This window comes from Arthrobacter sp. PAMC25284, from assembly GCF_019443425.1.
Lineage (GTDB): Bacteria > Actinomycetota > Actinomycetes > Actinomycetales > Micrococcaceae > Arthrobacter > Arthrobacter oryzae_A.
Genome location: NZ_CP080382.1, coordinates 633207 through 690758 on the forward strand (window position 1 = coordinate 633207; position 57552 = coordinate 690758).

Annotated in this window: 51 protein-coding genes and 2 pseudogenes (1 of these 53 cut by a window edge); 22 read left to right on the forward strand and 31 right to left on the reverse strand. The window is 66.1% G+C overall.

The genetic code is table 11. From position 1 onward, the window contains the following. Positions 1 to 203 precede the first annotated feature (203 nt). The 3 genes from KY499_RS02930 to KY499_RS02940 form a co-directional block, all read right to left on the reverse strand. Entirely contained in the window at positions 204 to 1157 is a 954-nt protein-coding gene (locus KY499_RS02930) for an SPFH domain-containing protein (protein ID WP_258190917.1), read from the reverse strand. Positions 1158 to 1267: 110 nt separating this feature from the next. Beyond that, positions 1268 to 1729, reverse strand: coding sequence for an NfeD family protein (locus KY499_RS02935; protein WP_123253565.1), 462 nt, complete (start codon positions 1727 to 1729; stop codon positions 1268 to 1270). Between the two features lie 123 nt (positions 1730 to 1852). Continuing rightward, the gene (locus KY499_RS02940; protein WP_219886159.1) at positions 1853 to 2740 is read right to left on the reverse strand and encodes a methyltransferase domain-containing protein; all 888 of its coding nucleotides are present in this window, start codon (positions 2738 to 2740) and stop codon (positions 1853 to 1855) included. Positions 2741 to 2902: 162 nt separating this feature from the next. Between KY499_RS02940 and KY499_RS02945 the strand changes: the two are divergent. After that, a pseudogene (locus tag KY499_RS02945) lies at positions 2903 to 3273 on the forward strand (ANTAR domain-containing protein); the annotation flags it as partial. Positions 3274 to 3558: 285 nt separating this feature from the next. Here the strand turns inward: KY499_RS02945 and KY499_RS02950 are convergent. The 8 genes and pseudogenes from KY499_RS02950 to KY499_RS02985 form a co-directional block, all read right to left on the reverse strand. Beyond that, the gene (locus tag KY499_RS02950; RefSeq protein ID WP_123253567.1) at positions 3559 to 4161 is read right to left on the reverse strand and encodes a hypothetical protein; all 603 of its coding nucleotides are present in this window, start codon (positions 4159 to 4161) and stop codon (positions 3559 to 3561) included. 127 nt (positions 4162 to 4288) lie between these two features. Next, a pseudogene (locus KY499_RS02955) lies at positions 4289 to 4631 on the reverse strand (HAD family hydrolase); the annotation flags it as partial. A 95-nt stretch (positions 4632 to 4726) separates the two neighbouring features. Continuing rightward, on the reverse strand, positions 4727 to 5971 hold the full coding sequence (locus tag KY499_RS02960; RefSeq protein ID WP_219886160.1) for a hypothetical protein: 1245 nt from the start codon (positions 5969 to 5971) through the stop codon (positions 4727 to 4729). Beyond that, the gene (locus tag KY499_RS02965; protein ID WP_219886161.1) at positions 5964 to 6842 is read right to left on the reverse strand and encodes a hypothetical protein; all 879 of its coding nucleotides are present in this window, start codon (positions 6840 to 6842) and stop codon (positions 5964 to 5966) included. Before KY499_RS02965 ends, KY499_RS02960 begins: the two co-directional genes overlap by 8 nt. Before the next feature lie 499 nt (positions 6843 to 7341). Next, positions 7342 to 8001, reverse strand: a complete 660-nt coding sequence (locus KY499_RS02970; protein WP_219886162.1) for a peptide deformylase — start codon at positions 7999 to 8001, stop codon at positions 7342 to 7344. Positions 8002 to 8025: 24 nt separating this feature from the next. Beyond that, on the reverse strand, positions 8026 to 9174 hold the full coding sequence (locus tag KY499_RS02975; RefSeq protein WP_123253571.1) for an NAD(P)/FAD-dependent oxidoreductase: 1149 nt from the start codon (positions 9172 to 9174) through the stop codon (positions 8026 to 8028). Beyond that, positions 9167 to 9874, reverse strand: a complete 708-nt coding sequence (locus tag KY499_RS02980) for a class I SAM-dependent methyltransferase (protein ID WP_123253572.1) — start codon at positions 9872 to 9874, stop codon at positions 9167 to 9169. The genes KY499_RS02975 and KY499_RS02980 overlap by 8 nt, the downstream gene beginning before the upstream one ends. An 11-nt stretch (positions 9875 to 9885) precedes the next feature. Continuing rightward, positions 9886 to 11121, reverse strand: coding sequence for a type III polyketide synthase (locus KY499_RS02985; protein WP_219886163.1), 1236 nt, complete (start codon positions 11119 to 11121; stop codon positions 9886 to 9888). Positions 11122 to 11406: 285 nt separating this feature from the next. On the opposite strand from KY499_RS02985, the gene KY499_RS02990 reads away from it, so the two are divergent. The 8 genes from KY499_RS02990 to KY499_RS03025 all read left to right on the forward strand — a co-directional run bounded on the left by KY499_RS02990 (position 11407) and on the right by KY499_RS03025 (position 22358). Beyond that, on the forward strand, positions 11407 to 12222 hold the full coding sequence (locus KY499_RS02990) for a TnsA-like heteromeric transposase endonuclease subunit (protein WP_219886164.1): 816 nt from the start codon (positions 11407 to 11409) through the stop codon (positions 12220 to 12222). Beyond that, on the forward strand, positions 12219 to 14264 hold the full coding sequence (locus KY499_RS02995; RefSeq protein WP_219886165.1) for a Mu transposase C-terminal domain-containing protein: 2046 nt from the start codon (positions 12219 to 12221) through the stop codon (positions 14262 to 14264). Before KY499_RS02990 ends, KY499_RS02995 begins: the two co-directional genes overlap by 4 nt. A gap of 159 nt (positions 14265 to 14423) precedes the next feature. Next, the gene (locus tag KY499_RS03000; protein ID WP_258190918.1) at positions 14424 to 15311 is read left to right on the forward strand and encodes an ATP-binding protein; all 888 of its coding nucleotides are present in this window, start codon (positions 14424 to 14426) and stop codon (positions 15309 to 15311) included. Then, positions 15308 to 16144, forward strand: coding sequence for a hypothetical protein (locus KY499_RS03005; protein WP_219886166.1), 837 nt, complete (start codon positions 15308 to 15310; stop codon positions 16142 to 16144). Before KY499_RS03000 ends, KY499_RS03005 begins: the two co-directional genes overlap by 4 nt. 404 nt (positions 16145 to 16548) lie before the next feature. Continuing rightward, positions 16549 to 17646 carry a site-specific integrase gene (locus KY499_RS03010; protein ID WP_219886167.1) on the forward strand — a complete coding sequence of 366 codons (1098 nt, stop codon included), beginning with the start codon at positions 16549 to 16551 and terminating at the stop codon, positions 17644 to 17646. 5 nt (positions 17647 to 17651) lie between these two features. After that, positions 17652 to 17984, forward strand: a complete 333-nt coding sequence (locus tag KY499_RS03015; RefSeq protein ID WP_219886168.1) for a helix-turn-helix transcriptional regulator — start codon at positions 17652 to 17654, stop codon at positions 17982 to 17984. A 181-nt stretch (positions 17985 to 18165) separates the two neighbouring features. After that, on the forward strand, positions 18166 to 19515 hold the full coding sequence (locus tag KY499_RS03020) for a hypothetical protein (RefSeq protein ID WP_258190919.1): 1350 nt from the start codon (positions 18166 to 18168) through the stop codon (positions 19513 to 19515). A gap of 1337 nt (positions 19516 to 20852) precedes the next feature. Beyond that, on the forward strand, positions 20853 to 22358 hold the full coding sequence (locus KY499_RS03025) for an MFS transporter (protein WP_258190920.1): 1506 nt from the start codon (positions 20853 to 20855) through the stop codon (positions 22356 to 22358). Here KY499_RS03025 and KY499_RS18680 read toward each other — a convergent pair whose 3' ends face one another. The 3 genes from KY499_RS18680 to KY499_RS03040 all read right to left on the reverse strand — a co-directional run bounded on the left by KY499_RS18680 (position 22359) and on the right by KY499_RS03040 (position 24613). Beyond that, positions 22359 to 22604, reverse strand: a complete 246-nt coding sequence (locus KY499_RS18680) for a CPBP family intramembrane glutamic endopeptidase (protein WP_219886169.1) — start codon at positions 22602 to 22604, stop codon at positions 22359 to 22361. Positions 22605 to 23097: 493 nt separating this feature from the next. Further along, positions 23098 to 23400, reverse strand: coding sequence for a DUF4193 domain-containing protein (locus tag KY499_RS03035; protein WP_123256000.1), 303 nt, complete (start codon positions 23398 to 23400; stop codon positions 23098 to 23100). Between the two features lie 112 nt (positions 23401 to 23512). Then, entirely contained in the window at positions 23513 to 24613 is a 1101-nt protein-coding gene (locus KY499_RS03040) for an ATP-binding protein (RefSeq protein ID WP_219886170.1), read from the reverse strand. A gap of 225 nt (positions 24614 to 24838) precedes the next feature. Here KY499_RS03040 and KY499_RS03045 point away from each other — a divergent pair, with 225 nt between their 5' ends. After that, the gene (locus KY499_RS03045) at positions 24839 to 25042 is read left to right on the forward strand and encodes a hypothetical protein (protein WP_219886171.1); all 204 of its coding nucleotides are present in this window, start codon (positions 24839 to 24841) and stop codon (positions 25040 to 25042) included. A 61-nt stretch (positions 25043 to 25103) separates the two neighbouring features. Here the strand turns inward: KY499_RS03045 and KY499_RS03050 are convergent, their stop codons facing one another. Both KY499_RS03050 and KY499_RS03055 read right to left on the reverse strand, forming a co-directional pair. After that, on the reverse strand, positions 25104 to 25592 hold the full coding sequence (locus KY499_RS03050) for a hypothetical protein (RefSeq protein WP_219886172.1): 489 nt from the start codon (positions 25590 to 25592) through the stop codon (positions 25104 to 25106). Further along, the gene (locus KY499_RS03055; protein ID WP_123255993.1) at positions 25589 to 26728 is read right to left on the reverse strand and encodes a molybdopterin-dependent oxidoreductase; all 1140 of its coding nucleotides are present in this window, start codon (positions 26726 to 26728) and stop codon (positions 25589 to 25591) included. Before KY499_RS03055 ends, KY499_RS03050 begins: the two co-directional genes overlap by 4 nt. A 111-nt stretch (positions 26729 to 26839) precedes the next feature. On the opposite strand from KY499_RS03055, the gene KY499_RS03060 reads away from it, so the two are divergent. The 4 genes from KY499_RS03060 to KY499_RS03075 all read left to right on the forward strand — a co-directional run bounded on the left by KY499_RS03060 (position 26840) and on the right by KY499_RS03075 (position 30904). After that, entirely contained in the window at positions 26840 to 28312 is a 1473-nt protein-coding gene (locus tag KY499_RS03060) for a glycosyltransferase family 87 protein (RefSeq protein ID WP_219886173.1), read from the forward strand. A 49-nt stretch (positions 28313 to 28361) separates the two neighbouring features. Next, on the forward strand, positions 28362 to 29225 hold the full coding sequence (locus KY499_RS03065) for an S-methyl-5'-thioinosine phosphorylase (RefSeq protein ID WP_219886174.1): 864 nt from the start codon (positions 28362 to 28364) through the stop codon (positions 29223 to 29225). Beyond that, complete coding sequence (locus KY499_RS03070; protein WP_219886175.1) at positions 29222 to 30283, forward strand: NAD(P)-dependent oxidoreductase; 1062 nt, start codon at positions 29222 to 29224, stop codon at positions 30281 to 30283. Before KY499_RS03065 ends, KY499_RS03070 begins: the two co-directional genes overlap by 4 nt. A gap of 252 nt (positions 30284 to 30535) precedes the next feature. Further along, positions 30536 to 30904, forward strand: a complete 369-nt coding sequence (locus tag KY499_RS03075) for a hypothetical protein (protein WP_219886176.1) — start codon at positions 30536 to 30538, stop codon at positions 30902 to 30904. Between the two features lie 166 nt (positions 30905 to 31070). Here the strand turns inward: KY499_RS03075 and KY499_RS03080 are convergent, their stop codons facing one another. Genes KY499_RS03080 through KY499_RS03100 form a run of 5 tightly spaced genes read right to left on the reverse strand, consistent with a single transcriptional unit; the run spans position 31071 to position 36468 of the window. Further along, positions 31071 to 31448, reverse strand: a complete 378-nt coding sequence (locus KY499_RS03080) for a RidA family protein (RefSeq protein WP_123255988.1) — start codon at positions 31446 to 31448, stop codon at positions 31071 to 31073. Next, positions 31445 to 32185: a hypothetical protein gene (locus tag KY499_RS03085; protein WP_219886177.1), complete on the reverse strand. Its 741-nt coding sequence runs from the start codon at positions 32183 to 32185 to the stop codon at positions 31445 to 31447. The genes KY499_RS03080 and KY499_RS03085 overlap by 4 nt, the downstream gene beginning before the upstream one ends. Then, a complete protein-coding gene (locus KY499_RS03090) occupies positions 32185 to 33261 on the reverse strand; it encodes a membrane dipeptidase (RefSeq protein ID WP_123255986.1) in 1077 nt (358 codons plus the stop codon). The genes KY499_RS03085 and KY499_RS03090 overlap by 1 nt, the downstream gene beginning before the upstream one ends. Beyond that, positions 33254 to 34963, reverse strand: coding sequence for a hypothetical protein (locus tag KY499_RS03095; protein ID WP_123255985.1), 1710 nt, complete (start codon positions 34961 to 34963; stop codon positions 33254 to 33256). Before KY499_RS03095 ends, KY499_RS03090 begins: the two co-directional genes overlap by 8 nt. Before the next feature lie 29 nt (positions 34964 to 34992). Further along, complete coding sequence (locus KY499_RS03100; RefSeq protein ID WP_219886178.1) at positions 34993 to 36468, reverse strand: aldehyde dehydrogenase; 1476 nt, start codon at positions 36466 to 36468, stop codon at positions 34993 to 34995. Between the two features lie 129 nt (positions 36469 to 36597). Between KY499_RS03100 and KY499_RS03105 the strand changes: the two genes are divergently transcribed. Further along, a complete protein-coding gene (locus tag KY499_RS03105; RefSeq protein WP_123255983.1) occupies positions 36598 to 37473 on the forward strand; it encodes a LysR family transcriptional regulator in 876 nt (291 codons plus the stop codon). 115 nt (positions 37474 to 37588) lie between these two features. On the opposite strand, the gene KY499_RS03110 is transcribed toward KY499_RS03105, so the two are convergent. From KY499_RS03110 to KY499_RS03120, 3 genes are all read right to left on the reverse strand, one after another. Next, positions 37589 to 39163, reverse strand: coding sequence for a BCCT family transporter (locus KY499_RS03110; protein WP_258190924.1), 1575 nt, complete (start codon positions 39161 to 39163; stop codon positions 37589 to 37591). Between the two features lie 201 nt (positions 39164 to 39364). Next, positions 39365 to 42106, reverse strand: a complete 2742-nt coding sequence (locus tag KY499_RS03115) for an HAD-IC family P-type ATPase (protein ID WP_123255982.1) — start codon at positions 42104 to 42106, stop codon at positions 39365 to 39367. Between the two features lie 49 nt (positions 42107 to 42155). Further along, positions 42156 to 42911 carry a FadR/GntR family transcriptional regulator gene (locus KY499_RS03120; RefSeq protein WP_219886180.1) on the reverse strand — a complete coding sequence of 252 codons (756 nt, stop codon included), beginning with the start codon at positions 42909 to 42911 and terminating at the stop codon, positions 42156 to 42158. Between the two features lie 89 nt (positions 42912 to 43000). Between KY499_RS03120 and KY499_RS03125 the strand changes: the two genes are divergently transcribed. Genes KY499_RS03125 through KY499_RS03135 form a run of 3 tightly spaced genes read left to right on the forward strand, consistent with a single transcriptional unit; the run spans position 43001 to position 46077 of the window. Next, positions 43001 to 43879: a carbon-nitrogen hydrolase family protein gene (locus KY499_RS03125; protein WP_219886181.1), complete on the forward strand. Its 879-nt coding sequence runs from the start codon at positions 43001 to 43003 to the stop codon at positions 43877 to 43879. Between the two features lie 9 nt (positions 43880 to 43888). After that, positions 43889 to 45238, forward strand: coding sequence for an APC family permease (locus tag KY499_RS03130; RefSeq protein WP_219886182.1), 1350 nt, complete (start codon positions 43889 to 43891; stop codon positions 45236 to 45238). A 35-nt stretch (positions 45239 to 45273) separates the two neighbouring features. Further along, positions 45274 to 46077, forward strand: a complete 804-nt coding sequence (locus KY499_RS03135; protein WP_123255978.1) for a carbon-nitrogen hydrolase family protein — start codon at positions 45274 to 45276, stop codon at positions 46075 to 46077. Positions 46078 to 46143: 66 nt separating this feature from the next. Here KY499_RS03135 and KY499_RS03140 read toward each other — a convergent pair whose 3' ends face one another. From KY499_RS03140 to KY499_RS03150, 3 genes are all read right to left on the reverse strand, one after another. Then, positions 46144 to 46908 (reverse strand): sulfite exporter TauE/SafE family protein, encoded by a 765-nt coding sequence (locus KY499_RS03140; RefSeq protein ID WP_123255977.1) that lies wholly within the window; start codon positions 46906 to 46908, stop codon positions 46144 to 46146. Next, positions 46905 to 47495, reverse strand: coding sequence for a rhodanese-like domain-containing protein (locus KY499_RS03145; RefSeq protein WP_219886183.1), 591 nt, complete (start codon positions 47493 to 47495; stop codon positions 46905 to 46907). Before KY499_RS03145 ends, KY499_RS03140 begins: the two co-directional genes overlap by 4 nt. Before the next feature lie 67 nt (positions 47496 to 47562). Then, a complete protein-coding gene (locus KY499_RS03150) occupies positions 47563 to 48930 on the reverse strand; it encodes a rhodanese-like domain-containing protein (RefSeq protein WP_219886184.1) in 1368 nt (455 codons plus the stop codon). A 292-nt stretch (positions 48931 to 49222) separates the two neighbouring features. Here KY499_RS03150 and KY499_RS03155 point away from each other — a divergent pair, with 292 nt between their 5' ends. Then, entirely contained in the window at positions 49223 to 50512 is a 1290-nt protein-coding gene (locus KY499_RS03155) for an MFS transporter (RefSeq protein WP_219886185.1), read from the forward strand. Beyond that, on the forward strand, positions 50509 to 51042 hold the full coding sequence (locus KY499_RS03160; RefSeq protein ID WP_123255911.1) for a hypothetical protein: 534 nt from the start codon (positions 50509 to 50511) through the stop codon (positions 51040 to 51042). Before KY499_RS03155 ends, KY499_RS03160 begins: the two co-directional genes overlap by 4 nt. Before the next feature lie 6 nt (positions 51043 to 51048). Here the strand turns inward: KY499_RS03160 and KY499_RS03165 are convergent, their stop codons facing one another. Then, positions 51049 to 51621, reverse strand: a complete 573-nt coding sequence (locus KY499_RS03165) for a DUF488 family protein (protein ID WP_219886186.1) — start codon at positions 51619 to 51621, stop codon at positions 51049 to 51051. 255 nt (positions 51622 to 51876) lie between these two features. Beyond that, a complete protein-coding gene (gene hrpB / locus KY499_RS03170) occupies positions 51877 to 54594 on the reverse strand; it encodes an ATP-dependent helicase HrpB (protein WP_258190929.1) in 2718 nt (905 codons plus the stop codon). 222 nt (positions 54595 to 54816) lie between these two features. Here hrpB and KY499_RS03175 point away from each other — a divergent pair, with 222 nt between their 5' ends. Then, on the forward strand, positions 54817 to 55113 hold the full coding sequence (locus KY499_RS03175) for a hypothetical protein (protein WP_123255912.1): 297 nt from the start codon (positions 54817 to 54819) through the stop codon (positions 55111 to 55113). Between the two features lie 61 nt (positions 55114 to 55174). Next, on the forward strand, positions 55175 to 55855 hold the full coding sequence (locus tag KY499_RS03180) for a haloacid dehalogenase type II (RefSeq protein ID WP_258190930.1): 681 nt from the start codon (positions 55175 to 55177) through the stop codon (positions 55853 to 55855). Here KY499_RS03180 and KY499_RS03185 read toward each other — a convergent pair. Then, positions 55783 to 56910 (reverse strand): ABC transporter ATP-binding protein, encoded by a 1128-nt coding sequence (locus KY499_RS03185; protein ID WP_123255913.1) that lies wholly within the window; start codon positions 56908 to 56910, stop codon positions 55783 to 55785. The genes KY499_RS03180 and KY499_RS03185 overlap by 73 nt on opposite strands. Next, positions 56907 to 57552, reverse strand: partial view of an ABC transporter permease gene (locus tag KY499_RS03190; RefSeq protein ID WP_219886188.1) — the 3' portion only. 173 nt of this gene lie beyond the right edge of the window; only the last 646 of its 819 coding nucleotides appear in the window; its start codon lies off the right edge, out of view — the gene reads right to left on this strand; it ends in the stop codon at positions 56907 to 56909. Before KY499_RS03190 ends, KY499_RS03185 begins: the two co-directional genes overlap by 4 nt.

Below are 57552 nucleotides of genomic sequence, written 5' to 3' on the forward strand. Positions count from 1 at the left end.
GTTCCGGCGGATTGAACCTGTCGGACAAATACCCAAGTATACGGGAGCGAGTTGGCTAGGTAAAGCGTGCCGCCGTCTCCGTAGCGTGACGGGTAGTGACCCAGTGGTGTTGCCCAGCCGTTCGCGTGGGCGCATGGAAGCCACCTGCGCGCGCAGGTGGCTTCCATTCCCGATATCCCGCGAACGGGAAGGGCAGTGCCGGCTTAAGGTTCCTGGGAGGCTGCCGGGAACGGGGCTGATCCCTTGTCCGGGCCGTCAATATCGCTAAAGAGGCTGTCGTCCGCGACGCCGGTACCCAGGGCGTTGCCGATCCCCTTGAGCGCTTCACCCACTTCGCTGGGAATGATCCACAACTTGTTGGCCGAGCCCTCGGCGATCTTCGGCAGAGTCTGCAGGTACTGGTAGGCGAGCAGCTTCTGGTCGGGGTTGCCCTTGTGGATCGCGTCGAACACCTTCTGGATGGCCTGGGCCTCACCGTCGGCGCGCAGGATCGCCGCCTTGGCGTCTCCCTCGGCTTTAAGGATGGAGGACTGCCGCTGGCCTTCAGCCGTGAGGATGGCTGACTGCTTGGTACCTTCCGCGGTCAGGATTGCGGCACGGCGGTCACGTTCGGCGCGCATCTGCTTCTCCATCGAATCCTGGATGGAGTGCGGCGGATCAATGGCCTTGAGTTCCACCCGGGAGACCCGGATTCCCCAGCGGCCGGTCGCCTCGTCCAGCACCCCGCGGAGCTGGCCGTTGATCTGGTCCCTGGACGTCAGGGCTTCCTCGAGGTTAAGGCCACCGACGACGTTACGCAGGGTGGTGGTGGTGAGCTGCTCGACCGCCTGAATGTAGTTGGCAATCTCGTAGGTTGCGGCCCGCGCATCCGTGACCTGGAAATAGACCACGGTGTCGATCGAGACCACCAGGTTGTCCTCCGTGATTACTGGCTGCGGAGGGAAGGAGACCACTTGCTCCCGCAGGTCCAGGAGCGGCAGCAGCCGGTCCACAAAGGGGATCAGGATGGTCAGGCCGGGGTTAAGAGTGCGCTGGTACTTGCCGAGACGTTCGACGACGCCGGCCCGCGCCTGCGGGACGATCCGCACCGCCCGGACCAGCACTATTATCACAAACGCGATCAGAACCAGCAGCACGCTAGCGACTGCGATATCCATACATCACCATTTCCCCAGTAGTTATGTTGTGCTCTGTGGCGGGTTCCCCGCCGCAGTTCCTGTTGCCGGTGGCGGCAGCAGTACGTTGTGTCCGGCCGGCGGCCATGCCGCTACTGCACGGCCGTCTCCGGCTGAGGGGCCACGACGGCAGTGGCGCCGTCGATGGCACTGACGACGGCGTGATCTCCGGGTGCAAGGACGGCGTTTTCGGAGCGGGCGCTCCAGACATCGCCGCCGATCTTGACCACTCCGCCGTTGGCGCTGACGGCCTCTATGACCAGGGCGGATTCACCGATCAGGCGCTCGATGTTACTGCGCTGGTCGGCAGGGCCTTTTCGGAGGTGTTTGAGGGCAACCGGCCGGACTACGCCGATCATCAGCAGGGAGACCACACAGAACGCGACGATCTCAAGCCACAAGTCCGCCCCGGCGAGGTCGGCCACAAGCCCGGCCAGCGCGCCACCGCCCAGCATGATGAAGAACAAGTCGAGGGTCAGCATCTCAACCACGGCGAATCCGAGGAAGGCGGTGAGCCAGAGCGCCCACCAATTTTCGGCCAGCCATTCAAACATCTGTCCACCCTCCGTCCCGGAAGTCGCAGGCGCAACTCCCCAGTACCCTGTCATCCCATCCTAAGCCGAAGGGCAAGGGCTGCGGCGGGCCCGGACGGACTCAGTGCCAACGTGGCCAAGTCGTTATGGTGCCGGGGTGGGCACTTTATCCCCGCCGGTGGCGAAAACACTGATCCGGAAACGCGCAGAGACCGCGGTGAGCGGTGGCAGGCCGGCGACGCGGGCAGCCAACTGGCCCCGGTCCAGATGGTGTCCGGCCGGCCCCATCAGGGCGAGGTTTGCGACGTCGCCGGGCGCCAGGGACAACTCCAGGTCCAGTTCCTGCGTGCACACCGGGGAAAAGAAGCCTTCCAGCGAGGTAGCCAGCCGCTCTTCCTTCGCAGGCTCGATCCCGAGCATGCCAGTCTGCCCCGCGACGTCGGCGAGGTGCCCGGGCCGGGGAGTCACCACCACAAGGCGGCCGCCGGGGCGGAGCACCCGGGCGAACTCAGCCGCGTTGCGCGGCGCGAAGACGACGGTGACGACGTCGACCGCGCCGTCCGCGACGGGCAGGGGCTGCCATACGTCGCTGACCAGGTTCAGGGCTTCCGGGTTCAGCCTTGCTGCTCGGCGGAGCGCGAATTTGGAGATGTCGAGACCGATGGCCGCCACCCCAGGGTCCCGGTCCAGGAGTGTCCGGAGGTAATGGCCGGTGCCTGTTCCGGTGTCCAGCACCAGGGGAGCCGGGCCGCCGGGGACCCGGTTAAGCGCCGGGGCAGCCAGCGCGGCAACTGCGTCCGCGAGTGGCTGGTAATGGCCGGCGGTGAGGAAATCGAAGCGGGCCGCGACCATGTCGGCCGCGTCCGCTTCGAAGACAGTTCCCTTGCCGACGAGGAAATTGAAGTATCCCTGCTTGGCTGCGTCGAAGCTGTGTCCAGCTGCGCAGACCAGAGACCGTCCGCCGTCGCCGCCGGGGGCGAGGCTGTCACGGCACACCGGGCAGAGCAGAGGGGGGACGGGGGCGGGAAGCATACGTTCAATCCTAGGCCTGGCGCCCCGGACCGGCGCATACGCCGTTATGTGGGGATCGGGAGACTGGCAATCACTTCGGCTTCCGCCGCAGTTGGGACTGCATGGACAGTAAGATGTGCCCACGTCGAGTCAATCGGAAAACGAACCAACTGACCAGCCTCAGTCGAAATCAGCGGCGAAGCTAGTGCCGCGCTGAACTTCTTCGCGTCCAAGCCCGGTGTGTTCGGTGCGACTGTCTACGAGAAGGCTGTGGGGTTTGCCGCTGCGGCACACAACACCCTGTTGCTCTCAGTCCGTATCGCACGGCGCAGAACCGCGCAGAGGACCTGGAAGCAGCCCTGCATAGCCGGACAGCCATTAATCTGGCGTGCGGGGTCATCATGGCGCAGAACAGGTGCTCGCAGGCAGAAGCGATGGAAATCCTCACCAAGGTCTCCAGCAACCCCAACCGCAACCGCAAACTGCGTGACGTCGCCTCAGAACTGATCGAACAATTCTCCGGTGCCAGCATCGAGACTCATTTCGACGCGTAAGAGCAACCGGGCGGACAACACGTCACCCAGCGATGCTCATTACGCCCACAGCCTCGATTCCGAGATCCGGGGTCTCCTGCAGCCCGGGGTAAAGGGGGTCGGCGGGGCGGGGTCAGTATCGGGTGGTTCCGCCGGACGGATCGGGGGCGTTCTTTTTGGCGCGGCGGGCGCGCAGAACCCTGCTGATGATGGCGGGCAGGAATGCGAAGAGGATCTTTTTCATGGAATGTTCCTGTTCTTGAATTGCCGATGGTATGTCGGTGCGGGTCGTGCCGGGGGAGACCGCTAGGCGGAGCCGCCCAGATCAGCTTCGTCGACCCTGCGGTGGAACCGCATGCCTGCGAGGCCGCCCAGCACCGCACCGCCGAGGGTGATAATGGCGGCCACGACCAGCACGAGCAGGCCTCCGGTGCTCAGTTCACCTTCGTTGAGGGGAATCCGCGGAAAGCTGTTGAGGTTGGCGAGGATATTGAACCGGCTTCCGGCGACTGCGCCGGCGAAAGCTACAACGACTGCGACGAGGACCGCCCACAGCCAAACGGCGAGGCCCTGCCTGGCTCCATTGAAGCGGGCCATTCTTCCTGCGACGTAGCCGCCGCAGTAGTAGGCCACAAACAGGATGACTGCCAGAATGATGCCGCCGATGATGGTGACGGTTTGTAGGTCCTGGGCCGCAACTTGTCCCGGATCGGTGTTATTGGCGGCGCTGATGCCTGCCCCGAGAGCCGTGCTGGCTGCAGTCAGCAGGACGATCATCCCGGTGGCGGTTATCCAGCCGAAGAAGGCTGATCCGAACTTCATGCCGCCAAATTGGCGTTTCTCTTCGGCCAGCACGGTGTCCCTGCGGTTTTCCCGGACTTCCCCGGTTTCTTCGTAGTTTGAACTCATGCTGGGATCCTCTCATCGGGTGCGCGGTGTGGAGTGTTGCGGTTCAGGTCGGCGGGACAGTGCCTCCAGCTGCTCACGGGCCGGAGGAATTGTTGTTCGCCTTCTTCCCGGACCACTAGACACCCCATCATCCCCCCGGTCGACGAACCTGGGCAGGGTTCACTTTCATCCGGCGCAGCAGCTGCGCGTTCAGGGCGACCACGATCGTGGAGACGGACATCGACGCGGCACCCGCGGGGGTCATTGCCGGCCAGCACCACTCCCGCCGATTCCATGGCACCATCGGTACCGGCACCAATGGCGATGCCCACCTCTGCCCGGGCCAGCGCCGGGGAGTCGTTGACACCGTCACCGACCATCGCCACTTTCAGGCCGCGCCCCTGGAGCTCGGCAACTTTCTTGTCTTTGTCAGCCGGGAGGACTTCGGCGAAGACCTCGTCGATCTTCAGCTCCGCTCCCACAGCCGCGGCTCTGGCGCCATTCAGTGCCGGGCCAGACCTCCTCGCCGGCCTTTTCGCAAAAGCCGGCCTCAACTACACGCCTGGAATCCCAATAACGAATCTCTCTAGCCCACCCAGTAGGCGGAGGTTACGAAGTCGTGTGCCATCAATCCGGTAGTGACGTCGAAACCATACACATCGACGGTTCCAAACGCATCGTCGGGGTTGCGGCTGGTATGAGCGAACTGGCGCTGCATCACGAACTTGCCCGAACTGTCGGCGGACACGTAGTTCCTGATCTGGCCCCTCTTCGGGACACCGGCCAGCGTGACTATGACCGTCCCGCCGGGAGTGAAGCCCCATCCTCGGACTTTGGTGTCGTTGCCGGTTTGGTTGCGTAGTACGTCGATGTCGATGCCGAATCTGGGTGGCGGTAATCGCGGGGGCACGTCAAGAGCAAACTTGATAAACGGGCCCGACGAGCCCCAGTGGTCGTTGCCCTCGTTGGCATGGTGGACCATGTGCGATACGTACCAGAACACCACGTCGGTGTCGTTGACGCTCTCGCCGTTGTCCTGCAAGAGGCCACCTGTGTCGAACTGCCAGTTCCAGGTGTCATGTGGCCATGGTGCCTTCTCATACCGCCACGGATGTAGCTCCTCCTCGGCGTTGAAACGGCGGATGCCGACGTCGATACGGGAGAAGTTGTCTACCGTGCCGTCTTTGGGGCCTGGGAAGATCCAGGCGCCTTGCAAGGTGACCTCGTTGCGGACGAACCAGGCGGTCTCGGCACGGGGGTCAAAATGCTTGATGTCGTTGACCTCGGTTGTGTAAGAACTCCACTTCCCGAAGTTGCGTTTGAAAACGCGGTTGTGGTCGGTGCCATCGATATCGAAGTCTAGCCGCCAGTAAGGATGGTGCTGGTGATCCATGTTGATGGTGAGGCCCTTGCTCCAGAGCCGTGGCAGGACCCACCCGTCCTCGCTGATGTGCCACTGCTGCGACAGGTGGTATGCGCCGATTCGCCCGTAGATGCTAATCTCCATCCACTGGACACCGTCGCGGATGTAGTCCTCAAGGCCCACATATTGCCAACCGCGATTTGCGATCTGCTGCAGGCCATAGAGGCCGCCGAGCTTCCACCGCAGCCGGTCAGCGTACGGTCCGGCGCCCTTGCTCAGCGGTCGGCGCCAGTCCAAATAGCCACCGTCCACACGGTACTTGACCCGGATAGCTGGCATGCTGAACTTCCCAATGACGTTTCGGCCCCGGTAGGTTCCGTTCAGCAGTGACAGTCCTTCGAATCCGACGACGTTGTAGTCGAACTCCCATGATCCCCAGCTGATGTGCCCGGTCTTGGTGTTAGGCATCGGTTGCCTCGCTCTGGCGAGTGTCGGATCGCGTGAGGTCAGGGTCTTGGCGGGCCACCAGAACCGTGCGGCGGTTCAGGTCGACCGCCGCACCGTACCGGGCCGGCTTCTCGCCTTCGGTTTCGCCTGGGTCAAAGAAGGTGACCCACAGGATCCGTCGCCCCGCTAAGGGGTCCTCACGTTGGAACTGTTGCAGTAACCCGCTGGCCTCGAGGTTTTCCACGAGACCGTGCAGGCGCGGATCGGCGCGGGCGATTTCGATCGCTTCATCGATCTCCTCGACTGCCTCTGGCGGCTGGAAGCCTGGAACATTCACGGCACGGACGAGTTCCAGCCCCTCCATCTCCACCTCTACGGCCATATTGTGGGTATGGCTGAAGAAGATGAGTCGCATCCGTAGTGGCCGGTCGAGGTCGGGCCGCATGCTCTTGCCAGTCGCGGCCATGTCGGTATGAATGAAGGCGTGGCGTTCGCCGAGCAGTTCCCGCACGTCCGGATGTGATAGAGCCGCATGGCGGACCCGTTGCTCCAGTTCATCGGTGAAAGACCCGTGCAAGGGCTCGGCCTGCAGTTGCCGCACCTGGCGCTGTTCGGTCGGCCGCGGCGGCCAACCTTCACCAGGTCCGGTGAAGGCAAAGCGTGGAATCCGGGGTACCTCGCTCGGTAGGTAAAGTTGCTCCGACACGGGCGTCGCGATCTCAAGCTCCAGTCGCGGATCAGGTTCTGCCGACGCAGGCGCCCCCTGTTCCCCATGCTGGCTCTCAAGGTCGATTTTCGCCCGAGCCGCGATCTTCCGCAGCACCCGGTTGTGAAGGCTGACGAGGTCATCCAAGGGAATGTTGGTCAGATCGATTTCTGGCTGTTTGGACATTTGTCAGTCCTCGCCGCAGGTAACTGAACCCTGCTCCTTGTCATTACGTATGAGATAAGGAGACCAGGATTTTTCAATCCTCAACGTATTCAGTGTGACCCTTATCAGATCATTGTTCAATGGCCACGTTCACGTCCCGACAGTCCGGTGTTATTGACCCGTCTCGGTTTGATGCCGTTTTCTTTCTGGTGAAAAAATTCTTCAGACGCCCAAGAGGGACTCGCCGAGGTCCGTGAACGTCCCGTCCGCATTGCGCTGGACCGGCTCGAGGAATATCCGACGGTATGCGACGCCTGCAGGGCCCTGGGCCCGAAGCTGAATGTCAGCACCGAGACGCTGCACACGTGGGTCGTCCCGGCCCAAGTTGACGCCGTGGACAGTTCCCGCCCTTCCAGCGGGGAACTGGAGCGAATGGGCCTACATCAAGCGAAACGGTCATCCCCGCGTGGAATTCAACATGCCCCGATGACCGTCCAGGAGTGGGCGCCAGGCCGGCAGTCTAGCCAGGGAGGAATCCCAGTTCCTGGCGGGCACGGCCGATATCCGGCTGGGCCCAGCGGGCGGAGTATTCGGCGTTGTTGCTGAGGGAGCGCAGTTCGGCCCGGTCAAGGTACAGGATCCCGTGCAGGTGGTCTGTCTCGTGCTGCACTATCCTGGCCTGCCAGCCGGAGAAGGACCGCTGCTGCCGGGTGCCGTCGGGAGCGGTGAAATCCACTTCCACGTTTTCCGGCCGCGCCACCGCCGCCTGCAGCCCGTTTACCGAGAGGCAGCCCTCATAGAACGCCACGGACGCCGTGCCGCTGGGCCGGACGTGCGGGTTCAGCATGGCGAAGAACGGCAGCGGCTCCCGGCCGCGGACGGCAGCGGCCTCTGGGTCGACGTCGAACTCGTCTTCCAGCACCGCCACCTGCAGGGGAATCCCCAGTTGCGGGGCTGCCAGGCCAACGCCCGGTGCCCGGCGCATCACGCTGCGCATGAGATGAATCAGCTGCCCGAGTTCCTCAGCGTTTAACTGGCCGTCAAAGAGTGCAGCCGCCTGCCGGAGGACCGGGTGCCCGGCCTGGACAACTGGCGGCAGGACGCCGGCGCCCAGCATCTGCTGGACGGTTTCGTGGATCCGGGCGACGCTGAAGTCAGTGGGCGGGGCTTCTGATGGCATGCCACCAGACTACTGGGGGGGCGGTCAGTTCATGGTGAACCTGCGGGCAACGAGGGAATTGACCGCCGGTACCGAGGCCACAGCGCCGATGGCACGGTTCCTCAGCTGCGAAAGACCGGCCGCCAGGGGTCGACCCAGCGCCATGTTGATTTCCGCCTGGCGTGCTGCCCTGGCCGCTGCCGCCAGCCGGCGTCGTTCAAACGTACGCAAGGCACTGGCCATGTCGCAGCCCTGCAGGACCTCCGCCACGATGGGGGCCAGCGCTGCGGCGTCCAGCCAGCCGAGGTTCATACCCTGGCCGCCGATCGGGCTCACTTCATGGGCTGCGTCCCCGATCAGCACGGTGCGGCCGGCGACCATCCGGCGGGCCAGACGTGAGCGGACGCCAAAGCTGCTGAGCATGCTGTTGCCCGCGGGGTCGATGTCCATTCCCGTCCGTTCCCGCACGCAGCGCGCCAGCCAGCCGGCGTCGGCGTCCGCGGGTGCCGTTGCGCGGTCGCCGGGTCCCAGCCGGACCACCCAGCGGCGGGCCTGCCCGGGCAGCGGAAAGGACTCGACGATGCCTTGCCGGGCCAGGAACAGGGCGGCATCGGGGCCGAAGCTGGTGCCGTCCGCGAAGTCGCCCATCAGGTAGCTGTCCGGATAGTCCCTGGCCCTGACGGCGGTGCCCTGGAGTGCGCGCACGGTGGACCGCACGCCGTCGGCCGCAATGACCAGCGGCGCCGTGAAACGCAGCGTGCCGTCGGGCGAGGCTGCCTCGATCGTGACCCGGCCGCCGACGTCGGACAGCCGGGTAAGGCGGACCCCGCGGTGGACGGCGCCGGCGTCGAGCTCCCGGACATGAAGTTCCAGGACCGCCTCAGTGCGGGCCTGCGGCAGTGACAGGACGAAAGGGAAGCGTTCCGAGACGCCGGCGAAGGACATCTCGGCGAGCGTGCGGCCGGCGTCGATCGCGATACCGCGGCGGATCTGGACTCCCTCGGCGACCATCAGGCCCGCCACGCCAGCCTGGTGAAGCGCCGCAAGGGCCGGAGGATGGATGCCGATAGCCCGCGAATGTTCCTCCCGGGCGTCCCGCTGTTCCAGGACGCAAACGTCCACACCCTGCTGCAGCAGCAGGACGGCCATGAACAGTCCCACCGGGCCGCCGCCGACGATCAGCACGTCAGCCATCGGCGGTTCCGGCCCGGACCCGGTGCAGGAGCAGGTGATGGAACGGGGAGTGCGGTGCCACGGTCCAGCCCGGGGGAGCGGCTGCGGCAAGTTCCCCGGGGGTGTAGCTGCGCCGGATGGAGGTCAGCCCGTCCTGCCGGATGAAGGAGCCGGTGAAAATGCGGGCGAAAATATGAAAGAGGACGTAGGCAGTGGGGCTGCGGCGGAGATCGTTGTGGATGACCTGCCAGCGGGCCAACGACGCGGACTCGGCCAGGAACTCAGGGAGTTCCGTCTCGCCCAGGTGGTGGAGCACGTGGTTCGAGATCACGACGTCGTACTGCCGCCCTTCCGCGGCCAGTTCCGCGGCCGTGGACTGACGGAAGATAACCCCTGCGGAATTCTTCCGCGCACGGGCGAAGCGGCTGGCCCGGGCGTCCGGGTCGATGGCGGTGATCTCCAGCCGCAATCCGTCCCGGGCCGCCCACCGGGCGATCATTACGGGCACATCGCCGCCGCCGCAGCCGATATCGAGCAGCGTGGTGATGGTGCCGGGGCTCAGTCGCGGCCTGATCCTGGCCCGGTAGATGCCGTGCCAGCCCGAGACAGCACGGTTGACGAGAGCAAACTGCGTGTAGGTCCGTTCCAGCAGGTCCGGGTCGCAGCCGGGCAGATCCATTTCCTCAACGGCGTCCACCGCCCGGGCTTGCAGGAACGTCATGCCCGGCGGTCTCAGGCCATGGCCGATGCCGGCTCGGCCGCGGTGCCGGTCTCCAGCTGCTCGGCCACCTCGGCCGCGGCGTTCTCCGGCTGAGGAAGCACGTCGGCCGGCGGGCCGGGAACCTTGGTGAACAGGGCCGTTTCCACAGTCAGCCCGGGGCCGAACGCCATCGAACAGATCCGCTCGTCGACGTCGTCGGCCGCAGCCGGGAGGTCCAGGATGTGCCGGAGGACAAACAGTACGGTGGCGCTGCTCATGTTGCCGAAATTCCGCAGGGTTTCCCGGGCCGGGATCAACTGTTCGTCACTGAGGTCCAGCCGCGATTGGACTTTGTCCAGGATGCTGCGGCCGCCCGGATGAATGGCCCAGTGCCTGATGTCGCGGTAGGGGAGTCCGAACAGTGCAGCATCCCGGGCCAGCAGGGGTTCAAGGGCGCCGATGATGTGGTCGTCAATAATGTGCGGCACGTAGTTCCCCAGGACCATCTCGAAGCCTTCGTCGCCGATGTTCCAGGCCATGGAGTCTTCGCCGACCGGCGTGAGCACCGTTTCAAAATGATCGAGCTGAAGGAGCGCCGGAGTGTCGGGGATATCCCGGGCGGTCACAACGGCCGCCGCCGCGCCGTCGCCGAACAGGGCCGATCCCATGATGGCGTCGGGGTCGTTGGAGGTCCGCACGTGGAGCGAACACAGCTCGGCGCAGACCACCAGCACCACTGCGTCCGGATCGGCCTCGCAAAAAGACTTCGCGGCACGCAGGGCCGGGAACGCCGCGTAGCAACCCATAAATCCCAAATGGTAGCGCTGCACCGACGGGTTCAGGCCGAGGACCCGGACAATCTTGTAATCCGGTCCCGGATTGAAGAAACCGGTGCAGGACACGGTCACGAGATGAGTTATGTCAAGTAGATCGACGCCCGCGCAGGCATCCATGGCCTTTTGCGCAGCCTCAATAAAGAGCTTGGTGGCTTCCGTGGCGAAGATGTCATTCCGGGCCTTGGTGCTGGGGCTGCGCAACAGCCCGGTATCCGGGTCGAAAAACTGTGGATTCTCGGCCCGGCTGGCCGTGGTCAGTTCCGCCACGGCGGTGTACCGGGTGTCAATGGCCGCGGAGTCAAAGCACGTGCCAACGAGCCGGCTGCCTAGCCTGGTGAGTCCCGGCTGGGCCGCGAACACATCCCGGGCCTCGGACTGGATCAGTACAGTTGGCGGAACAGCGGTTTCGAGGGATCTCAGGTAGACCGTCATTGGTTCATTGTTAATGAGCAGCACGCTTAAGACAATGGATTCCACGCGATATTCGGCGGATCTCTGTGCGGGCTGCAGGGCTGACGGCGGCCCCTTCTGACCTGCTCCAGACAACGCCGATAATCTACATTATGTAAAGTAAAACAGTGATTATTGCATCTGATGCACGATCGCCCCTCCTCCGCCCAGTGCCGCCCGTGTCCTTTCTCAATTTAGTTGGCCATTTTCGCAACTTACCTGGCCACCTACGGATTTCTGGGGTTTGTCTCAGTTAATCTGGCCACCATGGATGTTGTTAGCCCGCTGAGGTCGCTGCCTTCGAACATGACCGACGGGACTCGTGTGCTGGCGCGCCTGGACGGGCATATGGCGAATATGCCGCTTTCTGGGGCTCTGGCATCGCTCGGGCTTGAGTCGGCGCTTCCGGTGCGGGCGTTCTTCTCATGGACGGGCAAGCGGAACTACGAGGGCAGGTGGTGGTCCAGCACGGTCCGGTCCCATGTTGGGTTCGAGAGCTTGCTGGAGCGCGACTTCCTGCTCTCGGCGGACCATGACCGGGATGTCGTTGGGGTCGCGTCCCAGCCGTTCGCGTTCCTGTGGCCGCGCGGGACCGAGGGTTTCCGGGGGCACGTGCCCGACTTCTTCGTCCGGCTGCGGGATGGCCAGGGCCGGGTCGTCGACGTTAAGCCTGCAGGCCGGGTCCGGTCCGCGGAGCGCCAGTTCGGCCTGACCCGCGAAGCCTGCGCGGCGGCCGGATGGGAGTACGAGGTCTTCACCGGGCTGGCGGAGCCGCTGGCGTCGAATCTGCGGTGGCTCGCCGGCTACCGCCAGGACCGCTTCGCCCCCGACGGCACCGCAGCGGCCGTGCTGGTCGACTCATTCAGCCCGGAGGCCTCGCTGGCCGGAGGCGTGCGGCGGGCGGCCAGGGTGCTGGGCGCCGACGAGGGCATCGTCCGCGCGCAGGTGCTCCACCTGCTGTTCACGGGCGTGCTGGCCGTCGACCTCGACGCCCTGCTCACGCAAGACACGCTGGCGTCCCCGGGTGTCGCACCGAAGGCGGGCTCCGCCTGGGACGCTGGGTCGCGGGAGGCGGTGTCGTGAAGTCGGTTCGTCTGTTTGACTTCATTCAGTTCGACGGCGCCTCCTGGCAGGTGGCTGCCCATGACGGTGCCGAGTTGGCTTTGAAGAATCTCTCCACCGGCCGCATCCGCCGGGTGCAGGTCGCCGAGCTGCTTGCCGACGACTCGTACCTGCCTGACGCGCCCGCTCCCCTGCCGTCCCTGGCCGGTGTCGCGCTGCTTGAAACCCTCGAGCCTGCTGCCCGGGCGCAGGCCGAGCTGCTGCACCGTCACGTCTACGAGCTCGTCAACGGGACCCCGCCGGACGCTGCCCCCGGGACGGCGCCCAAGCCGGAGTACGACCTGGCCAACCCGCTGCTGCGCCGCATCGAGGCCAAGGCGGCCGAGCTCGCCGCCGCGGGCACGCCGATCTCGGCCCGTACGTTGCGCCGCCACGTCGCCGCCTACCGCAAGCAGGGTATCGCCGGACTTGCCGACGGGCGCAACACACGTCAGAGCACCCTGGCTGGCTGGGCCGACCCGGAGCTCGTGGCGCTGCTTGAGGCCGAGATCGCAGGGCAGACCAACACGTCCACCGGGACACGGTCCCGCGCCGTGACCCGAGTCCGTGCCCTCGCCGAGCGGCAGGGCCTGACGGTCCCGTCCCGCGCCACTCTCTACCGGATCCTGGCCAAACTGGAGAAGTCCCGGCACCCGTTCGGCAACGCCACGACCCGCAGGACCCAGGCCAGCCGGCCCGACCGGACATGGGGCCGGCAGGCGCCCGCGCGGCCTGGGGAACTCGTGGAGATCGACTCCAGCCCTTTGGACCTGATGCTCATCTACCCCGACGGGTCCACGGGCAAGGCCGACCTGACCGTGGCGTTGGACATCGCGACCCGGACGCCGCTGGCGGCGGTCCTGCGCCCCGAGGCGACCAAGGCAGTCGACGCCGCGGTCTTGCTGGCCAGGGCCATGACCCCCTTGCCGCTGCAGCCCGGCTGGGACGCAGCCCTGGGCTACTCCCGATCGGTCCTGCCCCAGGGCATGATCCCTGGCGGCGCGGACGTCCGCTCCGCGATCGCTGCCAAGCCCGTCATCGTGCCAGAGTCGATCACCGTGGACCGGGGCAAGGTCTACATCGGCGCCACGTTCACCAGCGCGTGCGAACGCCTCCAGATCAGCCTGACCAAGGCCGCACCGCGGACCGGGACCGACAAGCCCCACATCGAGCGTTTCTTCGCCGGGGTCAACTCGGGCTTCACGCAATACCTCGCCGGTTACACCGGCCCGAACGTCGTCCGCCGCGGCAAGGACCCCGCCGCCGAGGCACGATTCAGCCTGGCCGATGTCCAGAACCTGCTTGACTGGTGGCTCGTCGCCGTCTGGCAGAACCGCCCGCACCCGGGCCTGCGCCACCCGGCCATGCCAAAGAAGGACCTGACCCCGAACGAGGCCTTCGCCGCGCTCTCCGGCGTCGCCCCGCAGATCCCGGTCACGCTCACCCGCGAGGACTACATCGCCCTGCTGCCCTTGGACTGGCGCACCATCCAGCCGTACGGGATCAACTTCCACAACCTCCACTACGACAATCCCGCCCTGCACGAATACCGGGGCGTGCACTCGGGGCTGCCCGCCCCCGCGAACGGACGCTGGGAGATCCGCTACGATCCCTACCGGCTGCAGTCCATCCATGTCCGCGACCACCGCAGGGGTGTCTGGATCGAAGCCGAATGGACCATGGCACGCCAACTCGCCGGCCCGTTCTCCCTCGACGTCCTCGCCGCCGCGAAAAAGGCCCTGGACAAGCGCTCCGGCAGCATCCCCGGCGCCGACCTGCTCGCAGAGGTCAATCGCATCATGACCGCCCCGGCAGGTCGGGCCGAGGCCCGGGCCGCCAGGCGAGCCAGCGCCTCGCCGTCGAGCGTTCCGGATCCGGCTCCGCTTCGGCTTCTGACCCCTGTTTCTGAAGAAGAACCCAAACCCGAACCGGGCGCCGCTGCCCCGTCCGCGGCGGCTGCGACCGCACCTGCGGGTCCGCGTCCGCGTCGTCATGCCCGCCGTATCGACCTTCTGGAGGACTGAGCCATCGCGACCCCCGACTCCCTGACCGCCTGGCGCCAGTTCGTCGACCACGCCCCGATCGAGCCGGAGCGGCTCTCCCGCAAGGAGCTCAAAGCACTCTCCCCCGAGGAGAAGGACGCCTACGACCGGGAACGTTTCGGCTGGCTGGCGGCCGACACCGTGCTGGAGACCACGGACACGCATGCCCTTACCCGGCAGACCAGAATCATCCTCGCGCGCAACGCGGCCACCACCGCCACGGCGCGGCGAGGGCTTGCGGTCTCCGGGGCGGCCGGGATGGGCAAGTCCACCGCCGCGCTGCTGATCGGCAAGCGCCATGAGAAAGCCGAGCGCAGGCGCCTCGATCGTATCGATGACGTGTCTTTCGCCCCGGTGGTCTACGCTGTGGTCCCCCCAGCGACCACACCGAGGATGCTCATGCAGGCCTTCGCCAGCTGGCTCGGCCTACCGGTGCCCCAGCGGTCCACCGCGCAGTTGGTCACCGAGCACGTCGTGGGTGTGCTGCGCACCTTGGGGACATCGCTGGTGGTCGTCGACGAAGTTCACAACCTGACGACGAACAGGCAGGCCGGCGCCGAGGCGGCCAGCACCCTCAAACAGTTCGCCGACCGGCTGGACGCGACCTTCCTCTACGCCGGCATCGACCTGCCCACCACGGACCTGTTCGCCGGGGACATGGGGAGGCAGATCAAGGCCAGGATGATCATGCATCAGATGCGTCCCTACGGAAACGGATCCAAGGCAGACCGCCAGGCCTGGACCGAACTCGTCCTCGGTGTCGAGGACCTCCTCCCGCTTGCCGAGCACGAACCCGAGTCCCTCGCCGAGGAAGCCGCATACCTGTGGGACCGCACCGGCGGGAGCATCGGCGGCCTCCGCGCCCTCCTGTCGGACGCGGCCATCGGAGCGATCATCGACGGCACCGAAAAGATCGACCGTCGCCGCCTCCAGGCCACAGCCACGGACTACGCCGCCGAAGAACACCACCACACACGTGCAGCCATGTCCGCCGGCAGCCACAAACGCGGGCTGCAGCGGGCCCAGTGACGATCCAGCCGCTCCCCGTCCCCACCAGGATCTTCGGCGGCGAGGGCTTGATCAGCTACGCCTCCCGCCACGCCGCCCGCAACGGCACGACCGTCGAGAAGATCGAACGCTCGCTCTCCGAAGCGGGATCCATCCCCAAGCCCAGCCACCGCCGGACCCCGGAAAGGCTGCAGGCCTGGCGCAGCCTCGGCGCGCTTCACGAGAACGCCTTCGCAACGCCCGCCGTGATCGACGGCGCCGACGTCATCGACCGCATGCTCTGCCTGCGCTGCACCCAAGGATCAGGCGGAACCGGGCGGCTGCCGCGCATCGGGTGGGTCTGCGCCGGACACCGGCGCTGGATCGGCACCCCACAGCACGACATCCGGGCCCTGCCCGAACTCGTCGCCGCCGAACGCCACTACCGCCGGGTCCTTGCCCCACGCGGCGTCCTCGTCCGATCCCCCATCATGCAATGGGCGCGCGAATGCGCGATCACCGGGATCGCTCAATCCGAGATGGCTGAGCGGAATCGTCGGGTCGCAACCTCCAACCCCAACCTGCTCACCTACCCCGAAACCGTCAGAATCGCCCGACTTGTCACGGACCCGGGATTCAACACAGTGATGCTCCAACCCGGGTTCCGTGTCCGTGAACGCCACGCCGTGAGCGTCAAAGCCAGTACGGGGATGTTCCCCCAGGCCGAGGACAACGAATCATGGCGCGTAGCCCACCGGATCACCGCCATGTTCAACGCAATCGCCGGAGAGATCGAGAGGAATCCCTCCCGTATGGCAGGCACTACGCCATACAGCACGACACTGGCTCAAGCCTGGAGAATCTGGGGAAGATAGCCCACCGGCCTCGGCACTCCACTCAGCGACACCGGGCCTCAGCCCGCTTCCCCTGACCTCACCCCCGTGGGACAAAGACTGTCGAGCGTTCCATACGGAATGGCCAACTAAATTGAGACGGCTCCTACCCCATTCGTCTCAATTTATCTGGCCTTTTCCCACGTCAAGGTGGCCAACTAAATTGAGAAAGGACAGCCCGGTACCGCGTGACTTGAAGCCGAAGTATGCCTGTGACCTGCGGAAACATCGTGCGGACGGTCCACCGGGCCGCTCGTAAGTCCATTGCGAAGGCCCTCAGAAGCCGGATTGCATCAGGCTGGAATCACCTTCTAATCCGCGGATTTGCGCGAGTTCTGCATTAATTGCATGATTCTTGCATTCAATGCAATGTATCAGGAGGGTTCGTGGCGGTCGATTCAGCGGGACGGGTACTCGACTTCGGCGCTGTGCGTTTCCTTCACCCGGAGGATCACGTGTTCACCCAGATGCTCACGGGCTGGCGCAACCAGCAGTTGAGTAGGAACCTGTCGTTTGGCACGATCGAGGGCCGGGAACGGCTGGTGACGCGGTTCCAGGAGTCCACCAACGAGTATCCGTGGCAGTGGACACCGGCCCACGTGGACGAGTTCTTCGGGGATCTGCGCAGCGTGAATCACGCCGCCCAGTCCACCATCCGGAGCTACCAGGCAGCGCTGAGGGCGTTCTGCGCTTACGCAGCGTCACCTGAGTATGGCTGGGACCGGGTCTGCGAAGAGTACTTCGGAACGCATCCTTCGCAGGTCTGCTTTGACTGGAACACCGCGGTCCATGCGCAGGCGACAGAGTCAGCTCCTGTCCGACGCCCGTTCACCAGGCAGGAGTTACAGGCCTTCTTTGACCGGGCCGATGACGAGGTGGACCGGATCGCGACCCTGGGCCGCAAGGGCTGGCTGCCGGCCTACCGCGACGCGGTCCTGTTCAAGGTGGCCTACTGCTGGGGCCTCCGACGCAATGAGGTCAGACACCTCCAGACCGTGGATTTTGCCAGGAACCCGCACGCCCGGGAGTTCGGCAAGTACGGAGTTTTGCAGGTCCGCTATGGCAAGGCAATGAAAGGGTCTCCCCCGAAACGCCGCAGCGTCCTGACAGTGTTTGACTGGTCCGCGGAGATCATCGCCGACTGGCTGGAACGCGGCCACCCGCACATGACCGACGGCCTGGACCTGTTCCCGTCCGAACGCGGCACGCTGGTTTCCGAGACAGCACTGAACCGCAGGTTCAACCGGTACTGCGAAGACCTTGGCCTCTCCCCCGGCCTGGACATCCACTCCCTGCGCCGCTCCTACGTCACCCACCTGATCGAAGCCGGCATGGACCCCCTGTTCGTCCAGCACCAGGCTGGACACGAGCACGCCTCGACCACGGCCCTCTATACCTCCGTCTCCAGCGACTACCGGGTCAAAACGCTGCGCCGCGCCCTGGACTCCACCGTCCGGGACGCCCTTGCCGGAATGGAAGACTGAACCTCATGAAACGAGAGATCGACTACCGGTGGCGGCTCGCCGAACTCATGGCAGCGCGCGGAATGCACAACAGCACCGACCTGGGCCCATTGCTGAGAGAACGCGGCATCGACCTCTCGGCCTCCCAGGTATACCGGCTTGTCACGCAGCGCCCGGAACGGGTCTCGCTCATGATGGTCGCCGCCCTCTGCGACATCTTCGCCTGCGGACCGGAGGACCTGGTCACCGTCACGGCAACAGACGCCAAGGTCCGCAAGGTCGCCTCCGACGCCAACGTCGTGGACCTGAACAAGACCATCCGCCCCAAACGCGCCCGCGTGATCCGCGATGACGGCTGAGATCACACCTCGGCTTGCCGTCCGCGGCCGACCCCGCACCGCAGGAGACTTCACCTGCGACAGATGCACCAGAACAGCCGGCAGACACCGCGCTAACTGGCCAGAAGGCAGGATCTGCGGGACCTGCTTCACGGTCGCCATGCGTACGCACGGGACCTGCCCAGGCTGCCGAACAGAGCGCATGCTTCCCGGGCGGTCTCCTTCGCACGGCGACCAACCAGTCTGTGTCGACTGCGCAGGCATCACCCAGGACTACCACTGCTCCCGTTGCGGCACGGAAACCGAGCACTACCGCCAGAACACGTGCGCGCGCTGCTCGCTGCGGGACGACCTCACCGTCCTGTTGCACGTCAACGAGGCATCACAGGGGTCGGAAACGACGGCGGCGAAACTGCTCGCGGCACTCTGCGGAGCCCAGCGCCCCGAAAGCGTCCTCACCTGGCTGCGCAAACCCGGTGTCCGCGACCTGCTCGAACGACTTGCCACCGGCGAGATCCCCCTCAGCCACGAAGCGCTCGATAAGGAACCAAACAGCCTGCGCGTCGAACACATGCGCAGCCTGCTCACCCATCACAAGCTACTCCCGGACCGGGACCACTATCTCGCCCTCTTTGAACGGTGGCTCACCAGTAAGCTCGACGACGTCGACGACCCCGAAATTAGGCGGCCCGTTGAATCTTTCGGCCGCTGGCACCACCTGCGACGCATCAGGAGCCTGTCCACAGATGGGAAACGCACCCGCGGCCCCGTGCACAGCGCGAAGCAGGAAATCACCGAAACCATCAAGTTCCTCACCTGGCTCAAAACCGCCCATGGACGGACCGTTCTCTCCTGCGTCCAGGCCGATGTCGACGTCTGGCTGGCCGACGGCCCCACCACCAGGCACGCCATCAGAACCTTCTTCGTCTGGGCGGTCAAGAACCGGACCTGCACCAACATCACCATCGGATTCCGGCAGGCCAAGACCGTGCCAGTTCTCACCCAGGGCCAGCGGCTCACCATGCTCAAAGCCTGCCTCACCGAGGACGTCGACACCCTGCCCTACCGGGTCGCCGCCACTCTCCTGCTGCTCTACGCCCAGCCAGTCGTGAAGATCGCCGCGATGAAAAGCACCGACGTGATCCTCACGCCAGATGGCCTGCGTCTGTCACTCAGCGACGGAGATCCAGCGCCAGTGCCCGAGCCTTTCGCCTCACTGCTCACAGAACACGTGGCCTCACGCCCCAACATGCGCACCGGCAGCAGCTCGGGCAGCGAATGGCTGTTCCCCGGATACAGGCCCGGGCAGCACATTCACCCCAACACTCTCATGATTCGTCTCAGGGAAATCGGCATCGATCTCCTGGGCGCACGCAACGCATCCCTACGCGCGCTTGTGAAGGAAGTGCCCGCACCGCTCGTGGCCGAAATGCTCGGCTACAGCTACCAGGTCACACAGAAACATGCGACCGCGGCCGCTGACCCGTGGTCCCGCTATCCAGGAATCAAGGCGACACGGATAATGACTGCCACCAGCGGAAGGGAACGCTAACTGCCGCTGGAAGCACGACGTCAATTTTATTCGGAGAACTTCAAGCCGACCCAATCCGCACAGGGACAGCGGCCGGCCAGACGGAGGCAGCTGTGGCAACGACTGAGGAACTGCAGCGCAGGCTCCGACGCATCATCTACTGGATCTTTCCAGTGATGGTCCTCATGCTGGTCTCCACGGTCCTAAGCATCGCTGGGATTGACTCGGAGCTATGGCTCTGGACACGGACCGTTCTCTTCGCCATCGCCACCGTCATATTCGGCGTCCAAGTGACCCGATTCTCACTATGGCAACGGGACGAGTACTGGCGGGAAAGAGGAAGGGACCCTAAGCATCCGGAACGATTTCCGTCGAGAGAAGCTGAATAGTTCCGAATCGAATAATGCTGGTTACCAGTAGTACTCTAAGTATCTCGTCTGGTAGATCATTCGGGCCCTCTCCCAGGCCGTTCCAAGCTACGCCGCCAATGTGTGCTGCGCCGCCGATTTCGAGGGCCAGTACCTCCGCCCAAAAACCATCATGCGCCGGCTGTGCGGCCTCGGACTTGAATTATTCGGCGCACGAAACACCGCACGGGACGTACGCCGCTCCGTCAGCCCAGCACCGCTGGTCGCCGACGCACCCGGCTTCAGCTGCCGGGTCGCATTCCTCTACGCCGACGCTGCAGGTGATCCCTGGTCTTCATGCGTCGACCGGCGGGCTGAGCACTGAGGCCCTCCCCCAGCGTGCCCCCTCACCGTGACCCGGCGATTCCGGCTCTTCCGTTTCATAACCCCCATTACAGGCAAGGCCTCATCCGTCATCCGTGGGAATGCCGGCGACGGAACCCAGGTGCGGAGCGGAGGTACGAGTTCACGGGCGGCGCCGTCAGCAGCTGCACACTGAAGGCTGGCGCGCCTTGGATTTGCCCCGTGGTTACTCTGCAGCAATTGGGTTCGCGGTCGGGGGCTGTTCCGCTTACTTCTCTGGCGGCCGAACGAAGGCCATCATTGAATTGTCACCGTGGGTCGCTCGCTCCATGGATCGGAGAGAATCATGTTCCAGGCCCTGCTGTGCAAACTGAACATCCGCCATGAATGGCATATCGAACACACCGACGACGGCTGCCTATATAAGCGATGCATACGTTGTGGCAAAGATGACGACCGCGGCGGGACCGGCGCCCCGTGGACGTGGGCCGGACCTGCGGGCATGGGCTGATCACGTCCCGACGGGAGTGCCTTGGTGGAGCCCAGCAGACCATTCCTTCGGCCCTGTTTTGGCTTATCCACCTCCGAATATTCCTGACCGGGCGGAGGACGTATTCGCTCCTGTTTGTTGTCAGAAAACTGGGACGCATGACCGAGCAGAAGCCGGCCCTTCCCAAGACCGCTGCGGCGTCTGACGGCGCTGGCTTCTCTGAGGACGCGGCCGCCACCTCCGGTCCGGTCGGGGACGGCGGCTCCGCGCCTTTGGCCGATCCCGACGCCGTCGACACGTCCTTGCGGACTTCGGCGCAGCGGTCCCGCACCTTCGCCGGGATTCTGGTGAACACCGCCCTCGCGAACATCACCACCAGCTATCTGTGGTTCGCCCTGACATTCTGGGTGTACCTGGAGACGCGCAACGTGATCGCCACCGGGGTGATCGGCGGCGCGTACATGCTGTTGATCGCCCTATCCAGTATCAGCTTCGGCACCTTCGTGGACCGCTACCGCAAGCTGGCCGTGATGCGCTTCGCCGCCGGCTTCACCCTGGTGATGTTCGTGCTGTCCGGGGTCATGTTCCTAATGACACCGGCCGGCAATCTGCTGGATCTGAGACAGCCCATGTTCTGGATCTTCGCCGTGATAATCCTGGTCGGTGCGGTGGTGGAGAACATGCGCAACATCGCGCTGTCCACCACAGTCACCATCCTGATCGACCCGGATCGACGGGCCAACGCCAACGGGCTGGTGGGCATGGTGCAGGGACTGATGTTCGTCATCACTTCAGTTCTCTCCGGGTTGTCGGTGGGTCTGCTGGGCATGGGCTGGACGATCGTCGTCGCCCTGGTGCTCACGGCGCTCGCCTTCGCGCACTTGCTCACGCTGCGCATGCCTGAGGAAGTGCGCGCGGCCGGCACTGATGCGCACGGCGGATTCGACCTGCGCGGCTCCCTCGCCGCGGTTTTGGCCATCGCCGGCCTCTTCGCGCTGATCCTGTTCTCCACGTTCAACAACTTCATTGGTGGCGTCTACATGGCGTTGATGGATCCCTACGGCCTGGAAATGTTCCCCGTCGAACTCTGGGGAACATTCTTCGCGCTCGGCGCCACGGGCTTCATCGTGGGAGGCGCGGTGATCGGCAAGTTCGGGCTCGGGTCCAACCCGCTGCGCACCATGCTCATCGCGGTGATCCTGATGGGAATCCTCGGTGCGGTATTCACGCTTCGGGAATGGGCCTGGCTGTACATCGCCGGCATCTGGCTGTACCTGGTTCTGGTGCCCTTCGTGGAGGCCGCCGAGCAGACGGTCATCCAGCAGGTTGTGCCCCTGCCCCGGCAGGGCCGGGTGTTCGGATTCGCCATGGCGTTCGAGGCCGCGGCGGCGCCGATCACTGCGTTTCTTATTGCGCCCATCGCCGAGGTCTGGATAATCCCGTACGCACGGTCCGCTGAGGGGGCCGCCCGGATTGCCCCGTTGTTGGGCGAAGGAACCTCCCGCGGTATCGCCCTGGTGTTCCTCGTTGCCGGGATCATCTTGATTGCGGCCGCGCTGCTGGCCTTCCTGACCCCGGTCTACCGCCGGGTCTCGGCGTCGTATGCGCGGGCGGCTGCCGAAGCGCCGAAGGACGCCGGCACCGCTACGACGTCCTTCGGATGACTAGGAACCCGGACCGACAGCGGCTAAAAGCCGTGATCGGGCAATCGTGCGGAAGCCCCTCAACCCATGACTGCCAACACCACCGCGCTGGTTGCGAGCGTGTTGACCGTGGACGACGGCGAAAAGCACAGCACTCAGGAGGCCCGCGATCAACGGGCCGAAGCGATGCCGCAATCCACCGTGGATTACGCCACGGAAGACTGCCTCGTCCCACAACGGGGTGTGGAGCGTAGCGCCGGCGACCATCGGGCGTACATCCAGGCCGCCAGCGCCGGCCGGTGGACGGAAATGGTGCAGAACGTGCCCTATGGCGTCGGTGACATCCTCAGTATGATCCGGTCATGAAAGACAATGTCCGGATGGCTGGAGCGGCGACCGCGTTGCTGCTTGTTTTAACTTCGTGTGCGACTACACCTGCGCCGGCCGATACCGCGACAGGCCAAGGCGCCACGCCATGCCACGACCCGTATGTCGCAGACATCGACACAAGCGCCCCGGGAGAGGCGACGCCCGAAGCAGCGGCCGTGGCCTGGTCCTGGTCCAAGTCGATTCTTACGCCGTCGGACGCCCCAAACGATGGATGGAAAGCAACCGACGATTGGGCGGAGCAGAGCGGCGAGCGGACCGTTCGGAATGGAGATTGGGTCGTCGGCGTTAGCCGCACCGTCTCCGGCGGCTGGCTTGTTTCGGGACTAGGGTGCGGAACTGCTGAGGGCTGACGCTGCGGAGGGGCGGCTCCTTAGCCTTCACACTCGGAGCAGTAGGCGTGTCCGTTCTTTTCCCGGGCGAGTTGGGACCGGTGCCGGACGAGGAAACAGGAATAACAGGTGAACTCGTCCTGCGCCTGGGGAATGACCTGAACAGTGAGTTCCTCGGCGACAAACTCTCCGCCGGGCGTCATGGACTCATCCATCGCATCGGCCTCGTCGAGCTCTCGGACGACGCTGCGCGCATCGGGGGCGTTCGCAGACTGCAGCGCCTCGAGCGAGCGGTCCTGGGATTCTTTGACGTCGGATCGTACTTCGTCGTAATCGGTTGCCACTGGGGTCATTCTCATTTCTGTCGTTCTTCTCTGATGCGGAAACAACATACACCACCGCGCCGTTATTCCCCTGACAGTGAAAAGATGGGTGCCCGGCCGCCGTCAAAGTGATCTAGCGCTTCGATGGGTGGGAGTCCAAGTATTCGCGGAGTCCCGGGATAGCGAAGTCCACGACTCCATAGCCGGTTGATTCGATGAGTCCCGCGTCGATCAGGCGCGTGCGGTAATTCCCGACGGCGTTCGGCCGCATCCGCGTGCGGGTTCCGATATTCATCGTCGACGACGGGCCGCTGTCTTCCACCATCGCCCGCAGGAAATCCCTGTCCCTGCCGGACGTCGTCGACAGTGCCGCTTCGATAACAACACGTTCGTTCCGGCGTCGGGCGGCGCTCACGGCCCGGACCACTGCGCTGGCGTCGAGGGTGTTAGAAGCCTGTTCTGCCTCCTGCCACAGGAAGTAGCCCACCAGTTGAATCAGGAACGGATACCCGCCCGTGGCCTCGGCTGCCTCCCTGGTGTGTCCTGCGCTGATAGTGATGCCGGCGTCAGCGAACGTTTCGGCGAATGAACGCTCCACTTCAGAGATGGACGCCGCGTGGAGATCAATGCGATCGGCCCGCCGGAGAAACGTTGCCACGCCCTCGTTGAGCAGGTCGGACACCGCGGCCGGCAGTCCAGCGAAAATAAGGCCAATCGGGAGGCCTTCACGAATGAAGTGCTGGACGTCTGCGGCGAGCCGGGACAACTCGGCCCGATCTGCTGCATGGATTTCGTCCACGGTGATCACCAGCCCGGTTCCACGTTCCGCCAACAACCGCAGCAGTTCTGCTCCCCTGGTCCTCCAGTCCACCTGCGCTTCAGGTGCCAGCTGGGTGGTGACGGAGAATCCGGCCACGGCCACCGCCGTGATCCTGCGGCCCGTGGGCCCGTCCCCCAGATTACTTGTGAGCAGTCGCATCGACTCGCCAATCCGTCCGACAAATCCCCCGGTGGCTGTTTCGGACACCACAGCCCAGCCACTGGTCATGGCCAGGTCCTCCGCGGCACCGAGCATGACGGTCTTGCCGATGCCTCTGGCACCGGTGAAGATGGACAGTAGTCCCGGTGCACCTGATCCGATACGCAATCCGTAGGCGAACTCGTCCAGGACTCCCCCGCGACCGATGAGGTCAGGTGGAGTAGCTCCCGCGGTCGGCCGAAAAGGGTTCCCCACATTTGCTCCTGTGAATGTCTGTGAATCTTGTGTATCTTGTGTATCTTGTGTATCTCACACTACTCGGCCGGGGCGTCGGCGGAACCGACCCTGGCCTCCCTGACGCCTTGGATCCACTAGCCACCCCGGGGTTGGTCTTCGGCGGAGGCACGGTCTACTCTGTGCTCAACCGGCTTGGCGTGCTTCCCGTTTGGCACCACCGTCTCTCCCGGATGCAAGATCGGCTTGCTGGCCGCCGGCACGCTGATCGGCCTGCTCGGCGTGAAGCTCATTTTCGGTTTCATCCTCGGTATTCCCTTCGGCCCCACAGGAACAGTCATCTACTACGCGACGACCTTCCTCCTATTCGCCGTTCTGCTCGGGTGGAGCAATGTGCTGCAACGGAAGCTTCCCGAGCGGATGACGGAAGAGCTCACCCGGCAAGGTTGAGACCCCCTGCCCAGGTCCATTGACAGAGCAACGGTCCAACGTCGAAGTCATGCACCGAGAGTCATGCACCAAGACTCGTGCCAGTTGGTCCGCTCCGGTAGCGCCGTTCCAGCACGACGATGATGACGGTCGCCACGGCCGTCAGGACGGCCCAGAACCAGAGCAGGTTCGCGGCGTAGTTGGCCTCCAGGACGCTGGTATTCCGGGCTTCGGACTGGGCTTTGAGCAGCAGCACCGCGATCCCCGTCACGACGGTTCCGGTCAGGAGTCCCCCGCGCAGCACCGCAGCCGAGGCCGGACGCAGCCGTGACCCCACCCGGGTCAGCCCTGCTCCGGAAAGCGTGGCAAGCGGGACGAGGACGCCGTCGTGGAGCAGCACGCCGGCAGCCATCCAGATAAGCAGCCCGAGCGTCTGCTCCGGTCCGAGCTGGGTTGGAAGGCCCAGCAGTCCGTAACCGATCAGCGCAGCGCCGGCCACCGCCAGGCCAATCCGCGTTCCCCGCACGGTGCGCACCTGCCGTGCGGTTGCGCGGGTTTTCGGGATATTCACAGGACCTCCATCGTCTGCAGCCACTTGGTTTGCAGCACGCCGGGCCGGCCGGGTGCGATCACGCGGGCCGGGTACCCGTGGTCCAGGTCCAGCGCCTCGCCGTTGAGCTCCAGGGCCACGAGGGTTTGTCCGTCACGCGCGTAGGCGGGCGGCATAGTCATGATCCGGTACGCTCCTTCGGGTTCGAGGCTGGTAAATTTCAGCAGGGACGACGCCGGCGCGCCCACGGCGGCGAGCAGGTCCAGGACGCGCACGCCGCGCCAGCGCGCGGTTTGACTCCAGCCCTCGACACATGCGATGGGAAGCTCATACTCGTGTTGTGGCAAGGCGGCCAGTTCGGCCAGCGAGAACGAACGGCTGCTGCCCTGATGGGTCAGGGTGAGTTTCCAGTCCGCGGCCCGCGCTGCGGTCACCACCTGGGCCTCGGCGGCGGTCCGGTTCACGGGGACAGACTGCGGCCCGGTCCCCTTCTTGCGGGGGGCGAAAAGGTTCAGCGGATCCAGCCAGGCGAAGGACTGCCCCGCAGTGGTCAGCACGAGGACGCCGGTGCCGGTGCCGACGCCGGCCAGGAAGGCCCTGCGTGACCACCGTCCCGGCGCAGTGTCAGCAGTCGTCCGGACCGGGCGGGACCGCCAGTGCGCCATAATCGACGGGAGCTTCAAGCCAATATGCAGGACGAGCGAGCCGATAATGACCCAGGCCAACCAGTAATGCGTTTCACGGAACGGAAACGGCCACGGATACCACTTATAGGTATTGACCAGACCGGTTAGCAGCTGCACGAATGAGGATCCAAGGAATAAGGCGATGGAACCCCGTTCAAGGGCGTGCCCGACGGACTTGATGGGCGGCCACTTCAGCAGTTCCGGGTAGACGGACCAGAGTTTGGCCAGCAGGAGCGGGATGGCGGCGATACCGGCCGTGACGTGCAGACCCTGCGTCAGCTGGTAAATCCAGGCCGGCGACGTCGGATAGAGCATCCACGAGGGCTGTTCCTGCAGGTTGTGGCTGAAAACACCGGTAAGGAAGCAGACCACGAAGCTCACCCCGAGCCAGCGTCCCAGGACAACGGTGAGGCGGGTACTTCGCGTCGGCGACGCGAATCTGGCAGCCAAGGCGTTGGTGAGCTGTTGCATACTTCGATCACACCACCAATCCGCCCAGTGGACCGCCGCCAGTCCTTACGATTCACGGAAACCCCGGCCCAGGTGCATTACGGGACGCCGTAATAAGGCAGGATCAATAGGATGACTGCCAGCACCCCGGAACCGAACCGCTACGCCGAATCCCGCCGGCGGGCCTATCCGGGCGTGGCCCTGCTCTTCGTCCTTCTCGCCGGGCTGCTGTGGTGGATGGTCCTCCCTGGTAATCCGTATCCCGCAGCCCCGGTCGTCGGCACGTTCCTGTCCTGGTTGGTCCTGTTGGCGGCCGTCCCGCTCCTGCGGCGTGTACCGCGCCGCCGGCTGGGCGCCGTCATCATCGCCGGGACCGTGGCACTGGGCCTGATCGCCCTGAGCGCACCGCCGCGGACCAGCAACGACTCGGCCCGGTATGCCTGGGACGGCATCGTCCAAAAGGCCGGAATCTCACCGTATTCGCATGTCCCGATCGATGAGACACTCAAGGAACTCCGGCCGGAATGGCTCTTCCTGCCCGGCTCCACCACAGCCGGTGGGACGCCGGTCTGCTCCCCGGGCCTGTTCGGGACCGACTCGGTGGCCGCCTACAACTTCCCTTCCAATGAGCCGCTCTGCACGGCAATCAACCGCCCCCATGTGCCCACCATTTACCCGCCGACGGCAGAACTGTACTTCTTCGCTGTCCGGGCCGGAGTCCCGGACAGCGTGGGCTACCTGCCGTTCCAGCTCGCAGGGCTGCTGCTTGGTGCGGCCGTCACGGTGATGCTGCTGCGCCTGCTGGCGCGGCGCGGCCAACCGCTGCAACTGGCGGCGGTATGGGGGTGGAGCCCGTTCCTGCAGCTGGAAGGGGTGAACAACGCGCACGTTGATCTGCTCGGCGGCGCCTTGATCCTGGCTGCCGGGATGCTGATCGTGGGCGGACGGCCGCTGCGTTCCGGCGTCTCGTTCGGCGCTGCGGTCGCCACCAAACTCATCCCGGTCATTGCCGCCCCGGCACTGCTGTTCCACCGCCCGGTCCGGTTCATCGCGGCTGCGTCCGGAACCTTCGTGCTGCTTTATGTCCCTTACCTTGCAGTCGCCGGGGCCGGGGTCCTCGGATTCCTGCCCGGCTACCTCAAGGAGGAAGGCTACAGCGAACGGGAGGGCATCCGCTTCGGACTCGCGCAGCTGGTCTCCAACGGACAGTGGCCGCCGGTGCTGTCCGCGGCGGCGCTGGCCGTCGTCGCGCTTGCCGTGCTGCTCCGCACCGGGAACGACAATGTCTGGGACCAACAAACCGTGATGATCGGGCTGACGCTGCTGATTGTCAGCCCCAACTACCCCTGGTACGCGCTGATGCTGCTGCCCTTCATCGTCCTCAGCCGGCGGTGGGAATACGTTGGCATCATTCTGGCCCTGGACATCATCTATATGGTCCCCAAGGAGGAACCCCAGGCCGCCATGATCAACCAGGGCGTCCTGCTGGTGGCCGCGGCCGCCGTCGCCGCCGGAGCCTGGCTGCGCCGCCGCAGAGAAATCCGCCAGACCGCCTGCTCTGCTCTCGCCGGCGACACCCTGAAGAACGCACCCGATTCGTACTGAACCCACCCCGCTCTCACCCGGCGGCTTACCCGAATGGCAGGATTGCCCCATGGAAATATCAACTCCCGGCAGGGCACACGCACGCATCGGCATCATCGGAGGGTCCGGGACGTACCGGCTTCCCGGCGCGGCCATCAAGGCGAGCCACACCGTTGAGACTCCCTACGGGCCGACGTCGGCCCCGGTGACGCTGGCGGAGCTCGCCGGCCGGGACGTTGCCTTCCTTCCACGCCACGGCACGGGACACTCGGTGCCGCCGCAAAAGATCAACTACCGGGCCAACCTGTGGGCGCTCAAGAGCCTCGGCGTCGAGGCGGTCCTGTCCTCCTCCGCCGTCGGCGGGCTGCGGGTCGGCTACGGGCCGGAGACATTCGTGGTCACGGACCAGCTGATCGACCGCACCTGGGGGCGGACCGACACGTTTTTTGACGGCACCACCGCCGGTGTCCGGCACCTGCCGGCGTCGGAACCGTTCTGTCCGGTCCTGCGCACGCTGCTGGCCGCGGCGCTCGCGGACCGGCACCTGCCGTACGTGGCGAAGGGAACCGTGGTGGTGGTCAATGGGCCGCGGTTTTCCACCAAGGCCGAATCGGCCTGGTATGTCAGCGGCGGCGCGGACATCATCAGCATGACGCAGTACCCGGAACCGGTCCTGGCGGCCGAACTCAACATGGGCTTCGCCAACCTGGCGTTCGTCACCGATTCAGACACCGGCCACGACGGCTCGGAGCCGGTCACCGCCGAAGCCGTGTTCGCCCGCATCAAGCACGCCCAGCCCAATATCCTCGCCGTGTTGGAAGCGACAATTGCCGCGATCGGCGATGACTACGCGCCACGGCCGCTAATGGACCCCGCGGCCGTGACCGGCATCATGGCACTGCCGGTCTCCGGCCGCCGGGCGGCGGCCGAATGAGGCTCCTTGTCACCGGCGGTGCCGGCTTCATTGGGTCCCACATTGTCGACGCCGCGCTGGCCCGGGGCTGGTCCGTGCGGGTACTGGATTCCTTGGACCCGGGCCTGCACCCGGGTCCCCCGGCCCTTGACCCGCGCGTTGAGCTGATGACCGGCGATGTGGCGGATGCCGGTGCGGTGAGCGCCGCCCTGTCCGGGGTCGACACCGTGTGCCACCAGAGCGCGAAGGTCGGACTCGGGGTCAGCTTCGCCGACGCGCCCGACTACATCCGCAACAACGACTACGCCACCGCCGTCCTGCTGGCCGGAATGGAACGCAGCGGCATTTCCCGGCTCGTCTTGGCCTCCTCGATGGTTGTCTACGGCGAGGGCGCCTACCTGGATCCGGAAACCGGGCTTCCGGTCCGGCCCGGGCCCCGTGCCGAAGCCGACCTGCGGGCCGGGATTTTTGATCCCCGTAACCCGGACACGGGTACCGTCCTGATCCCTGCGATGACCACCGAGGATGCCCCTCTGGATCCGCGGAACGTCTATGCGGCCTCGAAGCTGAGCCAGGAGCATCTCACCTCGTCCTGGGTGCGGAGCACTGGAGGCACGGCCATCGCGCTGCGGTACCACAACGTGTACGGTCCCCGGATGCCGCGGGACACCCCGTACGCCGGAGTGGCATCACTGTTCCGGTCGGCGCTGGCCCGCGGGTACGCCCCGCAGGTTTTCGAGGACGGTGCCCAACGGCGGAGCTTCATCCACGTCCGCGACGTGGCTGCGGCAAATATTGCCGCAGCGGAAGCACTCGCCGGCACGCGCCAGGCGGGATTCCGCGCCTACAACGTCGGCGCCAACGAGGTTCATACCATCGGCGAGGTCGCCGCCGCGTTGAGCGCCCACAGCGGAGGCCCGATTCCCGCGGTAACCGGCGAGTATCGACTCGGCGACGTCCGGCATGTCACGGCCTCCTCGGAACTGATCAAGTCCGAACTCGGCTGGGCGCCCTTGGTGGGCTTTGACGACGGCATGAGGGAATTCGCCACTGCTCCGCTGCGCGGCGGACACGCCTAAGCCCTGCAGAAATCCTGGCAGAGTGCCCCGCCCGGCAAAATCCGTCCCGGGAGGCACCGGCACTGCGACGCGTTATTGCAGGCCGCCCGCCCCTGTTGCGGTCCCGCGGGCGTCACTAGACTGAAGCCGTCACGTGACTTACCAGTGCCAAACCCAGCAGTGCCAAACTCAGCAGTGCCAAACTCAGCAGTGCCGGGACCGGCAGGGATGCCGGCCAGGCACAGGCCACTCCACCGTGCGGAAGGCAAGGCCATGAAGGAAAACAGCAAGCCATCAGGAAGCCCCGAGGACCGGGACGCCGCGGACCAGCACGAAGATCCCGAGATCAAGGGCCGGTACACCGAGGGCCGCTACGGCGCGGCCGGAAGCAAGAGTGGACGTCACGCCGAGGATGAAGAAGGACAGTACACCGAAGGCAGCTATGGCGAGGCCGGCAGCGAGGGCGGCGTGAAGAATCCAACCGGCGATGATGCGGAGGAGGCAGGCCGCTTCGTGGAAGCCGATTACGGCGAGGCCGGAGCTGCGCCCGGCCGGTCACCGGAGTCCGAAATCGGCCAGTACGCCGAAGGCGACTACGGCAAGGACGGCCCCCAGCGCGCCGCGAAGCCCGAGAAGGACTGACCTGCCCACTGGCCCCCGCCGGTACGGAACCACGCCGGGTACACGGTGCGCCCGCTGCGCCTGCCAGACAGCTCCTGCCTGACCTGCGGTTCTACTCGCAGGTCAGGCAGGAGGGGCAAACACTAGCGAACACCCGCTTCACGACGCCGCATTGTGGGAGGCGGTTTTACTTCGTTGCCGCGACGGCATCCATCTCAATGCGCTTTTCTCCGCGGAACCGTGCAACCTCAACTGTGGTGCGGGGCGGGAGCGTAAGATCACCGAAACGTGCCAGGTAGGCACTGTTGTACTCGTCGAATTCGTCCAGATTTGCAAGGAACACAGTGATCTTCAGAATGCTCGACAGGTCGGCTCCGGCATCGGCCAGGACCTTCTCCAGGTTATCGAACACCACGTTTACCTGATCGCGCAGCGATTCCGGGGTGGAACCGTCTGCCCTGGTCGGAACCTGCCCACAGGCCCAGACGACTCCTCCAAACGTCGCCGATGCCGTGTAGGGGCGCGGTTTTCCGTCTTCGTGCCAACGACGCTGGATCCCGCTCATGCGTCAGCCACCAGGTAGCCGGCCGCCACGGTGCGGATTTCGGCCCAGGTTTCGGCGTTGACGAGTATTCCGGCATGGGCGGTCTCGGCCCGTTTCAGGTCCCGTTCGGCCGTTGTCGATACGACGAAGGTCCCCTCAGGGGCGGTATCGGCCGTATAGAAGCGCGAACCGTGTCCCGCCGCAGGGGCATCATGCGGTGCGGCTTGGCCCTCCGCGCTGAAACCAGTGCCCAGGTCTCCGGCGGGCGTGGCGAACGTGGTGCGGTTCGCATCGCCGGCGCTGCGGTGCACCACCGTGAAGCCTGAGCTCGCGGCGGCATTCAGCAGAGCCTCGTCAAGCAGATGCGAATCGTGTTCGACGCCGTTGCACAACACCTCGCTGCCGACTCCGGTGCTGGCCACATCAACCAGCAATACCCCGTGCACCAGCGCATCGCAGCGTGAACCGGAGTCCACCGCGAAGCTCTGCCCGGCGGGAGTCGTCGAGCGGATGTACGTCAACGCATCCAACGCCCACGATGCCTCCCGCAGCCATGAGGCCAGGGTCGCCAATCCGGTGCCATGGTGCACCTCGGCGAAAAGGACCTGCCGGGCTGCTGCCTGTGCCTCGGCATTGCTTGCTCCGCGGGCCATCAGTGCGCGGTATGCGGCCTCACGCACTTCCCGCATAGCCAGACGCACCACGGGCGCCGAACCGCTGGTTTCCATGGTTGCTACTTTCTCGGTGATAACGGTCATCAGATCTTCCTTCCGGGGAAAACATCGTCGAAGAGGCGCAGCCAGTTCTCACCAAGCACGCCGCGGATGGTTTTTTCGTCGAGTCCCACCTTGACCAGCCCATCGGTCAAGCGGGGGAAATCCTCGGGTCCGACAAACCACTCGGGCCATTCGGGCCAAGAGGGCTTGTTGTCCCCCGGGGGCTGCCAGCGGCCATTGCGCAACCAGCCAACATAGTTCTCGTCCCAGTTGCGCGTGCAGTCACTGCCCAAACCAATCCGCTCGGGTCCCAGCTCATCAACGAGGCGGGCGATCATCTGGCAGAACTGGTCCAGGGTCGTTTTCTTCCCGCCAATGACAAGCGGGTAAAGGCAGCAACCCAGCATGCCGCCCTTATCGGTAACCGCACGGATGACTTCGTCGGGCTTGTTGCGCGGATTCTCCACAAACCAGGTGGGGTTTGAGTGGGTGATGGCCACCGGGGCAATCGAAGCCTCCACCGCGTCCAGGGAGGTCCGGTTGCCCACATGTGAGAGGTCGATGAGCATGCCCACGCGGTTCATTTCCGACACGATGGTCCGACCGAACCGGGTCAGCCCGGAATCCTCGGGCTCATAGCAGGCTCCGCCGACCAGGTTTTGGATGTTGTAGGTCAGTTGGGCGACCTTCACTCCCAGCCTGTGGAAGACCTCCACCAAGCGGAAGTCATCCCCGAAGGAGCTCGTGTTCTGGAATCCCAGCAGCACCGCGACGCGCTCATCCAGTTTGGCCTGGCGAATATCCTGGCTATTCCGGGCCAGCACCATCAGGTCGGGATTCTGTACAGCGAGCTGATACCAGTCCCCGATGGCCTTGAGGGTATCGGCCGGGCCCTCCCAGACCGCGCAGGTGGCGTTGACTCCGCTGATACCGCCGGCGCGTAGTTCCTCCAGGACGCCTCGGTCCCAATTGTTGATTTGCAGACCGTCGACGATGGTGGCCGTGGCATGAAGGCCAGCGGCGTCCTGCCGGTTCCCCGGGTCCAACGCCGAATGGCTCTGGACCGTCTCGATTTGTGGCCCGTCGACGACAGTGGCCGGACCCTGGAAGTTAGACATGATCTGCCGCCTCCCGGGGCCGGCGGGTGAACATCCACGAATCATCGGCATCCCCGGACGCCAGGTCCGCGATGCGCGGCGCCCCAGCCATCAGGGTCACGCGCAGCCAGTCGGTGGACTGCGGGGTGTAATTCTCCATGCCGTAGACCGCGAGCTGGAATCGCTGGAGATTCAGCGGCAGGAATTCGGCATCCAACAGGTTGTCCCGCACCTCACCATAGGTCAGCTTGCCGACGTTCTGCACACGGGCCACGGTCGCACGATGCCAGGGATGGGACAGCAGGAACTCGCCCACGCTCATCGCTTCATCAGTACCGGCCAAGTCCGCGCGCAGTTTCGCCACGGCCCGGGCAATATCCACGGGGTGTTGAACATTTTCGCCCGGGTCCGCTCCCAGCCGGGCGCGCCGGGGCTCCTCGTTGTCCACCGAGGAGAACCAGAAGTGCTGCTGCGCCGTCGGAGTGGAGAAGTCGAACGCCCCGGTCCAGGAGTATTCGTCATCGATTCCCCGGGCCAGGCGGGCGCAGGTGTCACCCGGGGCGATGCGGCGGGACTCATCGCAGCGGAGCAGCGCTTCGACTTTTTCATCCAGATCGTCGCTGAGTTCGGTGAGTACGGAGGCCACCATGCCCCGGCAACCCGGTCCGCGCAGGGCCGCCGCGTCATGCAGTTCTTTCCAGATGTGGCTGGTTTCTTTCCCCGTGAAGCGCCCTGTCGTGGCCCACGACCGCAGCTCACCCAGTAGTTCTTCGAGCTGTACAGCCAACTCGGGGCCTGCCGCGAAGGGCGCGCTCTGAATGTCTGCCTGCTCGGCCAAATAGTCGATTGACTCGCGCAGTAGATCCATGACGCGCTGCACTGTTGCCTCTGTGGGTGCAACGGTGCGGGCGATGACCGAAGCCAAAGGGATCTCGCGCAGCAGCGCCCAGGAGTTGATGACCTCGGGGTGGTTGATGGCATAGGGCACCATGCCCAATCCGGTGGCGTTGCCCATGCCCAGGTAGCGGCGCCAGGGCCCGCTGAGCCTCGCGGCCCGGGGGTTGCGGGCTGCGGCGCAGGCCTCCACCAGGTCGTAGCTGAATTCACGCATGAGCCAGGCGGTGACCATGTGTGCCCGGTAGGGAACCGCCAAAGGGTGGCCATCCTCGAAACCTTCGTAGTCGGCCAGTCCGCATTTTCCGTTGCTGTAGAACGCCGTGCTGCGAATGATGTAGGGAGAGCCGCCAAACTTTTCGCTCTCGGGCTGCTCTCCGTCGGCCAAGCGGTCCGCGACGTATTCAAAAAATCGTTCACTGCGGTTGGCGCGGGTCCAGATCAGGGATCCTTGCTCGGCGCGGCCGGCTTCCTGCAGCGGCACCTGGGCCCGCATCCGGGCCAGGCGATCCGCATCCACGCTTCCTTCGACCAGAGCAGCGGTGATGTCCCACGCCTTCGCGATCACCCGGTCGGTACGCTCTGACTCGCTCAGTCGTTGAGAGAATGCCACAAAGCTCCACAGGTGGGATTCCGCACGGACCTCATAGATTGCGTCGCCGCGGCCTTGGGCGTCGACATCAAAGTAGGTGCGTTCGATCTTCCAGCCGGCACGCACAGCGCGGCGAATCATCGAACGAATGAAGCTGTGCCGGGAGGCCCGGGCACCGCCCATGTCCACCGGATCCATCACGGTGTTTGAGGGACGCAACACAGATTCCGTGGTCATCTCACTGCCTTTGGTCAGGGCAGGCGCGCTCACGAGGCACGTCCCTGCGGTGCGACGCGTACGTAGGCGGTCTTGGTTTCTGTGAAGAAGTCCGCAGCAACATCGCTGTTTTGTTCGCGCGGGGCCGGGAAGGAGGAATCGCGAAGACCGCCAAACGGCGCATGGACCTCGGAACCGGTGGACGGTGCGTTGACCTTGATCAAACCGGCAACCACCTCGTTGAGGCAGCGGCGGATTGCGTGCTCGTCGCTGGTGAAGACCGATGCGGTCAAGCCGAACTCGGTGGCATTGGCCAAGGTGATGGCCTCGTCGAGGTCCTCAACGCGCATCAGCGTCACGATCGGGCCGAACACTTCTTCGTGGGTAATGGTCAAGGCGTCGGTTCCGGCGAGCAGCGTGGGCAGGACGTAGTGCCCCGGAGCGTCCGACTTTGAACCTTGGGCCAACACCGTTGCACCTTCGGCCTGGGCCTGGGACAGCGCGTCTTCAATGTCGCGTCGGGCACGGTCTGAGACCACCGGGCCCATGTCGGATGTTGCCTCGGTTCCCGGGCCTGAGACCAGCGCTTTAACCAGCGGTACCAGAGCCTCGACCAGACGGTCGTGGACATCTCCGACGGCGATAATTCGGCGGGTGGCAGTGCACTTCTGGCCGGTGCTGCTCATGGCTGCCGCGACTATGGCGGCCGCCGCACTGGCAACATCAGCATCCGGCATAACTATGGCGGCATTGTGCCCGCCAAGTTCCATCTGCAGCTTCGCACCACGGAGCACCACACGTTCGCGGATCTGGTGGCCCACCGGAACGGAACCCGTGAAGGTCACCGCGGCGATGCCCTCGTGTTCGACCAGGCGCGAACCCAGGGAGCCCGGGCCCAGGACCAGGTTAAGGACACCGGCGGGAACGCCGGCCTCAACGAGGATCTCGGCGAAGGCCAGGGCGACGGCGGGGGTATCGCTGGCCGGCTTCCAGACGACTGTGTTGCCCCACAGGAGCGCCGGTGCGATCTTCCAGGCCGGAATCTGGAGCGGGAAATTCCAGGGGGTGATGACCCCGACCACGCCCACCGGGCGGCGGATGGTACGGACCAATTCATCGGCATTGCCCGACGGGTAGGTGACGCCGTCGGCGCGGCGGGCCGAGCCGGCCTGGTAGTACAGGGTCTCCACGGTGGCACCGACTTCGCCGCGGGAGTCGGCCAGGGTCTTGCCCTGTTCGCGAGTCATCAGCACAGCAATGTCTTCGCCGCGCTCCTCCAGGAGCTGCGCAGCACGCCGCAGCACGCGTCCGCGGCCCAGGATTCCCACCCGGTCCCAGCCGGCCAGCGCGGCACGGCCGGCGGCGATGGCTGCTTCCAGCGTTTGCGGGGTGGCTGTGGCGTAGCGGGCAACCAATTCTTCGGGGTCGGCGGGGTTGACGCTGTGGGCTTCGGCTCCGGTTGCGCTGTCCCACTGGCCGTTGATGAGCTGCTTGAGTTCTAGCGTTTGGGTGGTTGTGGTGTTCACGGTGGGGTTCCTGCCTTCTAGCTGCGGTGTGCTGCGGTGTGTCGACTCTGTGATCCACGATACGTCGGCCGCTTATCATAGAGAAGTATTTATTGCCTATTGATTCATAAGTAGAGACACTTAGTGTTTATGGAACTGAGACAGCTTCGCTACTTCATCGCAGTCGCCGAAGAAATGCACTTCAACCGTGCAGCCGCCCGCCTTCACATCGCCCAACCGGCGCTGAGCCAGCAGATCCAACGCCTGGAAAGAAACCTGAAAACCCAGCTCTTCGTCCGCACTACCCGATCGGTGGAGATCACCGATACGGGCCGCGTGCTCCTCGAGGCAGCCCGCCGGGTCATCTCAGAAGCGGAGCGCGCAGAAAGCCAAGTGGAATTGGCCACCCGTGGCAGTACGGGGCTCCTCCGGGTTGGATTTGTCAGCTCCGCTGCCCTCTTCCTGTTGCCGGGAATGGTCAACCGCTTGCATGAGCAGTGGCCGCAGGTGCAGTTCCAGCTCCAGGAAAACACCACCGAACGGCAAATTCAGGCGGTGTTGGAGGGCCAACTGGATGTCGGAATCGTTCGGGAAATCGAGCCCATCGAAGGAATTCACGTCACCGCACTGAGACGTGAACCGTTGATCGTTGCGGTGCCGCAATCCCATCCCCTGGCCGAGCGGACCAGCGTCCCATTGAAGGACCTCGCAGGGCAGGATTTCGTGGTTTTCCCGCGCCATCAGGTCTCGCGGCTTTACGACCTGATTTCCGCCCTGTGCATCCAGGCGGGGTTTCACATCCGGGTCGCCCAGGAAGCCATCCAGTTCCCCACCATCCTGGGCCTCGTGGCGGCCCGCACTGGAATCGCCATTGTCCCGGAGTCGCTGCGTGCGCTGCAGATCCCCGGTGTGGCCTATCTGAACCTGTCCGATGAGGCGGCCTATTCACGGGTATCGCTGATTTGCGCCGAGGGCCGACAGGATTCGGCGCTTGTGGAACGGTTCATGGAAGCCGGTGGTGTGTAAGACCACCACACGGCAGATCGCCACACGGCAGGACGGCGGCAGGCGAAAGGGCCCCCGGCATGATGCCGAGGGCCCATCGCAGGCTCTTCAGGAAAGGTCGTATCGGGTTTCGCAGTTAGGGCCGCACCCCACGTGGCTGCCGGTCAAGGACTCCCTGCTCCAGTGCCATGCGTCGGACGAACACCGGGGCCGCGAACAAGGACGGCAGGATGATGAAGCCCACGGGAACTGCGGTGATGACGATGAAGGATTGCAGCGCGCTGATCCCGCCGTCGCCAATGGAGATCAGCACCGCGGCTGCCACGCCCATGGTCACAGCCCAGGCGGCGCGCAGCTTCGTCGATGGCTCGCCCTCAATGGTGCACGATTGGGCAATGCTGAAGGACATGGAGTCCGCCGTGGTGGCCACAAACATGATGGTCAGGACCAGGAACGCCGTCGCAATAATTCCAGAGAAGGGCAACTGCTCGGCAATGGTCATCACCACGGCCGGCAGGCCGTCGCTGGCCAGCGGCCCGGAAATGGAACCAGGATTCTGCTGCTCGAACATAATGCCGGTGCCACCGAGGACAGTGAACCAGAAGCAAGTGACGATCGGTGGCAGGACCGCCGTAAACAGGATGAGTTCACGCACTGTGCGGCCGCGGGAAATGGTGGCCACGAAGATGGCCATCAGTGGTGCATAGCCCAGGAACCAGGCGAAGAAGAAGACCGTCCAGCCCGAGACCCACCCCTGGTCCGCCTGATAAAGCGAGGTGCCCACGAAGTTCTGCAGGTACACGCCGAAACCGCCGACGAAGGACTTGAAGATGTAGGCGGCCGAGCCCAGTACCAACACGGCGGCCATGAGGCCCAGTGCCAGCCAGACATTGAGGCGGCTCATCAGCTGGATGCCTTTGCTCAGGCCGGAGGAGACCGAGAGGGCAGCCAGGCCGGTGAGCACCGCGATGACGATCAGCTGCGTGCCGTAGTTGTTGGGAACCCCGAACAGCCGCGAAAGTCCGTATGAGACCTGGAGTCCCAGGAAACCGATCGGACCGACAGTACCGGCCACCACGGCAATGATGCACACTACGTCGGCCACGGTGCCGATCCAGCTTTTGAGCACCTTGCGCCCCATGACGGGGTAGAGCAGCGTGCGCGGCCGCAACGGCATGCCCTTGGATACGGCGTGGGTCATGACGATGGCACCGAGCGAACCCAAAATGGCCCAAGCCAGGAAGCCCCAGTGCACGAAAGTCTGCCCCAGCGCGATATTTGCTGCGTCGGTCGGATCGCCACTGGGCTCACCGAAATACGGCGGACTGGAGATGTAGTGTGAAATCGGCTCCGCGGCGGCCCAGAAGACTCCGCCGCCCGCGAGGAGGGTGCACATAATCATGGCAACCCACTTGAAGCGACCGTAGTCCGGGGAAACGGGTCCCCCAAGCCGGGCCTTCGCGTAAGGGGTCAACGCCAGCGCAATGGAGCACAGGAAGGTTGCCAGCAACAGTGCTTGCCAGTAGATGCCGACCCACTTGGCGGAGAAGGCGAAGCCCTCGTTGATTGCGTCGGACGACTGCTTGGGGAAGACCAGGGTGGCGAGCACAAAGACGGCCAGTACCCCGAGGCTGGCAATCGTGACCTTGCGATCCATAATGGGCGTAGGTCGTTCGCCGACGGCGCGGCTGGTGGCTTCTTCGGAAGCCACGGGGAGACGTTCTTCCTGCCCCGTTGTTTGGACTCGGTTTTTCATCGTGGGATCCACAACTTTCCTGTTAGCCGGATCACGCAGGCTGCGTACGAATGAGATTAGCCTCACATCATTCACCGGGTCCAAGACTTAGTTTGTCTACATTGATCACATGTTGATATGGATACACTCGCCCACAGCACCGTTCACTCCGCCCGTTCAGTCCGGGCCGTCATTTCGGTGTGACCAGCGCCGGACGAACTTCTCTGCCTCGACGATGATCAGGACAGTGGACCCCACGGCGGCGCACAGCAACCATTCCCCGCCGGTCAACGGCGTGAGTTCCAGTATTCCGGCGGAGACCGGCCAGGTCATCACGGCCCAATGCAGCGCCAGCGCCGCGAGTGAGGTGTAAAGCAGCGGTTTGTTGGCCAACAGCCTCAGCTGGAACAGGGACTTGGTCTCGGCCCGCGAGCTGAACACCTGGAAGAAGCTGAGCATCACGAACATGGTCAGCGCGAGTGTCCGCGCATGGGTTTCGGACGAGCCGGCGTTCAGCTCCACAATGAAGGCCAGGATCACCGCCAGTGACATCCAGGCCCCGGTAATCCCGGCCCGGAACCACAGTGTGCGCGAGAGCAAACCTTCGGCGGGCGGCCGCGGCGGCCTGGACAATTCATCACCTTCGGCGGGTTCAAACGCCAGCGCAACGTCCTGGACCCCGTTGGTGACGACATTCATCCACAGCATCTGGACCGGCAGGAACAGCAGCGGGGTCCCGGCAAAGACGCTCAACGTCACCGCCACCAGGGCGGCGGTGCCGGTGGAGAGCAGGAAGAAAGTGGTCTTCCGGATGGCCGCGAAAATGACGCGTCCCTCCTCGACTGCATGCACGATGGTGACGAAATTATCGTCCGTCAGGACGACGTCGGCAGCCTCGCGGGCGACGTCGGTCCCCGACCGTCCCATGGCAACGCCGATGGCCGCGGCCTTAAGTGCCGGGGCATCGTTGACGCCGTCGCCCGTCACGGCGACGACGTTGCCCGAGCGCTGCAGGGCGTGCACGATCCGGAGCTTGTCCACCGGGGAGACGCGTGCGGCGACGCCGACCTGTTCGAGACGGGCCGCGAGCATGTGGTCGTCGAGCTCCGCCATTTCGGTCCCGGTCAGCGCCTTCTTGTCGACAGCCAGACCCAGCCGGCCGGCGATGGCCATGGCCGTCACGGGGTGGTCGCCGGTGATCATCATGACCTTAATACCAGCCCGCCGGCACGCCGCGATCGCGGCAGCGACCCCGCCGCGCGGCGGATCGGTCATGCCCTCCATGCCTAGGAAAGTCAGGCCCGACGGTGGGGGCAGCGGGACGCTGAGCTCCTCGCCGTCGGCCAGTTCGCGTGACCCCGTGGCAATGACCCGCAGCCCGTCCCGGCCCATCTCCTCATTCGCCGCATGGACCAGTGCCCCTTCCAGCGGTCCCAGGCCGTGCGGCCACGCCATCTTGTCCGCGGCGGCCAACACCGCTTCAGGGGAACCTTTGACGTAAAGGGTCCGGCGCCCGGCCGCGTCCTGGTGGACCGTCTGCGAGTAGCGCAGGTGCGGTTCGTATGGCTGGTGGGCCAGGGACTCGGCGCTGCGTTCCGGTTCGCTGATGGCACCCCGGGCCACGGCTGTCTTGGCCATGGCGGCGTCGACGGCGTCGCCTGAGTAGTCCAGGTTTTCTTCTTCGGCCGAGAGGGTCGCTTCGTTGGTCAGCGCACCAGCCCGCAGGACGGCTCGGACCAGTGACGGGTCAGCCGGTGTGCTCTTCGCATCCTCGCCTGCTGCGGTTTCCGGGACGGCCGTTGTTCCTACGGAAAGTTCCAGCAGCCCGCCTGTGGTCCAGATCCGCTCCACCGTCAGCCGGTTCTCGGTGAGGGTTCCGGTTTTGTCGGAGCCAATGACGGTGGTGGAACCGAGGGTTTCGACCGCCGGCAGGGTCCGGATGATGGCGTTGCGCTTGGCCATCCGCGAGACGCCAAGGCTCAGGGCGACCGTCAGAACGATGGGCAGCGATTCGGGGATGGTCGCGACCGCGAGGCCAACCGAGGTACGGAACATCGTGGACACATCGTTGCCCAGGACCAGTCCGGCGATGAAAACAAAGACCAAGGCGGCGAGCACCACCAGCCCGATTTTCCGCTCCAGACTGTGGGTGAGGAGCTGTAACGGGGTTTTGCCCTGCGGGCCCTGGACAAGCGCGTTGATTTCCCCCAAAGCGGTATTGGCGCCGGTCGCGATAACAACGCCGCTGCCCCGCCCACTGCCGACGAACGTTCCGCTGAAGGCGGTATTGGTTTTGTCCGCGTCCGCGGTGTCGGCCGGCAATGCCGCCGTGTGCTTCGTCGCGGCGTAAGGTTCACCGGTGAGCATGGACTCATCCAGCTGCAGGCCGTTGGTCTCGACGAGTCGCAGGTCTGCCGGTACCCTCTCGCCGCTCTCCAGCAGCACGATGTCCCCGGGGACCACATCGCGGCCCTGGACGACTGCTTCGGCCCCGTCACGCAACGCCCGGCACGTTGGTGTGGAGAGCGACTGCAGGGCCCGCACGTCGGCCTCGGCCTTGCGTTCCTGGACGAAGCCCAATCCGGCGTTGAGCGCGAGGATCAGGCCGATAGCGCCGGAATCCACCCAGTGCTGCTGGATCAGGGTGACCACGGCCGCGGCGAGCAGGATCCCGATTAAGGGACTGAAGAACTGGCGCAGGAGCACCCGCCACCAGGGCGTCACCCCGGCAAAGCTCAATTCGTTCGGCCCTGAGGTTTCCAGGCGCCGCGCGGCTTCGGCGGAGCTGAGCCCGTCCGCTCCCGAAGCCAGCTCGTCCAGGGCGGCACCGGGCTCCATCGTGTGCCACGGGCGGGTCAAGGGCGCCACGGCCGACCCGGCAGGTATCGACGCCGGACGACCGCTGATGGGTGGCCTCATGAGTCCACTATTGACCGGAAACCCGTCGAGAGGAACCGTTCAGCCGGAATCAGTACTCCCGGGCGCCTCCCATCAGCCCGGTAAACATTGTCTTGTGCAGCACGTCCACATGGTTCCGCGATACATCTATGGCACCGCTGACGTCCCCGGCCCGTAGCGCTTTCACGAGCGCAATGTGGTCCCGGTTGGAGGCATGGAGCGCCTCGATCGGGTACGGAATAAAGTACGCATAGAGTTCGGCCAGGGTTTCGTTGTAGGCGTCGACCGCGCGGCCCAGTCCCGAAGCGAGCGCCACCAGCCGATGAAACTGCTCGTCGGCCTGGTGGTAGGCGGACCAGTCCGTGCACTCTGCCATTTCCCCGGTCAGCCGCTCGAGTTCATCGAGTTGGCCGGCGGTCACGTTGACGGCGGCGTAGTGGGTGACCGCGCATTCGAAGAGCAGCCTCCGGTCCACGAGGCGGTTCACTGCCTCGGACTCGGCAGGCGACGCCGCAAGCTCCGCGAGGACCTGGCGGGGCGGATCGTCGGCGACGAACGTGCCGCCGCCGCGGCCACGGCGTCGGACCACGACTCCTTGCTCGGCCAGGCTGGCCAAAGCCCGGCGCGCAGTAATCGGGCTCACCGAGAGGCCAAGGGCAACGTCCTGCTGGTCCGGCAGGCGCTCGCCCGGTTTCAGCAAGCCCAGGGAAATAGCCAATCCGATGCGCAGCCGAACGGCATCCATCGCGCTCCGGCGGTCGATTCCGGCGAGCGCAACGGCGCCGATGGGCGAAGCGCCGGCACCGTGCTCCTGCTGACTGGTCATAGTTGTTACCTTACGGGCAACCCTCTGTCTTTTATTAGTTCATTCTGATCTAATATAGTGCAGATCACAACGCGACTTGGAGACACACAGTGCAACGCATCCTCCCCCTTATCGCCGTACAGGCACCGCCTCGGCTGATCGGCGAGCCCGTCAAGGCCTTTGCCGCCGAGGTCTCATCAGCCGTCGAGACGCACCCGGACAGCAAGCTGGTTGTCTTTCCGGAACTTCATCTCTTCGGCGATTCCTTCCCGGATCTCGCACGCACCGAGGCGCTGCAGGCCGCCGCCGAACCGCTGGATGGCCCGCGCGTCAACCAGTTGCGGGAGTTGGCAGCTGACCTCGGGATCTGGCTCGTTCCCGGCAGCGTCTGCGAGCGCGGCCCGGAGGGGCAGTTGTTCAATACCCAGCTGGTTTTGTCCCCGCGCGGAGAACTTGCAGCGTACTACCGCAAGGTCTTCCCCTGGCGCCCGTCCGAACCCTATGACCCCGGCGACCGGTTCACCACCGTCGACCTGGACGGGATCGGCCGGGTGGGACTGAACATCTGCTATGACGCGTGGTTCCCCGAGGTATCCCGCCAATTGGCGTGGATGGGCGCCGAGGTCATTCTCAACGTCGTCAAAACCACGACGCCGGACCGCCGGCAGGAGCTCGTGCTCGCCAGGGCCAACGCGATTGTCAATCAGCTGTTCGTCGTCAGCGTCAACTGCGCCGGTCCCACCGGACAGGGCAGGAGCCTGATCGTGGACCCGGAGGGCAACACGATCGCAGAAGCGCACGATGACGCCCCGGCCCTGCTCGCAGCGGAGCTGGACCTGGCCGCCGTCGAACACGTCCGCGCCCGCGGAACTGAAGGCTCCGTGCGTCCCTGGTCGCAGTTCCACTCCGGTGAAACAGCCATTGAGCTTCCCATCTACCAAGGCCGGATCGACCCGGACACCTGGGCCCCGACGTCCACCAACCGCTAAGGAACACCGATGACAACGCAACCGACCCTCACCCGCACACTGAAGCTGCCATCCCTGGTCCTCTTCGGGCTGGCGTATCTGACACCCTTGATTGTCCTGGGGATCTTCGGCGTGATCGCCGAAGCCACGGGCGGGGCGTCCCCCGCCGCCTACCTGATTGCTCTCGTGGCGATGCTGTTCACGGCACACAGCTACGGGCGCATGGCGGTGGCGTATCCCGTGGCCGGTTCCGCGTATACCTATGTCCGGAAGTCCATCGACTCCCGGGCCGGATTCCTTGTGGGGTGGGCCGTCCTGCTGGATTACCTGTTCCTGCCGATGGTGATCTGGCTGATCGGCGGGTCCTACCTCACCGCCGAGTTCCCCGGCGTGCCGATCGGCGCCTGGATCGTGGGCTTCATTGTGATCACCACCGCCCTGAATGTCGTGGGCATCAAGGTCGCAGACAAGGCCAATTACGTCCTGATGGCCTTCCAGCTCCTGGTTATTGTCTTCTTCGTGGCGTTGTCCATCGGTAATGTCGTGTCCAGCTCCGGCGCTTCAGGTCTCGCGGACACACAGCCGTTCTTCAACGACACATCCAGCTTCGCGACAATTTCCGCCGGCGCCGCCATTGCAGCCTATTCATTCCTCGGCTTCGACGCTGTCACGACGCTGACCGAGGAGACGATCGAACCGCGCAAGAACATGCCGCGGGCCATCATGCTGATCGCGCTGATCGGCGGCGGCATCTTTGTGGTGGTCTCCTACATCACCCAGCTCGTGCACCCGGGCGGGGTATTCGAGGATTCCGCATCGGCGGCGAGCGCTATTGCCCTGCAGATCGGCGGACAGCTCTTCGGCGCCGTCTTCCTCGCCGGACTGGTGATGGCCCAGTTCGCTTCCGGTCTCGCCGCCCAGGCCAGCGCCTCCCGCCTCATCTACGCCATGGGCCGCGATTCGGTCCTGCCCAAGGCGGCGTTCGGGCGGCTGAGCGCCAGGTTCCACACCCCGGTCCTGAACCTGATCGTGATCGGCGTCGTCGGCCTGATCGCCATCTTCCTGGACGTCGCCACCTCAACGTCCTTCATCAACTTCGGTGCGTTCACCGCCTTCACCATGGTCAACGTCGCTGTGATCGCCCACTATCTCCGCGAACGCCGTGCAGGGAACCTCCTTAACCCGGTCAGCTACGTGGCGGTACCCGTCGTCGGGGCCATCGTGTGCGCCTACCTGCTCTCGCAGCTGGACAGTAACGCGATTACGCTGGGACTGTCCTGGCTGGGGCTCGGCATCGTGGTCCTGGCGCTGATCACGCGCGGGTTCAGGACGGCTCCGCCGGAAATGGCTGCCACCGAAAAAGAGACGGCCGCAGTTTAGGCCGGGACGCTGACATCAACGGAAGAGGATCAGGCGTGCGCATCGCCCTTGGACAGCTCGAGTCCGGCACCGACGTCGGAGCGAACCTGGCTGCGATGGACCGCTTCGCTGAGGCCGCCGCACGCGACGGCGCCCGCCTGATCGCCTTCCCGGAGTACGCCACCTACGAGAAAAAGATTGTGGACGCCTCGTACCCGGAGGCAGCCGAGCCCGTTGACGGTCCGGTCTGCCGCGCCCTTGCGGCCATCGCGCGGCGGCACGGCCTGGCCCTTGTCGCCGGCACCGTGGAGACGTCCGGGGATCGAGACCGTGCCTACAACACGCTGGTGGCATTCGGGCGAGGGGGCGAGCTGCTCGCCTCGTACCGGAAAATCCATCTCTTCGATGCCCAGGGCTACGGGGAGTCCCGGTTCATCAGCCCGGGACCGTCCACGGCGCCCGTCGTTTTTGCTCTCGACGGCGTCCGCTTCGGCCTGATGACCTGCTACGACCTGCGCTTCCCCGAGCTTGCCAGGGAACTCGCGGATGCCGGGGCCGAGGTCCTGCTGGTGTGTTCCTCGTGGGTCCCCGGCGAACACAAAACCGGGCAATGGCTCGCGCTCAACGCGGCGCGCGCCATTGAAAACGGGGTGTACGTCGCTGCCCCGTGCCAGGCGCCGCCGATCTCGGTGGGTCACAGCCTGTTGGCGAGCCCCATGGGCGTGATCGAAGCGGATCTCGGACTCGAACCCGGCGTCCGCACGGTGGAGATATCCCACGCCGCGCTGGCTTCGGTTCGGGAGCAGTTCCCGACGCCGGAACAGCGGCGGCTGGTGCCGCCGCGGCCTTCGGTATCCTAGGCCGGGTGTCCTGGCGCGCAAGTGCCGTCGCGGGTGTCCTGGCGCGGAGCGCCGGTGGCGGAGCGGTCAGGACAGCAGTGCCTGCACTGCGACGAACACCGCGATCACGAGGACGAGGATCCCGAAGCTGCGCTCAAGGACGCGGTCCGGGATGCCGCGGCCGAAACGTCCGGCGACCACGGACGCGGCCATGGCGGCCAGCGCGAATGCTGCCGTCACACCCCAGTCGATCTCCAGGTCTCCCAGGTGGGCTGCGAATCCGGCGATCGAGTTGATGACGATGATCACGAGGGACGTCCCCACCGTCGCCGACATCGGAAGGCCCAGAACCAGGGTCAGTGCCGGCACGATCAGGAAGCCGCCGCCGACGCCGAGCAGCCCGGTCAGGAAACCGACGACGGCTCCGGTGGCGATGGCCTTGGGCAGGCAGCGGCGCCAGTTGATCCCGCCGTCGGGAAGCGCGCAGGAGCCACCGTCGGACTTGGACGGCATCAGCATCCGGATCCCGGCAAACACCATAATGGCGGCGAAGGCCAGCAACAGGATCTTCTGGTCCAGGAGCCGGTTGACCATGGCCCCGAGGTAGGCGGTCAGAGTTCCCGCGGCGCCGATGATCAGTGCCAGGCGCCAGTTCACCCCGGAGCGGAGCCGGGGCAGGACCGCGACGGCGGACGAGGCCCCGACGACGATCAGTGACGTCGGGATTGCTGCAGCCAGCGGCAGCCCGACGCCGTAGACCAAGGCCGGGACGGCCAGGATCGACCCGCCGCCGCCGACCAGGCCCAGCAGGGCGCCGACAACCAGTCCGAACCCGGCTGCGGAGACGATCATGCCCGGGCGCCCAGGTTCTTCAGCGCCTGGGCCGGCGTCGGGTCATTCGCCGAACGGTTCCACGGCATCCTGGCCAGCATCTGGCCCATGGCACAGCTGTTGGTGGCGGCCGAGAACGTCAGGCCGGCACCGACGCCGCCGGCGACGAGGCCCAGCTTCGGGGAAACGAACTTCCCGCCCACAATACCGGCGAGCACGAGCGAGCCGGCCGCCATGCGGACCTGGCGTTCCATGGCCCAGGAGGTGCGGCCGCGGACGACGTCGCCGCCGGCGGCGGCGTAGGCAGGGACTCCCCCGCCCAGGACGAACACGGTCGAAAATCCTGCAGCGTCCAGGTGCTTGCGGGCCTCTTCGGCCCGGGTGCCGGACTGGCAGACGAGTACCACACGGGTGCCCATTTTCGAGGCGAATTCGCCGGCGTGCTCGCTCAGCATGGGCAGCGGCACGTGATAGGAGCCCGGGATGTGCAGGGAATCGAACTCCGCGCCGCTGCGCACGTCGATCACCATCAGGTCATCGTGGTTGTCCGCCCATTCCTTCAGCGTGGCGGCGTCAATCGTGCGGGGGGCAGTTGCTGTCCTGGTCATCGTCTCTTTCGGTTGATTGTGTGGACGCTGCGCGCAAGGGGTGGAGGCGGCAGCGGCGGTCCGCCGACTAGGCCTCGACGGCTGTCCTGGTCATCGGCACACCGGCGGCGGCGGCGGCGTCGAACATGGCATTGATGTGGACCACGTCCTTGCCGGCACGCTGCAACAAGCTGGAGGCGGCGCTCGCCCGGTAGCCGGAGCCGCAGTGAACCCACAGCTTGCCGGCGGGAACCTCGTCCATGCGGTTCAACAGCTCGTGCAGGGGAATGTTCACAGCTCCGTCCACATGGGTATCGGCGAACTCGTCGGTCCGGCGCACGTCCAGGACGGTCTCACCGTCGGCCCGGCCGGCCAGCAGCCCGTCCCAGCCCACCTGCGGGTAAGAGGCGACGGCGGCATCCGGGGCTACCGTGTGCGGGTCAGTCCCGACGGCGGCGTCCGGGGAATCGATGCCGATCCGGGAGAGGTCCCGGATCGCGTCTTCGACATCCTCCCGCGAGCCGATCAGGGTCAGCTGCTGGTCCCAGGGCATGACCCAGCCGAGGAACGTCGTGAAGCTGGACCCGTCGCCGTACTCGAAGCTGATGCTGCCCTGCAGGTGGCTGCTGGAGAACGCCACCCGGTTGCGGAGGTCCACCACCCATTCGCCGTCGTCGAGGCGGCGGGTCAGTTCTGCCGCATCCAGGGACTCAGGCACGGAAAGGTCCGCCGGGCCGGGGCCCTTGGCGTTGGCCGGTCCCATGTGGGCGTAATACGAGGGGTAGGCCGTGAGGTTGTTGATGAGTTCGCGGACGAAGTGCTCCTCATCCGGGTCCGTCAGGGCATGGTTGGCCGTGAGCTGTTCGCCGATCGTGGACGAATCGGCACCGGTGGCCGGACCGGAAGAGCAGAAGGAGCCGAAGCCGTGCGTGGGGTAGAGCCCGGCGCTGTGATCGGCTTCCTCTACGAGCCGGCGCACTGAGGCGTACTGGTCGCGGGTCAGGCCCACGGTGTCCGTCTCAGCGACGAGGTCGGTGCGGCCCACCGATCCGAAGAGCAGGCTGCCGCCGGAGAACACGGCCTGCTTTTCGCCATCCTCGACAATGAAGGACAGGTGGGTGTGCGTGTGGCCGGGGGTGGCGACGGCCTTGACGGTGAACGAACCGATGCTGACCGTCTCACCGTCGGAAACCGGAGTGCGGTCAAACTTCACCGGATCGGCGGCATTGACCAGGTAGGTGGCCCCGTGCTTCCTGGCCAGTTCCAGCCCGCCGGAAACGTAGTCGTTGTGCACGTGGGTTTCGGCGACATGCGTGATGGTGACGCCGGCCTCGCGGGCCGTCGACTCAACGCGGTCTATGTCGCGCTGCGGATCAATGACCAGGGCGACGGCGCCGTCGTGGATGAGGTAGCTGCGGTCCCCGAGTTGCGGGGTTTCAATGACAACGATGTCCATGCTTCTCTCTCCTAAGGTCTGAAGTTCAAAGTCCGAGGTTCACGCGAAGAGTGACAGCGCCGGCGGCAAGTTCCTCAGCCACCAGCTGGAGTGTAAGTGACCGGATGGCCGTTGCGGTACCACTCCGTGATGCCGCCCATAACGTTCACGGCGGGTACAACACTTAACGTTAATACCCCTAGGGGTATTTGCGCAAGTTGCGGGCAAGCCGTTTCGGAACCGCGGTCCCCATGGTCGCGGAACCCGGTCCGCCGCGTTGAATACCCGCGCGGGTATCTGGGAGACTGACGTTATGCCAACCGCCCACGAGGCGCCGAACTCCCGGCCGCCCGCCCCGCACGTTCCCGCCGGCATCCACCCGGAACAGCTCCACCCGGCGCAGCGGACCATCCTTTCCGTCCTGGTCGGCGGGCAGATCCTCGGCGGCATCGGGATGGGCGCCACGTTGTCGCTGGGGTCGCTGCTGGCAGCCCAGTTGTCCGGCTCCGCGGCATGGTCCGGCATGGCGGCGACCATGAGCACCCTCGGCGCGGCGCTCGCGGCCATCCCCCTGGCCCGGCTCGCCGTCGCCCGGGGACGGCGGATCTCGCTCTCCACAGGGGCCCTGATCGCCGGAGCGGGCGCTGCCACCGCCATCACTTCGGCCGCTGTGGCCTCCTTCCCCTTGCTCCTAGTCGGCCTGATGCTGCTCGGGGCCGGCACCGCCGTGAACCTGCAGGCACGCTTCGCCGCCACTGATCTTGCACCGACCGGCACCCGGGCCCGGGATCTCTCGATCGTGGTCTGGTCCACCACTGTTGGCGCCGTGCTCGGCCCCAACCTGTTTGGTCCGGGCGAAACCGTCGGCGCCGCCCTGGGCCTGCCGCCGCTGACCGGTGCATTCGTTTTCGCCGCCGCCGCCCAGGCCGCGGCCGCCGTCGTCTATCTGGCCGGGTTGCGCACCGACCCGCTCCTGACCGCGATGGCTCTGCGCGGCACCGCAGGCACAGCGCACCGGAAGCAATCGGGCCTGCGGATTCTGCGCAGCACCCCGCACGCACGGTACGCGGTGGCCGCTGTCGCACTCAGCCACGCGACCATGGTGGCCCTGATGTCCATGACGCCGGTCCATCTGCGCGACCATGGGGCCAGCCTGACGGTTGTTGGATTCACTATCAGCCTTCACATCGCCGGGATGTATGCGCTCTCCCCCGTCTTCGGCTGGCTCGCAGACAAGGCCGGGAGGCTGCCGGTCATCCTGCTGGGCCAGGCCATGCTGCTGGGGGCCCTGATGATCGCCGGCACCGCTGCCGAGTCGCAGACGGCGGTCACGCTGAGCCTCGTGCTGCTGGGACTGGGATGGTCGTCCTCCGTCGTTGCCGGGTCCGCCCTCGTGGCCGAATCAGTGCCGGTAGAGGACCGACCGGCACTGCAGGGCGCCTCGGACCTGAGCATGAATGCCGCCGCAGCCCTGGGCGGCGCACTGGCAGGCCCGGTGCTGGCCACCGTCGGCTACTCAGGCCTTGGCTTCATTTCCACAACGCTTGTTGCCGTCGTCGTGATCTGGACCGCGCGACGGATCCGGACCGGGGCGCGACCGTGACGGCCCCGAAGACAGCACCGGCACGCCCGGCATGGTGGCGCCAGCTGGGCACCTGGCGGCGGGCCCGGTTTGCGGCGGCCGGCGCCGGCGCCGTGGCGGCCGCCGCCGCCGTCGGCTCCGTCAACGGCATGATCATCGACGGCGGTGCCCCCTGGTGGTCCTTGGCGGTCCTCGCGGCGGGCGCCGTCCTCACCGGACTGGTCCTCGGCAGTTATGTCCGGGCTCCCATCGGGGCGGAGGCCACGCTCTGCGACACCCGATGGCCGCTGATCGGACTCACCGGGCTGGTGCTGGCCACCTCCACGGGCCCGGATACGCTGGCAACGCACCTGTTTACCGGCGCCGCACCCTGGGTACTCGCCGGCATGATCCAGCCGGCTTTCGCAATCCTGTCCCTGGGGCTCCTGGGCTGGGCCCTGCGTGAGCGGCTGGCGCTGGAGCGCTGGGCCATGGCCCCGCCGGACGACGGCAACCCGGCGGGTGCGTGCGCAACGTGCCGCCCGCTGTTCCCCACCCGCTCGGCACCGTAGCCCGGGTTATGGCGGTGTCTGCGCCCCGGTACCGGCCGCTCCATCCTCCGGCGGGTACCAGACCCGGTGGCCGTCGACCTTCGCGAAGCCGGTCAGATGGTGGGGCTTGGCGGACGTCGGGCTCATGATGTCGACGACGTCGACGCCGCGGGCCAGCAGCGCGTCCCCGATCAGGGACCGGTGGCAGCGCCACGGCACCGCCTCGGCACACATGATCGCCACCGGCTGCTTCTTCGACAGCGCCTGCAGTTCCTCGACGCCGGCAGCAAATTCTGGGGTCTGCATGTAGTCGGCGTAGTTGCGGAAGCTCCGGTTGCGCCACGCCCCATTGACGGTTGCCGCTGCCTCGGCCGCCGGAGTGTGCCGCAGGCCGCCGAGGGCCTTGAGCCGCTGGTACGCGATCCCGGCTGCCGGGAGGCTCACGGCGAGTTCACCCTCGCCGAACTGCGGATTATGCCGCGATCCCGGCACGGTCCGCACGTCCACCACGCTTTGGACGGAGTTGGCCTTGAGCATTCCAATGAACTCCTCGATCGGGTGCGTCGAGTGCCCGATCGTGTAGACGCAGGTTCTGTCCATGGAGCCATTGAACAGCATGCTTCCAGAATTCTCATCCGGCTTCTCCGCCACGGCCCGCCACACTGGGCAACTGCAGCGCGGGCAAGGTGCTACGCGGACTCCCCGCAGAGTGTTTCCGCTGCGCAAGATGCTCCGCGACGCGCAAATGATCTTGCGCGGCCGGTATTTCCGCAGCGCGAGCTCATTTGCACAGCGCTAAACCATTTGCGTAGCGCCGAACTATTTGCGCCCCCGGTCCGGGCGCCCCGGACGCTTTTACATCCGGCGCTTGGTTTTGGCCGTCGCCGGTGCGGTCCACGGGTCTACCGGCCAGGGATGCTTTGGGTAGCGGCCGCGCATTTCGGCACGGACCTGCGCGTAGGGTCCGGACCAGAACGACGCAAGGTCGTCCGTCACCGCCAGCGGCGCCTTGGCCGGGGAGAGCAGGTGGAACAGTACGGGCACACGCTCCCCCACCAGCCGCGGAGTGGCGGCCCAGCCGAAGCACTCCTGTAGCTTGACCGCCACCACCGGCCGGCCGGCGTCGTCCCCCACCTCCGGGTAGCTGATCCGGACTCTGGAACCGCTTGGCACCTCCAGGCTTTCCGGGACCAACTCAGCGAGCCGGGCCGCCTCCGGCCAGGGCAGCAGCCGGCGCAAAGGATCCGCGAGGTCAATGCCGCTGGTACCGGTCCCGCCAGCCAGGGCCGCCAGCTCGGGGGCCAGCCAGTCGCCGAGCCGGGCCAGCAGTGCGGGCTCGGAAACATCCGGCCAGGGATCGCCGAGTTCCCGGCGCAGCAGGGCCATCCGGCGCCGCAACCCCTCGGCCGCGGCAGACCAGCCAATGGTTCCCAGGCCCTGCGTGGACAGCGCACGGGCGACGGCGGCGGCACCGTCCCCGGCGGATGGCCGGACCGGAGTGGAAGAGAGCATAATCGCTCCCAGCCGGCGTTCCCGCCGGGCGCTGACGCGGCCCTGGGCGAACCGTGCCTCCACCGTTTCCTCAACGAGATGGCGGGCGGCGTCGAGGGCAGCGTCCTCGTCCAGGGCTGCCGCGGACCGGATGACGGCGCCGGTTCCGGCCGCGTCCCGTCCGTCGGCCCGCGAAACTTCTGCCACGGCCAGCCACTCCTGACCTGTCAGGTGGCTGCCGGCCGGGAGCCCGGCCCGTGTCCCCGAGGAGAGCAGATAGCGTTCGGGGCCGTCTCCGGGGACGCGGCGCGCCACCCGGTCCGGGAAGGCGAGGGCGACGACGAACCCGACGGCTCCCGCGCCGCGCGCCCCGCCGCCGCGCAACTCCGCGGCAGGCGTGGAGACAGCCACTGGGGTTCCGACGCCGCCGGACTCCTTCCGGGCGATGGCCTCCATCCGCCGGACGTCCTCCGCCCACCGCCGGGCCGCGGCTTCCCGGCCGGTCCGCAGCGATGTCAGCAGCCGCGCGAGATCGGCTCCGGGCGCACGCTGGTCCCCGGCCACGACGGCGACGGTCTCGGCAGCGGCGCGGGCGCCCACCGCGGCGGCGCCGTCGAGCAGGGCACGGGCCAGCCGTGGATCGGCGGGGACGCGGGCCAGGGTCCTGCCCAGCGCCGTCGCTTGCCCGTCAGGTCCCACGGCGCCGAGTTCCCTCAGGATCTCGACGGCGTCGGCCATCGCGCCCGGCGGCGGGGCGTCAGGTAATGCCAGCCCAGCACCGCCCGGGGACCCCCAGCAGGCCAGGGTCAGCGCGGCCCCGGTGAGGTCGGCGACGGCGATCTCCGGGGTCGGGTGCGCCGGAGCGGCACCAAAGGTCCTCTGGTCGTAGCAGCGGACCACCCGGCCAGGCCCCTGGCGGGCGGCCCTGCCGGCACGCTGTTCAGCGGAAGCGCGGGAGCACGAGACCGTCACGAGGCCGGACATGCCGCGGCTGGCGTCCCGTCGCGGCTCGCGGGACAATCCTGCGTCGATGACGAGCCGGACGCCGGGCACGGTGAGGGAGGATTCGGCAAGCGCCGTGGATACGATAATCCGGGGTGGGCCGCCGGGATCGCGGCCGGCGACGGCACGGTCCTGCTCCGCCGGGCCGGCCTGGCCGTGCAGCTCGAGGACTTCAGCGCTCGTGCGCCCGCGGAGACGGGCCGCCACAGAAGACACCTCCCACGCGCCGGGCACAAAAACGAGCGCGTCAGTGCCAGGATGTGCGGCCAGCGCGGTGAAGTGAGCGGCCGCTGCGGTGTCCGCGACGTGATCCAGGAACGCCCGGGTGATGCCTTTCCCGTCGATTCTGGGCACAGCCGCGGGCACCCACTCCACTTCGAGCGGGTAGAGCGCGGAGGGGCAGTCGACGACGGGAGCCGGCGGGCCGGCGTCGTTGCCGCCCTGTCCGTCTGCATCCGCGGCGCCGATGAGTGCGGCGAAGCGAGGCGCGTCCAGGGTGGCGGACATGGCCAGGAGCATCAGGTCCCCGCGGAGCTGCCGGACCTCGGTGAGCATCCCAAGCAGCAGGTCGGTTTCCAGGCCGCGTTCGTGGACCTCGTCGAGGATGACGGCGTCGATGCTTTCCAGGCCCGGGTCCGCGAGCAGGCGTGACATCAGGATTCCCGGCGTGACGAACTCGATGAGCGTCCCGGGTCCTGCCTGCCGTTCGCCGCGGACCGTGTAGCCGACCCTGTCCCCCAGCCGGCTGCCGTCCAGTGCGGCCAGCCGCCGGGCGGCCGAGCGCGCAGCAACGCGGCGCGGCTGGGTCACGACGACCCGAGGCCGGCCCGGTGCGGCGGGTGATCCGGGGATCCCGGCACTGATGCCGGCGGCGATATTGGCCAGCAGCGGCGGCACCAGCGTGGTCTTGCCGGTGCCGGGCGGGGCCTGGATCACGGCGGTGGCAGCCGGGCCTCCCGCCCGCAGCGCGTCGGCAAGGTCCTTCAGCGACGCGGCGAAGGCAAGGCCGGTGCCGATAGCGCCCAGGTCGAAGGGGCCGGGGGCGCCGGCGGGCTGCCAGGATTCGGAGGCGGAAGTCACCCGTCCATTGTCCCCGGATTTGTCGCCGCCCACGTCCCCGGAGTTGACCCTGCAAAAGACCCGGCAGACGAACCCGTAAAAGACCCTGGACGCACGTCTGCCGGCGCTTCCCCGCGGCATGGGCGTCCTGGCAACCAGCGTTGACAGTTCCTATTGACAGCCTTGGTGCCGGAGCCTAGGACTGGGATTATCCGGTTCCCACTATGTTTTCGAGGAGCAACCATGTCAACCACAGCCTACGGAGTGGTGCACTTCTTTCCGGGGGGTACCAAGGAACAGTACGAGGCGTCGCTGGCCGCCGTTCATCCGGGCGAGGGCCAATTGCCCGAGGGCCAGACCTTCCATGCCGCCGGCGCGTCCGAAGGCGGCTGGACGATCCTGGCCGTCCACGAATCGAAGGAGAGTTGGGAGACATTCCGGGACACCATCCTGATGCCCCGCATGCAGGCGGGCATTGAGGGCGGCTTCGCAAATCCGCCCGAGGAGACAGCCATCGATCTCTACAAGGTCATGCCGTAGCAGGACGGGTATATGCGGCAGACTGGGACGGGACAGCGCCGCGCCCACCGCAGGAGTACCCGTGAACCCAGCACCCCAGGTCATTGTTTTTGATGTGAACGAAACCCTCTCGGATATGGCCCCCATGGGTGCCCGGTTCAGTGAGGTCGGGGCGCCGGCCGAACTGGCCAAACTCTGGTTCGCCACACTGCTGCGGGACGGGTTCGCGCTCACCGCCAGCGGCGACAACGGATCGTTTGCCGCCATCGGCGCAGCGGCACTGCGCGGTCTGCTGGCCGGAGAGGAGCTGGACCGCGGCCTCGAAGCGGCCGTCGAGCACATCATGGGCGGCCTCGCCGGACTCCAACTGCATCCGGACGTATCCGGGGGCATCAACACCCTGGCCGCCACGGGGTTCCGCCTGGTCACGCTGAGCAACGGGTCCGCCCGGATTGCCGGTGACCTGTTCGCCGCGGCAGGGATCCGGGACAAGTTCGAGCTGCTGCTCTCGGTCGAGGACGCCAGCGTGTGGAAGCCGGCCCCGGCTGCCTACGGGTACGCCGCCGCCGCCGCCGGAATCGACGCCGGCAACATGCTGCTCGTCGCCGTCCACCCCTGGGACATCCACGGCGCGGCCCGCGCGGGCCTGCGCACGGCGTGGCTGAACCGTACCGGCGCTGCCTACCCCGCCTACTTCGAGGCGCCGGAGTTCACCATCACGGCACTGACGGAGCTCCCGGAGGCCCTGGCCGCTGTGGACTGAGCTTCACCGGCGACGACGGCGCGGGCGGACAGCGGGAGGCTAAGCCGGATCTGGTCGCCTACGGTCAAAGGCCGGCCCCAGGGCGCCTCGGCGTGCAGCCGGACCCCCGCCGCGGACACGGTCACCAGCCGGCGCGGTCCCAGCGTCCGAAGGCCTGTGACCGTGGCGGCGACGGTGGCCGGCAGACCCTCTCGCGGGTTTTCCGGGAAACCGATGCTTTCGGGCCGAAAGACCAGCACGCCCGGCCCGTCCGGCCAATCGGTGTCCTCAGGCAGGGCCAGGTCGCCGAGCGCCGAGTAGTGGACGCCGTTCCGGACCGTTCCATTCACCTCATTCAGCCCGCCCATCAGACGGTGGACTTCGAGGGACGCCGGCCGGGCATACACCCGGTCGGCGGGGTCGTGCTGGAGCACCCGGCCGCCGCTGAGGACAGCGACCCGGTCGGCGACGGCGGCGGCTTCGTCACGGTCGTGGGTGACCATAAGGATCGTCGGGGCCAGCCGTTCCCGGAGCCGGAACAGGAGTTCGTGCATGCTTGAGCGCAGCTCCTGGTCCAGGGCGCTGAAGGGTTCATCCAGGAGCAGCACCGAGGGACGCGCGGCGAGGGCCCGGGCAATGGCGACGCGCTGCTGCTGCCCGCCGGACAGCGCGGAGACGGCCCGGTGGCCGAATCCACCCAGCTGCACCAGGTCCAGGAATTCTCCGGCGTCGGCCCGGGCGGCACGCTTTCGAACGCCGCGGACCGTCGCGGCGAAGGCGACATTGTCCAGGACGTTCAGATGCGGGAACAGCAGCGGGCGTTGGGAGACCATAGCCATTCCCCGGCGTTCGGCGCTGATCCCGGCGAGGTCGGTGCCGCGCAGGAGGATCCGTCCCGCGTCCGGGAAGTCGAGTCCGGCGACGGCCCGGAGCAGCGTGCTTTTCCCGGATCCGGACGGTCCCAGGATGGCGGTGCAGGATCCGGCGCCCACGGTGAGGCTGACGTCGGTAAGGACCGGCGTGGTGGAGCCGGGGAAGGACTTCGACAGCCCGTCAATGACCAGTGCGCTGCTCATGCAGGATCTCCTTGCGGTTTGCGGGCGAACAAGCCGACGCCCAGCAGCAGGATGAGTGGGGGCAGGATTGCGGCGACGGACAGCACGGCAACGGCCGCGTCGTTCCCTGTTCCCGAGGCGGCGGACGCCACGAGCATCGGCACGGTGACCATGGAACCGCCCCCGACGAGGAGCGTAATGACGTAGTCGCTCCAGCCGACCAGGAAGGCCAGGAACGCGCTGCGTGCCAGCGCCGGGGCCAACAGTGGCAGGTGCACCCGGAGCAGGACCTGCCGGCGGGACGCTCCCAGGCTCCGTGCTTCCTCTTCGAAGCCCAGGTCGTGGGCGCCGTAGGCGACGCGCATCGTGTAGGTCGTGTAGGGCAGGGCATACACGGCCAAGATGAGCATTACTCCTGCCGCGGGCGGGATGTGCAGCCGCAGGAGCAGCACGTTGAGCCCGAACGCGGCGGCGAAGGCCGGGAGAGCCAGCGGCGCAAACAGCACGGCGTTGACGAAGGCGGGAAACGGCACGCGATAGTAGGTCAGCGCCCGCGCGGCCAGGACGCCCAGCGGTGTGGCCACCGCGCTCACGGCCAGGCCCAGGCCCAGCGACTGCATGAAGGCGGCAGCGGCGCCTTGCGCCAGGGCCGCGCGGACGCCG

Coding starts and splice junctions, on each gene's coding strand:
- KY499_RS03140 (WP_123255977.1), bottom strand. CDS start 46,908: ATGATCGTCTCCGCAGCCGGGTTCGGACTGGTTGTCGGCGCCCTGCTG.
- KY499_RS03060 (WP_219886173.1), top strand. CDS start 26,840: ATGACTGCCAGCACCCCGGAACCGAACCGCTACGCCGAATCCCGCCGG.
- KY499_RS03095 (WP_123255985.1), bottom strand. CDS start 34,963: ATGACCACGGAATCTGTGTTGCGTCCCTCAAACACCGTGATGGATCCG.
- KY499_RS02975 (WP_123253571.1), bottom strand. CDS start 9,174: ATGGCTGACGTGCTGATCGTCGGCGGCGGCCCGGTGGGACTGTTCATG.
- KY499_RS03070 (WP_219886175.1), top strand. CDS start 29,222: ATGAGGCTCCTTGTCACCGGCGGTGCCGGCTTCATTGGGTCCCACATT.
- KY499_RS02970 (WP_219886162.1), bottom strand. CDS start 8,001: ATGCCATCAGAAGCCCCGCCCACTGACTTCAGCGTCGCCCGGATCCAC.
- KY499_RS03075 (WP_219886176.1), top strand. CDS start 30,536: ATGAAGGAAAACAGCAAGCCATCAGGAAGCCCCGAGGACCGGGACGCC.
- KY499_RS03055 (WP_123255993.1), bottom strand. CDS start 26,728: ATGCAACAGCTCACCAACGCCTTGGCTGCCAGATTCGCGTCGCCGACG.
- KY499_RS02940 (WP_219886159.1), bottom strand. CDS start 2,740: ATGCTTCCCGCCCCCGTCCCCCCTCTGCTCTGCCCGGTGTGCCGTGAC.
- KY499_RS03185 (WP_123255913.1), bottom strand. CDS start 56,910: ATGAGCAGCGCACTGGTCATTGACGGGCTGTCGAAGTCCTTCCCCGGC.
- KY499_RS02965 (WP_219886161.1), bottom strand. CDS start 6,842: ATGTCCAAACAGCCAGAAATCGATCTGACCAACATTCCCTTGGATGAC.
- KY499_RS03115 (WP_123255982.1), bottom strand. CDS start 42,106: ATGAGGCCACCCATCAGCGGTCGTCCGGCGTCGATACCTGCCGGGTCG.
- KY499_RS03025 (WP_258190920.1), top strand. CDS start 20,853: ATGACCGAGCAGAAGCCGGCCCTTCCCAAGACCGCTGCGGCGTCTGAC.
- KY499_RS03020 (WP_258190919.1), top strand. CDS start 18,166: ATGCTTCCCGGGCGGTCTCCTTCGCACGGCGACCAACCAGTCTGTGTC.
- KY499_RS02980 (WP_123253572.1), bottom strand. CDS start 9,874: ATGACGTTCCTGCAAGCCCGGGCGGTGGACGCCGTTGAGGAAATGGAT.
- KY499_RS03085 (WP_219886177.1), bottom strand. CDS start 32,185: ATGACCGTTATCACCGAGAAAGTAGCAACCATGGAAACCAGCGGTTCG.
- KY499_RS02990 (WP_219886164.1), top strand. CDS start 11,407: ATGGATGTTGTTAGCCCGCTGAGGTCGCTGCCTTCGAACATGACCGAC.
- KY499_RS03175 (WP_123255912.1), top strand. CDS start 54,817: ATGTCAACCACAGCCTACGGAGTGGTGCACTTCTTTCCGGGGGGTACC.
- KY499_RS02960 (WP_219886160.1), bottom strand. CDS start 5,971: ATGCCTAACACCAAGACCGGGCACATCAGCTGGGGATCATGGGAGTTC.
- KY499_RS03150 (WP_219886184.1), bottom strand. CDS start 48,930: ATGGACATCGTTGTCATTGAAACCCCGCAACTCGGGGACCGCAGCTAC.
- KY499_RS02985 (WP_219886163.1), bottom strand. CDS start 11,121: ATGACGGTCTACCTGAGATCCCTCGAAACCGCTGTTCCGCCAACTGTA.
- KY499_RS02935 (WP_123253565.1), bottom strand. CDS start 1,729: ATGTTTGAATGGCTGGCCGAAAATTGGTGGGCGCTCTGGCTCACCGCC.
- KY499_RS03145 (WP_219886183.1), bottom strand. CDS start 47,495: ATGACCAGGACAGCAACTGCCCCCCGCACGATTGACGCCGCCACGCTG.
- KY499_RS18680 (WP_219886169.1), bottom strand. CDS start 22,604: ATGGTCGCCGGCGCTACGCTCCACACCCCGTTGTGGGACGAGGCAGTC.
- KY499_RS03090 (WP_123255986.1), bottom strand. CDS start 33,261: ATGTCTAACTTCCAGGGTCCGGCCACTGTCGTCGACGGGCCACAAATC.
- KY499_RS02950 (WP_123253567.1), bottom strand. CDS start 4,161: ATGAGTTCAAACTACGAAGAAACCGGGGAAGTCCGGGAAAACCGCAGG.
- KY499_RS03080 (WP_123255988.1), bottom strand. CDS start 31,448: ATGAGCGGGATCCAGCGTCGTTGGCACGAAGACGGAAAACCGCGCCCC.
- KY499_RS03165 (WP_219886186.1), bottom strand. CDS start 51,621: ATGGACAGAACCTGCGTCTACACGATCGGGCACTCGACGCACCCGATC.
- KY499_RS03105 (WP_123255983.1), top strand. CDS start 36,598: ATGGAACTGAGACAGCTTCGCTACTTCATCGCAGTCGCCGAAGAAATG.
- KY499_RS02930 (WP_258190917.1), bottom strand. CDS start 1,157: ATGGATATCGCAGTCGCTAGCGTGCTGCTGGTTCTGATCGCGTTTGTG.
- KY499_RS03065 (WP_219886174.1), top strand. CDS start 28,362: ATGGAAATATCAACTCCCGGCAGGGCACACGCACGCATCGGCATCATC.
- KY499_RS03015 (WP_219886168.1), top strand. CDS start 17,652: ATGAAACGAGAGATCGACTACCGGTGGCGGCTCGCCGAACTCATGGCA.
- KY499_RS03155 (WP_219886185.1), top strand. CDS start 49,223: ATGCCAACCGCCCACGAGGCGCCGAACTCCCGGCCGCCCGCCCCGCAC.
- KY499_RS03120 (WP_219886180.1), bottom strand. CDS start 42,911: ATGACCAGTCAGCAGGAGCACGGTGCCGGCGCTTCGCCCATCGGCGCC.
- KY499_RS03130 (WP_219886182.1), top strand. CDS start 43,889: ATGACAACGCAACCGACCCTCACCCGCACACTGAAGCTGCCATCCCTG.